The organism is Streptomyces sp. NPDC048172 (genome assembly GCF_043202595.1).
In the GTDB taxonomy this organism is placed as follows: domain Bacteria; phylum Actinomycetota; class Actinomycetes; order Streptomycetales; family Streptomycetaceae; genus Streptomyces.
This window is the reverse complement of the sequence record NZ_JBIDAT010000004.1, coordinates 110,027-166,643: the sequence shown is the minus strand read 5'-3', so window position 1 is coordinate 166,643 and position 56,617 is coordinate 110,027. Positions and strand designations below refer to the sequence as shown.

Sequence of the window (56,617 nt, the reverse complement as noted above, 5' to 3'; positions counted from 1 at the left end):
CGGCCGCGCTGTGGTTCTCGATGTCCGTGAGGCTCTTCGGTGCAGCCATCGCCGCCGCCCTGATCATGGGCGTCGCCGTCAGCGGCATGCACTACACGGCGATGCGCGCCGTCACCGTCCATCTGCACGGCCCCGGGGGCGACGACAGCACCGGGACCTCGGCCATCGGCACCCTGACGCCGATCCTGATCGGCCCCCTGCTGCTGTTGTTGTTCGTCGGGTTGTTTGTGAGTCTTGACCCCATGATGGAGCGGGACGGACGGCGCCAGTGGGGCTCCCGTCCCGGCGAGGGCAGCGGCGAGAAGCTCGAATGGACCCCCTTCGAACGGCGCTAGGGAGTGTCTTCAAAGTAGCGTCGTCCGCCCGAAGGGCGGGCCCGGTGGCGTCTGGTGCGTGCGATCGCAAGGCGGAGGAAGGAGCCACTGCGGAGCATTGGCGACTGACGACAACGCCGCGAGCGTGCGTGCCAGACGCCACCGGGCAGACGGGACTTTGAAGACACGACCTAGGAGCACTGGTGAGCGAGGAGCACGAGGGACAGCGGCTGGAAGCGATGCCCGGGGACTGGCAGCGCGCGCTGGCGGTCGTCGCCCACCCGGACGACCTGGAGTACGGGGCTGCCGCGGCCGTCGCGGAGTGGACCGCGCAGGGCAAGGAGATCGCCTACGTGCTGGCCACCAGCGGCGAGGCGGGCATCGACACCCTGCCGCCCGTCGAGTGCGCGCGGGTGCGTGAGGCCGAGCAGCGCGCGAGCGCGGCGGCCGTCGGCGTCACCGAACTGGAGTTCCTGGGCCACCCCGACGGCGTCATCGAGGAGGGCCCGGCGTTGCGCGCCGACATCGCCCGCGCCATCCGCCGCTGGCGGCCCGAGCTCGTCATCACCGCGAACCACCACGAGACCTGGGGCACCGGCCCCGGCGCCTGGCGGAACACCCCCGACCACCGCGCCGTGGGCCGCGCCGCGCTCGACGCCATCGGCGACGCGGGCAACAGGTGGATCTTCGCCGACCAGTTGGAGGACGGCCTCGCGCCCTGGGACGGGGTGCGCTGGGCCGCCGTCTCGGCCTCCCCGTACGTCACCCACGCGCAGGCCGTGGGGGAGCGCGCGGTCGACGCCGCGCTCGCCTCGCTGAACGAGCACCGCGCGTACATCACCGCGCTCACGGACGAGGACCCGGAGGCGTACGCCAGGACGATCGTGACCGGCGGCCTGGAGATGCACGGGGCGCGGTTCGGCGGCGGGAACGCGGTCGGCTTCGAACTGGTGCCGTTCTCCTAGACGTTCGGCTCGTGGGACCGCGCGCGGTTGCGGCGGGTGAGCGAGAGCAGGGTGAGCGCCGCGACCGGTACGAGCAGCGCCGCGGCGCCCGCGTTCAGCCAGCCGTAGCCCGCGCCGGAGACGACGAGGCCGGAGAGGGCGCCGCCCACGCCCGCCGCCGCGTTCATGATGAGGTCCGAGAGCCCCTGGACGGCGGCGCGCGCGGGCTGCGGCACGGAGTCGGTGAGCAGCGCCGAGCCCGCCACCAGCCCCGCCGACCAGCCCAGGCCCAGCAGGAAGAGCCCGGCGGCGGACTGCGCGTGGTGGCCGTTCGCCGTACCGGCGAGGGCGGTGGCGACGGCGAGCAGCGCGACGCCCAGCAGGATCACGGAGAGCCGCCCGAGCCGGTCGGCGAGCCATCCCATGACCGGCGAGAAGGCGTACATGCCCGCGACGTGACCGCTGATGACCAGTCCGATCAGCGCGATGTCGGCGCCGTGCCCGCCGAGGTCGACGGGCGTCATGACCATCACGGAGACCATCACCGTGTGCGAGCCCGCGATGGTGACGAGCGCCAGCCGGGCCCGCGCCGAGTCCCTGACCGTCGCGAGCGCGGCCTTCAGCGAGCGCTCGCCGGCCCCGCCGCCCCCCTCGCCCCCGGCCTCGGCCTCGGCGAGCGCGCGGGCGGTCAGCAGCGGGTCGGGCCGCAGCAGCAGATGCACCAGCACGGCCGAGACCAGGAAGACGCCGGTGCCCCAGACGAAGGGCCCGGCGGCGGCCGGGATCCCCAGCCCGGAGGTGCTCCGCCCCGCCGGGGCCGCGATGTTGGGGCCGAGGACGGCGCCGATGGTGGTGGCCCAGACGACGGTGGAGATCGCGCGGCCCCGGCGCGCGGGCTCCGCGAGATCGGCCGCGGCGAACCGCGCCTGGAGGTTCGCCGAGTTCCCGGCCCCGAACGCGGCCATGCCGATCAGCAGCAGCGGGAAGTTCGCGAGCGCGGCCGCCACGACGACGACGGCGCCGCCCACCGCCGCGACGACGTAGGCGAGCGTCAGCCCGACCCGCCTGCCCCGCGCGGCCATCAGCGAGGCGAACGGCAGCGACAGCAGCGCCGTCCCGATCACCGACGAGGTGGACGCCAGCCCCGCCACGGCCTCCGAGCCTCCGATGTCCTTGGCCAGCACGGCCGCCAGTGCCACGGCCGTCGACACCCCGAGCCCGCCCAGGATCTGACTGGCGATCAGCACGGCCTGCGTACGACGCCGGAGCGCGTCGAGCTCCCCGGGGCCGGGAACGGAGCTGGAAGCGGCACCGGAAGCGGCACCGGAGGCGGCCCCGTTCCCCGGCGGGGCCTCGTGGGATATCTCCCCGCTGTCAGGAGCGTCGGCGGAATCGCGAATGTCGGTCACGCCGCGCAGTGTGACACCCCCCGCCCCGCCGGACCAGGCCGAGGGGCGGGGGGTGCACCTCTCAGGGCCGGTCGATGTACTCGCGGTCCAGGCGGACGTCGCGCAGCTTGGCGTACTGGCTGCCGAAGTTGCTCTCGACCTCGGCCTTCTCCTCCTCGTTGGGGTTCGGGTTGGTGCAGTCCGGGCCGGCCGAGGCGCCGGACATCAGGCTGGAGCAGGGGCCCGGCTTGCGGTCGGGGAGTCCGAGGATGTGCCCGAACTCGTGCGAGGCGATACGGACGACGTCATGGCCCTCGTTCACGGCCTGGCGGCCCATCCAGACCGTGCCCTTGCCCAGCTCGGGCACCTGGGCGCGGGGCCAGCCGTCGTCGGCGAGGACGGTGACATCGGCCTGCTCGCCGCTCTCGGCGGGCTTCAGCTCGACGTTCTGCACGCTCTCGTTCCAGACGCCGACGCCCTTCTTCACGGCGTCGGCGAACTCCGCGGAGCCGCTGGCGTCATAGGTCACGACGACGGCCGCGCGGGCACGGGAGCCGTCCGTGGTCCCGGCGGACGCGAGTGTCTGGCCGCCGACCAGGGCGCAGAGCCCGGCCAGCAGAGGCACCAGGACGCGTAAGGACAGTCGGAAGCGGCGTGGGGGGATACGAAGATTCACGATCAGCCTCTCTCAGGGGGGCCTCGATGATTCGTTCGTCCGAGGAGCCTAGAGACACCCCACGCACCCCACAACGCCTCTCACGGAACAGGCGTGGAACGGGCGCGGAAGAGGCTCAGAACAGCGGTTCGGGAAGGACGCCCTCCAGGGCGAGCAGCACCCGCTTGGTCTCCAGGCCGCCGCCGAAGCCGCCTATGCCGCCGCTGCTCTCCACCACGCGGTGGCAGGGGACGACGACCGGCAGCGGATTGGACCCCATGGCGGCACCCACCGCGCGGGCCCCGCCGGGCTCGCCGACCCGGTCGGCCAGGTCCTGATAGCCCGCCGTCGCGCCGAAGGGCACGGAGGCCGTCAGCTCGCGGAGCACCTTCTCGTTGAACCCGCCGGAGAGCGTCCAGTCCAGGTCCACGGTGAACGCGCGCAGCTCACCGGCGAAATAGCGGCTCAGCTCGTCCGCCGCGACGGCGAGCGCCGGGTGCGGGGACGCGGCGGGGTCGTCCGTCCGCACGGGCCGGGCGCCCAGCGCGGCGGTGAGACGCGCGAGGGCGCGCTCCATGGCGCGCCCTCTGGCGTGGAAGACGACCTCGACGAGCCCCTCGTCCGTCGCGGCGAGGAGCAGGGGGCCGATCGGGGTGTCCCGCACCGTGTACGAACAGGTGCGCGCGGGGGCGGCCGACGTCTCTGTCATACGGGAACCCTAGAGGCCCCCACTGACAACGGACGCCGGCCGCCCGCGGCCGGGGGATCAGTAGTCGAGGTCCAGCCCCGAGCCGAGGCCCTGGGTCGCGGCGCGCACCACGTCGGGCTTGTTGGAGATGATCCCGTCCACGCCCGCCTTGGCCACCTTCACGGCGGTCGGCGCGTCGTCGACGGTCCAGGTGAAGACCTCCAGCGGACGGCCGTGCGGGCCCTTCACACCGTGGATGGCCTTCACGTAGTCCTTGGTGACCGCCGCGTGGCGCGGGTTGATCTGGTCGGAGAACTTCGCGTACTTCTTCAGCTCGCTCGCGGCCGGGTTCCCCAGGAAGCCGGTCTTCACGGCGGGCTGCAGCTTGTGGACCTTCTCTACGGAGGTCGCGTTGAAGCTCTGGACGATCAGCTTCTTCTTGAGGTGGTGCCCGTCCAGCCAGCCATACGCGCGCAGCTCGCCGAGGGTCTGCTTCTCGATCCCCGGGTACAGCTCCGGGGCCTTGAGCTCCATCAGCAGCCGCTGTCCGTTACGGCTGACGCGGTTCATGTACTCGTGGAGGGTCGGGATCCGCTCACCCGCGTACTTCTTGCTGAACCAGCTTCCCGCGTCGAGCTTCCTGATCTCCTTCGCGGTGAAGTCGGAGACGTTCCACGGGGCTCTGTCGGGGAACACCTGCTCGACGTTGGTGGTGCGCGCGAGCGTGGTGTCGTGGAGGATCACCAGCTTGCCGTCCTTGGTGCGCTGGACGTCGTTCTCGACCCACTGGATGCCCAGCCGGTCGGCCTTGTCCACGGCGGCCAAGGTGTTCTCGGGCGCGTACGCGGAGGCCCCGCGGTGCGCCACCGGCAGCGGCGAGTCGCTCTGCGGCGCGGCCGCCGCTCCGGGGGCCGCGGTGAGGAAGAGTGCGGTCATACCCAGCAGCGCGCCGCCTGCGGTGGCGGTGGCCGTCAGAGGGCGTATCGACATGCGGAACTCCTCGCATCTGTTTGTGCACGGACAGCGAAGAGCGTTCCCGAGGCGCAATACAGGAAAGCGGGGACGAAGTGGCGGGAAGTTGAACGAGGGACGTCCGGGTCGCTGACCGTGCATCGGACATACGGCATGTTTTCGCCAGCCTCTGTCCGTTTGGGAATCTTCGCCCGTTGTCAGTGGCGGGCCGTACCGTGGTTGCCATGCGGCCCAACACCGAAATCGAACGCAAGGTGGCGCCCTTCGAGGTCGTCAGCCCGTATCAGCCCAGCGGGGACCAGCCCACCGCCATCGCCGAGCTCGCGCAGCGCGTCGGCGCAGGTGAGAAGGATGTCGTGCTGCTCGGTGCGACCGGCACCGGCAAGTCGGCGACCACCGCGTGGATGATCGAGAAGCTCCAGCGTCCGACCCTGGTGATGGCGCCCAACAAGACTCTGGCCGCCCAGTTGGCCAACGAGTTCCGCGAGCTCCTGCCGAACAACGCGGTGGAGTATTTCGTCTCCTACTACGACTATTACCAGCCGGAGGCGTACGTCCCGCAGACGGACACCTACATCGAGAAGGACTCGTCGATCAACGAGGAGGTGGAGCGCCTCCGCCACAGCGCCACCAACTCGCTGCTCACCCGGCGTGACGTGGTCGTGGTCGCCTCCGTCTCCTGCATCTACGGCCTGGGCACCCCGCAGGAGTACGTGGACCGGATGGTCCCCCTCAAGGTCGGCGAGGAGATCGACAGGGACGCCATGCTGCGCCGCTTCGTCGACATCCAGTACACGCGCAACGACATGTCGTTCACCCGGGGCACCTTCCGGGTCCGGGGCGACACCATCGAGATCTTCCCGGTCTACGAGGAGCTGGCCGTCCGGATCGAGATGTTCGGGGACGAGATCGAGGCCCTCTCCACGCTCCACCCCCTCACCGGCGAGGTGATCTCGGACGACGAGGAGCTGTACGTCTTCCCGGCCTCGCACTACGTCGCGGGCCCGGAGCGCATGGAGCGCGCGATCAACGCGATCGAGGCCGAGCTCACCGAGACGCTCGCCTCGATGGAGAAGCAGGGCAAGCTCCTGGAGGCCCAGCGCCTCCGCATGCGCACCACGTACGACATCGAGATGATGCGCCAGATCGGCACCGCCTCCGGCATCGAGAACTACTCGCGGCACATCGACGGCCGCGAGCCGGGCACCGCCCCGCACACCCTGCTGGACTATTTCCCGGACGACTTCCTGCTCGTCATCGACGAGTCGCACCAGACGGTCCCGCAGATCGGCGCGATGTACGAGGGGGACGCGGCCCGGAAGCGCACCCTGATCGAGCACGGTTTCCGGCTCCCCTCCGCGCTCGACAACCGCCCCCTGAAATGGGAAGAATTTCTCGAACGGATCGGCCAGACGGTGTATCTGTCCGCCACCCCGGGGCCGTACGAGCTGGCGCGGGGCGACGGCTTCGTCGAGCAGGTCATCCGCCCCACCGGGCTCATCGACCCGGAGGTCGTCGTCAAGCCCACCGACGGCCAGATCGACGACCTGGTGCACGAGATCCGGCTCCGCGAGGAGCGCGACGAGCGCGTCCTGGTCACCACCCTCACCAAGAAGATGGCCGAGGACCTCACCGACTATTTCATCGAGCTGGGCATCCGGGTCCGCTATCTGCACAGCGACGTGGACACGCTCCGCCGTATCGAGCTGCTGCGCGAGCTCCGCTCCGGGGAGTACGACGTCCTGGTGGGGATCAACCTGCTCCGTGAGGGCCTGGACCTGCCCGAGGTCTCCCTCGTGGCGATCCTCGACGCCGACAAGGAGGGCTTCCTCCGCTCCGGCACCTCGCTGATCCAGACGATCGGCCGCGCGGCTCGTAACGTCTCCGGCCAGGTGCACATGTACGCCGACAAGGTCACCCCCGGCATGCAGCGCGCCATCGAGGAGACGAACCGCCGCCGCGAGAAGCAGGTGGCGTACAACGAGGAGCACGGCATCGACCCCGAGCCCCTCCGTAAGAAGATCGGCGACATCGTCGCGGACATCGCCCGCGAGGAGGTCGACACCGAGAAGCTCCTGGAGACGGGGTACCGCCAGCGGGACGAGACGGGGAAGGGCGGCAAGGCCGCGGGCAAGCCCGGCAAGGCGCCCACCCCCGCCAAGAAGCGCGGCAAGGAGTCCGGCGAGCTGACCGACCGGCCCGCGGCGGAGCTGGCCGAGACCATCGAGGAGCTGACGGAGCGGATGCGCGCGGCCGCCGCGGAGCTCCAGTTCGAGGTCGCCGCGCGGCTGCGCGACGAGGTCGGGGAGATGAAGAAAGAGCTGCGTCAGATGAGGGAGGCCGGGCTCAAGTAGCGCTCGTAGCCTGCGGAGTGTTGCAAGAACGACACAATGGCGGGGGAGGCCGATCAGCCCCTTCCCGCGCATGCGTAGGGTGCGGTGCGTGACAGCCGCCGGGGCTCGGAACCCGGCGGCGTGCGGCACTGTCGAGAGGGGAACGCACGTGACGGTCAACTTGTCCAAGGGACAGGCCATCAGCCTGGAGAAGAGCGATGGGGGCACCCTGACCGCGGTGCGTATGGGCCTCGGCTGGAAGGCGGCCCCGCGGCGCGGCCTCTTCGGCAAGCGGTCCAAGGAGATCGACCTCGACGCCTCGGCCGTTCTCTTCGCCGACAAGCAGCCGGTCGACGTGGTCTTCTTCCGTCACCTGGTCAGCGACGACGGCTCCGTCAAGCACACCGGGGACAACCTGGTGGGCGGCGCGGGCCAGGGCGGCGACGACGAGGCGATCATGGTCGACCTCCAGCGCGTCCCCGTCCACATCGACCAGATCGTCTTCACGGTCAACTCCTTCACCGGCCAGACCTTCGCCGAGGTGGAGAACGCGTTCTGCCGCCTCGTCGACGAGACGAACGGTCAGGAGATGGCGCGCTTCACCCTCACGGGCGGCGGCGAGTACACGGCGCAGATCATGGCGAAGGTGCACCGCCAGGGCAGCGGCTGGCAGATGACGGCCATCGGCAACCCGGCCAACGGCCGTACGTTCCAGGACCTGATGCCCGCGATCCTGCCGCAGCTCTGACGGGGACGGGACCGACCAGCGTGGCCCGGGGAGGGGCGTGAGGATGACGGCCGAACTGGTCCGTGGGCAGAACCATCCGCTGCCGGACGTCCGGGTGGAGATCCGGGTCTCGGCGGGGAAACCGGTGATCGCCGGGGCGACGCTCAACGACGAGGCGGGCCGGCTGCGCGACGCGGACTGGATCGCCCACCCCGCGGCCCCGCAGCTGCCGGGGCTGGAGGCCTCCCGGCAGGCCGCCGCCGTCCACCGCCTCGCGGTGGACCTCGCCGCGCTCCCCGAGGACGTCCACCGGGTGAACGTGCTGCTGGCGCTCCCCACGGACGTCGGCGGCCCGACGAGCTTCGGCCCCCTCGCCGCCCCGTACCTCGCGGTCACGGGGCTCGACGGGGCGGAGATCGCCACGTACACGGTCACCGGCCTCGACGCCGAGTCGGCCGTCGTCGCGCTGGAGCTGTACCGCAGGCAGGACGCCTGGAAGGTCCGCGCCGTCGGTCAGGGGTACGCGGGCGGCCTCGCCGCCATGCTCGACGACCAGGGCCTCCCCAAGGCCCACGAGCTGGCCGCCACCATCAACGAGACGGTGGCCGCCGGGCTCGCCCGCTCCGTCGCGCCCCCGCCCCCGCAGGACGGCGAGGGCACCCGCGAGCGCAGCGCCGCGCACGCCGCGCACCGGGGCCGCACCGGCGCGGAGAGCGCGGGCCGCGAGCGCCCGGAGACCACCGGCACCCCGCCGGGCGGTACGCCCGTGGAGGGTGCCCCGTCCGACGGTAGTCCCTCTGACGGCAGTCCTTCCGACGGCCCCGCGTCCACCGGCGGGATCAACTACCGCCACCCCGGCCGCCCCTCCTCCCCGGCCCAGTCGGCGCCCGCGGCTCCCGGGCCGCAGGGCGGGAGCGAGGAGCCCGTCGCCGGTGACGCGCCGGGCTGGTCGATGGAGGAGCGGCTCTACAACCAGGTCTGGGGCATGTTCGAGGACCTGGCCCGTACGGTCGCGGCGTACCGTTCGGCGATCGACTTCGCCGAGTCGCGCATGGAGCGCGAGATCGACCGCGTGCTGGACGACCCGAGGACCCGCGTGGGCCCCGCGGCGGACGCGGCGCGCACCGAGGCGCGCGCCAAGCACGCGCGCCTCGTGGAGCAGGCGCAGACCGTGCTCGACCGGGACCTCGCGCAGCTCACCGCCGAGGCCGAGGTCGTCGAGCCCGCGCTGCCGCCCGCGCTGGCCCGCTGGGACAACCCCGTCTGGCACGGGTACGAGCTGCCGGACGACACCCCGATGGCCCTCCGCCTGGGCGATCTCAGCCTGCCCGAGCACGCCGAGCTGCGGATCCCGATGCTGGTGCGGCTGCCGCTGGAGCGCGGCCTGTGGATCGACTGCGGGCGCGAGGCGGCCTCCGTCGATGCCGTCGGCGCCGACACCGGCGAGCTGCGCCGTCTCGCCGCCGAGACCGCGACGGCCGTCGCCGCCCGGCTCTACGCGGTGTATCCGCCCGGCGAGTTCACCGTGCGGGTGATCGACCCGGCCGGTTCCGCCGCGTCCGCGCTCGCCCCGCTCGTCGATTCGGGCGCCCTCCCGGAGCCTCCGGCCGCCGGGGCCGCGGGCGTCTCGCAGACGCTGGAGCTGCTGACCCGGCGCGTGGATCTCGTCCAGATGGCCGTACGGAGCGGCGCCACCGACGCGCTGCCCCTGGACGTCGACCCGGCGGACCAGCTCCTGGTCGTCCATGACTTCCCGCACGGCTTCGACGACCGTGCCGTCACCCAGCTCCGCTATCTCGCGGACGAGGGCCCGGCCGTCGGCGTGCACCTGATGATGGTGGCCGACCGCGAGGACGCGCGGGCGTACGGGCCTGTGCTCGATCCGCTCTGGCGCGCGCTGCTGCGGCTCACGCCCGTCGCCAGCGACCATCTGGCCGACCCCTGGGTGGGTCACGCCTGGACGTACGAGCCGCCGCTCGCGCCGAGCGGCAGCGAGATCGTGCCCCGGGTGCTGCGGCAGGCCGTCGAGGGCCGCTGGTCGCCCGGCGGCGGTTCCCGCTGAGGCTGAGACCTGCGTCTCTTTACCTGTTCATGGGATTGCTTTACTCTTCTTTGCATCGGAGGGGAGTATTCCCAGCCCCGCGGTGGCCCCGTCAGTACGGACCGGCAGTGAAGCCGGTCCCGGGGCATCGGCCCGGGACTCCCGGGTGGAAGAGACCTCCGGCCCATGCTGGTATGCAAGCCGGAGGAGCTCATGGACGTTTCCCTGTCCGTATGGGTGCTGACCATCGTTGGTCTCTGCGCCCTCATCGCTGTCGATTTCTTCATCGGCGGCCGTAAGCCGCACGAGGTCTCCCTCAGGGAGGCCGGCACCTGGACGGTCGTCTGGATCGTGCTCGCCGCGCTGTTCGGGCTCGGCGTCTTCTTCTTCGGCGGCGACGGCGGAAGCCAGGCCTCCGGAGAGTTCTTCGCGGGGTACATCACGGAGAAGTCCCTCAGCGTCGACAACCTGTTCGTCTTCATCCTGATCATGGCGAAGTTCGCGGTGCCGACCATCTACCAGCAGCGGGTGCTGATGGTGGGCGTGCTCATCGCGCTGGTGCTGCGCGCGATCTTCATCGCGGCCGGTGCCGCGATCATCTCGACCTTCTCGTGGGTCTTCTTCATCTTCGGCGCCTTCCTCATCTGGACCGCCTGGAAGCTGATCCAGGAGGCGCGGGCCGACGAGGAGGACGAGGACTGGGAGGAGAACCGCCTGCTGAAGGCGGTGGAGCGGCGCTTCCCGTCGACCGACAAGTACCACGGCACCAAGCTGTTCATCATCGAGAACGGCAAGCGGCTGATGACGCCGATGCTGATCGTGATGCTCGCGATCGGCTCGACCGACATCCTGTTCGCGCTGGACTCGATCCCCGCGATCTTCGGCCTCACCCAGGACCCGTACATCGTCTTCACGGCCAACGCCTTCGCGCTGATGGGCCTGCGGCAGCTCTACTTCCTCATCGGCGGGCTGCTGAAGAAGCTGGTCCACCTGTCGTACGGGCTGTCGATCATCCTCGGCTTCATCGGCGTCAAGCTGGTGCTGCACGCCCTGCACGAGCTGGGTGTGCACGTGCCGGAGATCAGCATCCCCGTCTCCCTCGGCGTGATCTGCGCGGTCCTGGTCGTCACGACGATCACCTCGCTGCGGGCCTCCAAGAAGCAGGCCCTCGCCGAGGCCGCGTCCAAGGACAAGGACAAGGACGAGGACAAGGCGGACGTCGAGTCCTGACCCCGTGCGCAGCCGAAAGGGGGCCGGTCCACACCAGGACCGGCCCCCTTGTCGTGCTCCGTACGGGTCAGCGGACCACCCTCACCTCCCGCTCCGCCCGTGAACCGTTCACCAGGACCGCCAGCTTCACCGTGCCCGGCCTGCGGCCCGTGAGCGTGCCCGTCGCCGGGTCGTACGTCGCCACGCAGCGCCCCCTGGCCACCGTGTCCTTGACGCAGAGGCCGGGGGAGGAGGGCCAGTCCGCGCTCAGCGGCCAGGACGCCGGGATCTCGCGGGTGCCCTGGCGTACGGTCGCGGTCGCCCGGTCCGAGGTGCCCGCGCGCAGTTCGGCGGGCGCGTCCACGGACAGGCCGTCGACATGGGCGCGGGTCTGGACCGAGAGCCAGTCGCCGTTCCGGGGCGGCCTGCCCCGGTCGACGCCGAGCAGCGACCAGCCCGTGAACCCGCCGTCGGCGGGCGGCGCCGCGGGCGCCTTCCCCGAGTTGCCGTTGATCAGGTACGGGACGCCGTTCACCCGCGAGGCGTCGAAGACCCCGACGTGCGAGCCGACCAGCGCCGCGCCCTTGCCCGTACGGGCGCGGAAGTCGCCGAGCCAGTCCTCCAGCAGGTCCGCCTCCATCCGGTCGGTGAGCTGGCTGGCGTGCTGCGGCGTCGGATCGCGCGGCGGTACGTGCTGGATCACGGTCACCGAGCCGACGCGGGGGTCGCGGGCCGCCGCGTCCAGCTGGGAGCGCAGCTCCTGGAACTGCGCGTAGCCGCCGCCTCGTACGGTCAGCGACGAGGTGTTCAGCGTGAGGAACCGTGTCCCCTTGTGATCGAACGTACGCCGCGCCGGACCGAATTCGCGTACGAAGTTATCGATCGAGCCGCCCATCACCTCATGGTTGCCCGGCACGTAGTACCAGGGCACCGCGTCGCCCAGCTCCTCCTCCAGGATCTTCCGCGCGAACTTCAGGTCCTCGGGTGAGCCCTCGTCGACCAGGTCGCCGTTGATCACGACGAAGTCGGGCCGGGCCGCGCGGATCTCGCGCAGCGTGCGGCGGGCCTGGCGGACGATGTCGCTGTCCGGATCGCGCGCCACGAACTGCGCGTCCGACATCACCGCGAACCGCCAGTCGCGCCCCGCCGTGTCGGCCGCCGTCGAGATCAGCGGGTCGTGCGGGCGCCGTACGGGCGGCAGATCGACGTCCGGCGGCGTACGGGCCACGAGCTGGTCCATCACCACCTCGCCCTTGTACTGCGACATGGCGCGCGTCTCCGCCAGATAGAAGCGGTGCACCTTGAGCGGGTACGTGACGCCCTCCGGCACCTCGAACGTGACCTGTTTCCAGCCCGTCCAGTCCACGTTCGGGCCGCGCAGCACCTGGTCCGTGCCGAGCGCGTCCTTGAGATGGAGCGAGGGCCAGGCGCCCTTGCCGTCGCCCTTGAGCCACATCGTGAAGCTCTGGGGCTGGCCGCCGACCGGGATCTGGGCGGGCGGCGTGGCGTAGGCGGCGCGGGTGGCCGTCGACTGGGTGAAGTCGTAGGTCATCTTCAGGCCCTTGCCGCTCTGGCCGTCCGGGTCCGGAGCGACCGAGCCGCTCGCCCGCGCGGCGGAGAAGCGCCAGGCCGAGGCGTCCTCGAAGTCGGCCGCCGTCTGCTCGCGCAGCCCGACCGTCACGGCCATGCGCACCGACCGTTCCCCGACGCGGACGTTGACCGTCCCGGACGCCGAATCCTGGCCTCCGCGCGCTTTCACCGTGAAGCCGCCCGTCGAGGCGTCCGGGTCAGGGGCGATGTCGAAGAGGGAACGGTCGTAGTCCAGCCGTACGTCCGCCGGGTCGATGGGCGCGCTGTTGCCGTCCGCGTCGTGGCCGACCAGCCCGAACGTGCCCGTCGCCGAGGCGTCGGCGAGGCCCACGCGCTCCTTGGTCGGGGTGACGCGCGCGAGTTCGCCGAGCACCTGGAGCTTCGTCGAACCCCTGGCCGCGCCCTGCCTCGCGGTCACTTCGGTGCTGCCCGCGCGGCGCGCGTGGAAGACCCCGGAGCCGTCGACCCGGCCGACGCCGGGCCGCGCCGCCTGCCAGCGCGGGGTGCCGGTGCCGCGCGCGGGGCCGTACGTCTCGTCGTACCCGGCGGCGGTGAGCTTCCGCGACAGACCGGCGAAGACGCGCTCCGGATGGCCGCCCGGCACATTGTCGGCGGTCGGGGCCTTGTCGCGGTCCACCGCGGTCTCGACCCAGAAGCCGGAGAGCCGCCCGCTGCCCTCGGGCGCGGTCAGGGCGAGGCCGTTGGGGACCTCGCGCTGCTCGCCGTCGGAGGGGGAGTTCTCCAGCTGCGGTTCCCGCGCGCCGGGTTCACGGGCCAGGAGGGTGGAGGAGCCGCCGCCGTCGAGGTTGAGCGCGTTGTACGCGCCCAGCTTCTTCATCATCAGGGCCAGTTCGGTGAGCGTGACCCCGCCCGAGGTGGTCTGGCGGCCGTCGACCGTCAGGACGTGCATGGTGCCGCCGTCCTTGGAGAAGCCGACCGCCGTGCGCGGCGCGGTCGCGTTGTTCGGCCGCCCCTCCCAGTCCTGCGGCTCGCCGTCCACGACCAGCAGCCCGCGCCCGCCGACCGCCGTACGGGGCAGCGCCGAGCCGTCGTCGGTCCGTACGTGGAACTCCGTGGAGACCGGGTCGCCCGTCTTCAGCTTCGCCAGCGCGTCGGCACCGAGGTCCCGGCCGAGCAGCACCGTCACGCCCTCGGGGATCGCGCCCTTGCCGGGCTTCTCGGAGACCGAGGTGACCTTCCCGTCCTCGACGGTGACTTCGGTCGTACGTTCGGAGCCGTCGACCGTCATCGCGCGGTCGGCCTCGCCCCACCGCGAGTTGTACGCGCTGACGCCGTTGAGCGGCACATTGGCCGAGTTGTAGCCCTCCAGCTTCCGCTTGCCGTCCGGAAGGGTGAGGGTGCCCTCGAAGTAGAGGTCGAGGATCCGGCCCGCGGCCTCGGGGCCGATGCCGACCGCCTCGGTGGTGCCGGGCTCGGAGGAGTGCGTCGGCTCACCGTCCCGCACTCCGGGGCCGAGCGGCGCCCCCGTCTCGTTGATGTCGAAGAAGTCGGCGTTGAACGCGGCGACCGTACGGCGTCCCTTGCCCGGGTCGTGCGCCTTCGCCAGCTCGCTGACCTTCTTGCGCTCAGAGACCTTGCCGGACGAGAGGTAGTCGGCCCTGGTCCCCTTGGCGCCGCCGCCGAGCGTGAGGCTGAGCGCGTCGGCGCGGAGCCACTTGTCGGACTCCAGCCGGTCGAACGAGGTCAGCTTCGCGCCGGGCGCGACGGGCCGTTCGGTGCTCTCCAGCTCCATCCCGTCGCCGCCCGCCAGCCCGAGCGGGCGCGGCTCCTGGACTGCGGTCCGGGCCGCTCCGCCGGGTTCCCCGGGAGTGTCGGCCGAGACCGCCCCGGCCGGGAGCAGACCCGCCGTCAACGCGGCGAGGGCGGCGGCCGGAAGGACGGCTCTGGAGAGGAATCTTCTTCTTCGGTGTACGTGGACCTGTCTCAACGCGTACCCCACAGACACGTGTGAATCGAGTACTTCCGCACTTCTGTGCACAGCGCGGCACAGCGTCCCAAGGGGCACCGGTCTACACCAGATGACGGGTGGAAATCGGCATGAACACTCGGACAGTTCTCGGTCAGAGCAGTAGGACATCTGAGCAGTACGACGGAGCGGTACGACGGGGGCCCGGACCGCCGACGCGGCCCGGGCCCCGGAGGGGGAACGGTCAGCCGTGCGACGGGCGGACGCGGCGCCGCACCAGCCAGGTGCCGCCCGCGGCCACCGCGACGGCCGCCGCGCTCGCGCCGACGGCGCCCAGCGCGGACGTACTACCGTCACTGGTACGTGTGTTCGCCGTGGACGCTGCCTCGAAGGTGTTGTTCCCCTTCTTCGGGCCGAAGCCTCCCGCGAGGCCCTTCCTGTCGTAACCGGAGCCCGGAAGCTTGTCGGCGTACGCCTTGTGGACCCGCGCGTGGTACGCGCCCAGGCCCGTCCCCCCGGCGCCGACCGCCTTGCGCGCGTCGGGGTCGAGCGGCAGGACGCGGGTGCCGTCCAGCACGTACCAGGCGTCGATCTGCGGCTCCTGGAAGACGGTTCCGCCGGGGGCCTTCGCCGCGCCCTTGGCGGCGTACCGCGTCTCGTCGGCGCCGGTCGCGATGTTCACGACCCGCCAGCCCTTCGGGGTGCGCGCCGACATGACCGAGGCGCGCTGCCCGTCGGAGGAGACGGCCTCGCTGGCGAACAGCTCCAGTTCGGCCACGGGCCGGCCGGCGGCGCGCGAGGCGCTCTTCGCGGCCACGAAGTCCTTCGAGAGCGTGTAGACGGGCACGGCCCCGCCCTTCACGCGCGGCTCCGCCTTCTTGGCGGTGACGGCGCCGTCGCGGGCGAAGAAGCGCGCGAGGGTGCCCAGCGTGCCGTCGTCCGCCGCGGCCTTGTGCGCGGCGGCGGCCGCGCCCTGGGGCGGCGCCGGGGGCTCGGCGGCCCCGCCGTCGTCGGCGTGCGCGTCGGGAGCGAGGCCGAGCAGCACGACGGTCAGGAGTCCGGCGCCGACCGCGGTGCGGGCCGAGCTGTAGGGCAGGGGAGAAATCCTGGTCATGACCTCACGCTCCGATCCCGTAGAGCGAATGGGTCCACGAGAACTGGTTGTTGTTGATGTACCAGTCGTGCGACGCCCAGTTGTAGCGGCTGTTGGACGGCCAGGGGTCGCCCCAGTAGACCCAGCTCTTGCTGGTGTCGTAGCCGTACAGGACGTGCATGTGGCCGCCGCCCGAGCTCCACTGGATGCGGGTCTCGACCGGCCGGTCCGCGTTGACCTCGCGCTGCACGGTGTCGTAGCGCAGCCAGCCGGAGACGTACGAGCCGGGGTTGATGCCCATCCAGTCGAGGGCGTTCTGCACATTGCCCAGGGTGGCCTGGTTGTTGGGGCAGGAGCTGCCCTGGCCGCGGTTGAAGGCGGCGTTGCAGAAGGCGTTCTGGTTGTAGTTCTTGCCCATCCAGGTGGCGATGGTGTTGCCCGCCGCCGCCCAGCACCAGTTGCTCATCTGCTGGGCCTGCATGCTGATGTCGAGCTTCTTGGCGCCGAGCGCGCGCGGCGTACCGTCCGTGGCCGCGGGGGTGTCGGGCGCCGCCGTGGCGACCGCGGCGGGTACCGCGATCAGCGCGGCCGCCGCGGTCGCGGCCAGCGTCAGACGTCTGCGACGCCTGCGGGTCAGTGGGGACATGGCGTTCCTCCCAGGGATGAAGGGGGCGGAGGAGCGCATCCGGATGCTGCTGACGTCGAGCATCGTGAGTTGTCGGTACCTGGTCAACACGCTTCAATACGGGGCGGGAACGAGGTGTGAACACGGGGGACCGAATGTGAACCGGCCCGGCTCACGGGCTGGTGGGCGGCGGAAGGACGGTGCGGAGGCTGTGAACGTTCACTCCACGGAGACCGGCACCCCCGGCGGCCTCGACCGGGTCCTGCGCACCGGCCCGTTCCACCTCGCGCTGCGCGCCGCGATCGAGGCGCGGGGCCTCGCGCTGCACCGCGTACGCCACCGGCTCGCGCAGCGCGGCATCCACGTCGGCGTCACCAGTCTCAGCTACTGGCAGCAGGGCGCCCGCCGCCCCCGCCGCCCGGAGTCGCTGCGCGCCGTACGGGCGCTGGAGGACGTCCTCGGGCTGCCCGACGGCTCGCTGCTGCGGCTGCTCGCCCCGGTGGACGGCGGCGAGGACCGGCCCGCCTCACGCTCGTACCAGTCGCTCTTCGAACGCCCCGACGTGCTCCGCGTGCTGCTCGCCGAGCTGGACTCGGACTCCCCGCCCGACGGAGGACTGCACATCCTCGACCACTGGGAGCGCGTACGGATCGGGCCGCGCCGTGAACTGCTCAGCCGCGCCTCCCAGCAGGCGGTACGCGCCCACCGCGACGGCATCGACCGCTGCTTCGCCATCCACTACGGCGACTCCGGCTGCGTGCCGGAACGGGTGCGCGTACGGGCGGAGGAGAACTGCCGGGTGGGGCGCGTGCGCTGGAGCGCGGGCGCGCCGGTCGTGGTGACGGAGCTGCTCTTCGACACCCGGCTGCGCACGGGGGAGACCTATGTCTTCGGCTACAGGTTCGAGGACGGCACGGGCGGCGTCAGCCACGAGTACGTACGTGGCTTCCGGTTCGGCGGCGGCCCGTACGTGCTCCAGGTCGGCTTCGACACGGCCGAACTGCCCGTCCGCTGCCACAGCTTCGCGCGTACGTCCGCGGGCGCGCGCCCGAGCGGGGCGCAGGAGCTGACGCTGAGCGGCGCCAGCCGTACGGTCCACCTCGTCCGGCACACCGCCGGGCCCGGCATCCTCGGCATCGGCTGGGAGTGGGCCTGATGTCAGTGGGGTCGTGCATGATCGGTCCGTCAGCTTGTCGCAGCAGGACCGGAGATGGGAAGACTCTCGTGCCGCTCACGAACCAGCAGGTGAAGGACCACGCGTTTCTCGGTGGCCTGTACAAGACGGAGCACGCCCCCGCGCACGTGCTCGACAAGGGCAAGGCCATCCTGGTGGCGCTGTGCGAGCGGATCGAGGCGGAGAAGCCCGCCGACCTCGACGCGCTGTACGTGCTGACGCACGCGGCCACGGAGGAGTTCAACGACCTGGAGGCCGAGTTCGACGAGGCGGGCAGCGAGATCGAGACGATCGCGCGTGAGGAGATAGGCGACGACTTCTGGTTCGTGGCCACGGCCTACGGGTTCGAGGACGCGGACATCGAGGAGCTGATCGCCCCCCGGGAGTGGTGAGCCCCCCGCCAGTGGGGTCTACTCCTTCGCCGGGCCCGCCAGCAGCTTCCCGTTCTTCACCTTCACCGGCAGCTTCGGCAGGGGCGCCGTCGCGGGCCCCTTGGTGACCTTGCCGGTGTCCGCCTGGAAGCGGCTGCCGTGCCGGGGACAGACGAACGCGTCCTTCTCGGCCTTGTCGATGGTCGCGCCCTGGTGCGTGCAGACCGCGGAGAAGGCCATGAACGTGCCCTTCTCCGGCTGCGAGACGAGCACCTTCTCCTCCGGGAACGCCTTCGTGCCGCCCACCGGCACCTCGGCGGCGGAGCCGAGGTCCACCTGCTTGTCGGGCCCCGCGGAGGAGCTCCCGGAGCCGGAGCCGCCCCCGTCGGAGTCGCCTCCGCAGGCGGCGGTGGTCAGTCCCAGTGCGGCGAGGGCGGCGCCGCAGAGGACGGTACGGCGCGAGGCGGCGGACCGCTGATCGTCATTCGTCACGCGCCGTACCTTACGTCCTCGCGCCCTCACTTCTTCCGAGCGGCGCTCTTCTTCGCGGCGGTCGTCTTCTTGGCGGCCACCGTCTTCTTCGCAGCGGCCGTCTTCTTGGCCGGAGCCTTCGCCGCGGTCTTCGACGCGGCCTTGCGCGGCTTCGGCTTCGCCTTCGTGGGCGTCGCGTCGCTCACCCGGTCGCTGCCGAGCACGTCGCGCAGGAACTTGCCGGTGTGGCTCGCCGGGACCCCGGCGACCTGCTCCGGCGTGCCCTCGGCGACGACCAGGCCGCCCCCGCTGCCGCCCTCCGGGCCCATGTCCACGACCCAGTCGGCGGTCTTGATCACGTCGAGGTTGTGCTCGATGACGATGACCGTGTTGCCCTTGTCGACCAGGCCCTCCAGGACGCCGATGAGCTTGCGGATGTCCTCGAAGTGCAGGCCGGTGGTCGGCTCGTCCAGCACGTAGACCGTACGGCCCGTCGAGCGCTTCTGGAGCTCGCTGGCGAGCTTCACGCGCTGGGCCTCGCCGCCGGAGAGGGTGGGCGCGGGCTGGCCCAGCCGGACGTAGCCCAGGCCGACGTCGTGGAGCGTACGCAGGTGGCGGGCGATGCTGGGCACCGCCTCGAAGAAGTCCAGGGCCTGCTCGATCGGCATGTCCAGGACCTCGGCGATGCTCTTGCCCTTGTAGTGGACCTCCAGCGTCTCCCGGTTGTAGCGGGCGCCGTGGCAGACCTCGCACGGGACGTAGACGTCCGGCAGGAAGTTCATCTCGATCTTGATGGTGCCGTCGCCGGAGCAGTTCTCGCAGCGGCCGCCCTTCACGTTGAACGAGAAGCGGCCCTGCTGGTAGCCCCGCACCTTCGCCTCGGTGGTCTCCGCGAAGAGCTTGCGCACATGGTCGAAGACGCCGGTGTACGTCGCCGGGTTCGAGCGCGGCGTACGGCCGATGGGCGACTGGTCGACGTGCACGACCTTGTCGACCAGGTCGTCGCCGTCCACGCGGGTGTGGCGGCCCGGCACCGATCTGGCGCCGTTCAGCTCGCGGGCCAGGTGCGTGTACAGGATGTCGTTGACCAGCGTGGACTTGCCGGAGCCCGAGACGCCCGTGACGGCCGAGAGCACGCCGAGCGGGAACGAGACGTCGATGTCCCGCAGATTGTTCTCGCGGGCGCCGCGCACGGTCAGCTCGCGGCCCGGCTCGACCGGGCGGCGGATGTCCGGGGTCGGGATCTCGCGCTTGCCGGAGAGATAGTCGCCGGTGACCGAGTCCGCGTTCTCCAGCAGCTCCTTCAACGGGCCGCTGTGCACGACCTTGCCGCCGTGCTCGCCCGCGCCCGGGCCGATGTCCACGACCCAGTCGGACGCCTTGATGGTGTCCTCGTCGTGCTCGACCACGATCAGCGTGTTGCCCAGGTCGCGGAGGCGGACCAGGGTCTCGATCAGCCGGTGGTTGTCGCGCTGGTGCAGGCCGATGGAGGGCTCGTCCAGCACGTAGAGCACCCCGACCAGGCCCGAGCCGATCTGGGTGGCGAGCCGGATGCGCTGGGCCTCGCCGCCGGAGAGGGTCCCCGCGGCGCGGTTGAGGGTCAGATAGTCGAGGCCGACGTCGACCAGGAAGCGCAGCCGCTCGTTGACCTCCTTCAGCACGCGCTCGGCGATCTTCTTGTCGCGCGCGTCGAGCTTCATCTCGCGCAGGAAGTCGGCGCACTCGGTGATCGACATCGCGGAGACCTCCGCGATCGACCTGCCCTGCATGGTGACCGAGAGGATCAGCGGCTTCAGCCGCGTGCCGTCGCAGGCCGGGCAGGGCACCTCGCGCATGTAGCCCTCGAAGCGCTCACGGCTGGTGTCCGTCTCGGCCTCCGAGTGGCGCCGCTTGACGAAGGGCACCACGCCCTCGAAGGCCGTCGTGTACGCCCGCTCGCGCCCGTACCGGTTCCGGTAGCGCACCTCGACCTGGGTCTTGTGGCCGTACAGCAGCGCCTTCTTGGCGCGCTGCGGCAGGCCGGCCCAGGGGATGTCCGTACGGAAGCCGAGCGCGTCGGCGAGGGCGCCGATCAGCCGGCCGAAATACTCCCTGGTGTGCCCGTGCGACCAGGGGTGGAGCGCGCCCTCGTCCAGCGACTTGTCCTCGTCGGGGACGATCAGCTCCGGGTCGACCTCCATCCGGGTGCCGATGCCGGTGCACTCGGGGCAGGCGCCGAAGGGCGAGTTGAACGAGAAGGAGCGCGGCTCCAGCTCCTCGAACGACAGGTCGTCGTACGGGCAGTAGAGATGCTCGGAGTACATCCGCTCGCGCTGCGGGTCGTCCGCGTCCAGGTCGACGAAGTCGAGGATCACCATGCCGCCCGAGAGCCCGAGCGCGGTCTCGACCGAGTCGGTCAGCCGCCGCTTGGCGGTGCTCTTGACGGTGAGACGGTCCACGACCACCTCGATGGTGTGCTTCTCCTGCTTCTTCAGCTTGGGCGGCTCGGAGAGCTGGATGGTCTCCCCGTCCACCCGCGCGCGGCTGTACCCCTTGGTCTGCAGCTCGTTGAAGAGGTCGACGAACTCGCCCTTGCGCTCGCGCACGAGCGGCGAGAGCACCTGGAAGCGGCTGCCCTCCTCCAGGCCGAGGACCTTGTCCACGATGGCCTGGGGCGACTGGCGGGCGATGGGACGGCCGCAGACCGGGCAGTGCGGCTTGCCGATACGGGCGTAGAGCAGCCGGAGGTAGTCGTAGACCTCCGTGATCGTGCCGACCGTCGAGCGCGGGTTGCGCGACGTCGATTTCTGGTCGATCGAGACCGCGGGGGAGAGGCCCTCGATGAAGTCGACGTCGGGCTTGTCCATCTGCCCGAGGAACTGCCGGGCGTAGGCGGACAGCGACTCGACGTAGCGGCGCTGCCCCTCGGCGAAGATCGTGTCGAAGGCCAGGGAGGACTTCCCCGAGCCGGACAGACCTGTGAAGACGATGAGGGAGTCGCGGGGGAGGTCGATCGAGACGTTCTGGAGGTTGTGCTCCCTCGCGCCACGGACGAGAAGACGGTCGGCCACGCTGGCTGGCACCTTTCAGTGAGAAGCGGGGCACCCGGGACGAACGGAACGGGACGGGAGCCCCCGACCAAGAGTAGGACGGTGCCGGCGGGAGCGGGATCCGCTTCCGGCCGGAGCACCGCCCCCGACCCTATAGCACGTGCTTTCGAATTACGGCGGAGTCTTGCCATCTTCCACTCGAAGGAGTGGCCGGACTAGGTTTGGATCATGACTTCGCCTGCGCACGATGCCGAACTGCTGAAGGCCTCGACGGAGCGACTGCTGAACGCCGCCGCGAAGCTCGACCCCGCGACGCTCTCCGAACCCTCCCAGCTCCCGGGCTGGACCCGCGGCCATGTCCTGGCCCACCTCGCGCGCAACGCGGACGCGCTGGTCAACGTACTCGCCGGGCGCCCCATGTACGCCAGCGCCGAGGCGCGCGAGTCCGACATCGAGCGCGACGCGCCCCGCGCCCCCGACGTCCAGCTCGACGATCTGCGTACCGGCGCCGAGCGGCTCGACGCCGCCTTCGCCGAGGAGGACGGCGAGAGCTGGCAGCGCACCGTCGAGCTGCGCAACGGTGTGACCGACCTCGCGGCCTCGCTCCCCTTCCGCCGCTGGATCGAGATCGAGCTGCACCACGTCGACCTGGGCATCGGCTACACGCTGGAGGACCTCCCCGGCGCCTTCGTCGACCGCGAGCTGGAGAACATGGCCAAGCGCTTCTCCCGCCACCCCGGCATCCCCGAGGCGATCGAGCTGCGCGCCGAGGACGGCCGCGTCCTGCACACCGGCGCGGCCCCCGGCACCGCCCCGGGCGGCCAGGTGATCGTCTCCGGCAGCCCGACGGCCCTCGTCGGCTGGCTGACGGGCCGCACCACCGGCAGTGGCCTTTCGGCGAGGGGGTCCCTCCCGGCGCTGCCCGCGCTCTAGGGTTGAGCCATGGCTTACAGCGGAGTGGTACGGGTCGGCGGACCCGCCGACGTGCACGAGCTGACGGGGCTGATGATCTCCAAGGTCGCGGTCGGCCCCATGAACAACAACGCGTATCTGCTGCGTTGCCGCGCGACGGGCGAGCAGTTGCTGATCGACGCCGCCAACGAGCCGGACACCCTGCTCCGGCTCATCGGCGAGGACGGCATCGCCTCCGTCGTCACCACGCACCAGCACGGCGACCACTGGCAGGCCCTGGGCCCGGTCGCCGCCGCCACCGGCGCGCGTACGTACGCGGGCAGGGACGACGCGGCGGGGATCCCGGTCCCCACCGACGTGCTGGTGGACGACGGGGACACGATCCGCGTCGGCGAGGTCGAGCTGACGGCCCGTCACCTCGCCGGGCACACCCCGGGGTCGATCGCGCTGATCTACGACGACCCGCAGGGGCACCCGCACCTGTTCACGGGGGACTGCCTCTTCCCCGGCGGGGTGGGCAACACCTGGGGCGACCCGGGGCGGTTCGCGAGTCTCCTGCACGACGTGGAGACCAAGCTCTTCGGGCAGTGCCCGGACGAGACCTGGGTCTATCCCGGGCACGGCGCCGACACCACGCTCGGCGCCGAGCGCCCGCACCTGGCGGACTGGCGCAAGCGCGGCTGGTAGGACCGGCAGGGGGCTGGCACGTCGCCGGACCGTCACCCCGCCCCAGTAGGGTGACGGTCATGGCAGACCCCTCCAGCTATCGACCCAAACCGGGAGAGATCCCCGACTCGCCCGGGGTCTACCGCTTTCGCGACGAACACCGCCGGGTGATCTACGTCGGCAAGGCCAAGAGCCTGCGCCAGCGCCTGGCCAACTACTTCCAGGACCTCGCCGGGCTGCACCCCCGCACCCGCACGATGGTCACCACGGCCGCCTCCGTCGAGTGGACCGTGGTGAGCACGGAGGTCGAGGCGCTCCAGCTCGAATACTCCTGGATCAAGGAGTACGACCCCCGGTTCAACGTCAAGTACCGCGACGACAAGAGCTATCCGTACCTCGCGGTGACGATGAACGAGGAGTTCCCCAGGGTCCAGGTCATGCGCGGCCAGAAGAAGAAGGGCGTGCGCTATTTCGGTCCGTACGGACAGGCGTGGGCCATCCGCGAGACCGTCGACCTGATGCTGCGCGCGTTCCCCGTACGTACGTGCTCCGCCGGGGTCTTCAAGCGTTCGGCGCAGATCGGCCGGCCCTGTCTGCTCGGGTACATCGGCAAGTGTTCGGCCCCCTGCGTCGGCCGGGTCAGCCCCGAGGAGCACCGCCAACTGGCCGACGACTTCTGCGACTTCATGGCGGGCCACACCGGTTCGTACCTGCGCCGCCTGGAGCGCGACATGGCGGAAGCGGCCGAGGAGATGGAGTACGAGCGGGCGGCGCGGCTGCGGGACGACATCGACGCGCTGCGGCGCGCCATGGAGAAGAGCGCCGTCGTCCTCACCGACGCCACGGACGCGGACCTCATCGCCGTCGCCGAGGACGAGCTGGAGGCCGCCGTCCAGATCTTCCACGTCCGCGGCGGCCGGGTCCGCGGCCAGCGCGGCTGGGTCACCGACAAGGTCGAGGACGTCTCCACCCCCGACCTCGTCGAGCACGCCCTCCAGCAGCTCTACGGGGAGGAGCGCGGCGACGCGGTCCCCAAGGAGGTGCTGGTCCCCGCCCTGCCCGAGCCGGTCGAGCCGATAGGGCAGTGGCTCTCCGAGCGCCGGGGCGCGCAGGTGAGCCTGCGCATCCCGCAGCGCGGCGACAAGCGCGCCCTGATGGAGACGGTGCACCGCAACGCCGAGCAGGCCCTCGTGCTGCACAAGACCAAGCGCGCCTCCGACCTCACCACGCGCTCCCGCGCCCTGGAGGAGATCGCCGACGCGCTCGACCTGGACACGGCCCCGCTGCGCATCGAGTGCTTCGACATCTCGCACCTCCAGGGCGACGACGTGGTGGCCTCGATGGTCGTCTTCGAGGACGGCCTCGCACGCAAGAGCGAGTACCGCAGGTTCCAGATCAAGTCGTTCGCCGGGCAGGACGACGTCCGCTCGATGCACGAGGTGATCAGCCGCCGCTTCCGCCGCTATCTGCTGGAGAAGCAGAAGACGGGAGAGTGGCAGGAGGAACAGGTGTCCGGAGAGGTGCCGCCCTCGCCGTCCGAGGAGGACGCGCCTTTGGAAGGGCCGCGCGAGGAGGACGGCAGGCCGAAGAAGTTCGCCTACCCGCCGCAGCTCGTCGTGGTCGACGGCGGCCAGCCGCAGGTCGCGGCGGCCCAGGCGGCGCTGGACGAGCTGGGTGTGGACGACGTCGCGGTCTGCGGCCTCGCCAAGCGCCTGGAGGAGGTCTGGCTGCCCGGCGAGAGCGACCCGGTGGTCCTGCCGCGTTCGAGCGAGGGCCTGTACCTCCTGCAGCGGGTGCGCGACGAGGCCCACCGGTTCGCGATCCGCTACCAGCGGGACAAGCGCGGCAAGAGGATCAGGACCAGCCCCCTCGACGCCGTGCCCGGCCTGGGCGAGACCCGTAAGAAGGCCCTGCTCAAGCACTTCGGCTCGGTGAAGAAGCTGCGCGCGGCCAGCGTCACCGAGATCGCCGAGGTGCCGGGCGTGGGCCGCAAGACGGCCGAGACCGTGGCCGCGGCGCTCGCCGGAGCCGTTCCGGCGGGCCCCGCCGTGAACACCGCGACCGGTGAGATCGTTGAAGATGAGTGACGCCGGAAGGACGGCGTCCCCAGGTGAGACGTCGGGGGATGAGCGGGATGAGCAGCAGCATGAGCGCGGAGCGTGACCAGCGTGACGAGCGCGAGCAGCACGAGCAGCGCGGAGACGGAGCCCAGGTGAGCACGCCCACACACGGTGAGACCGAGGAGACGGGCAGCGCCACCATCCCGGAGCTGGTGATCATCTCCGGGATGTCCGGCGCGGGCCGCAGCACGGCGGCGAAATGTCTGGAGGACCTCGGCTGGTTCGTCGTCGACAACCTGCCGCCCGAGCTGATCCCCACCATGGTCGAGCTGGGCGCCCGCTCGCAGGGGAACGTGGCCCGTATCGCGGTCGTCGTCGACGTCCGCGGGCGGAACTTCTTCGACAACCTCAAGGGCGCCCTGGCCGATCTCAAGGCCTTCCACGTCTCGCGGCGGATCGTTTATCTGGAGGCGTCCGACGAGGCGCTGGTGCGCCGCTTCGAGTCCGTCCGCCGCCCGCACCCGCTCCAGGGCGACGGGCGGATCGTGGACGGCATCGCCGCCGAGCGCGACCTGCTGCGCGAGCTGCGCGGCGACGCCGACCTGGTCATCGACACCTCCAGCCTCAACGTGCACGAGCTGCGCGCCAAGCTCGACGCCCAGTTCGCGGGCGACGAGGAGCCGGAGCTGCGGGCCACGGTCATGTCGTTCGGATACAAGTACGGACTGCCGGTCGACGCCGATCTGGTCGTCGACTGCCGCTTCCTGCCGAACCCGCACTGGGTCCCGGAGCTGCGTCCGTACACGGGCACCAGCGAGGAGGTGTCCAACTACGTCTTCAACCAGCCGGGTGCCAAGGAGTTCCTCGACCGCTACGCGGAGCTGCTCCAGCTCATCGCCGCGGGATACCGCCGCGAGGGCAAGCGCTACGTGACGATCGCCGTGGGCTGTACGGGCGGCAAGCACCGCAGCGTGGCCATGTCCGAGAAGCTGGCCCGCAGGCTGTCCGACGAGGGAGTCGAGACGGTGGTCGTCCACCGGGACATGGGGCGTGAGTGACACCGAACCCGATGTCGACGCCGCCGCGCAGAACGGTCAGGCTGCGCCACCTCGTGCGGCCGCGCGGCACGTCAGGAAAGCAGCCCAAGGTGGTGGCGCTGGGCGGCGGCATGGGCCTGTCCGCCTCGCTGACGGCGCTGCGCCGCATCACCGGTGACCTGACGGCGGTCGTCACCGTCGCCGACGACGGCGGCTCCAGCGGACGGCTCCGCGACGAGCTGGGCGTGCTGCCCCCCGGCGACCTGCGCAAGGCCCTCGCCGCGCTCTGCGGCGACGACGACTGGGGCCGCACCTGGGCCGAGGTCATCCAGCACCGCTTCGAGAGCCGCGGTGAGCTGCACGAGCACGCGGTCGGAAATCTGCTGATCGTCGCGCTCTGGGAGCAGCTCGGCGACCACGTCCAGGCCCTCGACCTGGTCGGCAAGCTGCTCGGCGCGCACGGCAGGGTGCTCCCGATGTCCGCCGTGCCGCTGGAGCTGCGCGCCCGCGTGCGCGGGCACGACCCCGCGCGCCCCGACGACCTCACCACCGTCCGTGGCCAGGCCACCGTCGCGCTCACCCCCGGCGAGGTGCAGGAGGTGCACCTCGTCCCGCACGACCCGCCGGCCGTCCCCGAGGCGGTCCGCGCGGTGCGCGACGCGGACTGGGTGGTGCTCGGTCCGGGGTCCTGGTTCTCGTCCGTGATCCCCCATCTGCTCGTGCCCGAGCTGCTCGAAGCTCTGATCGAGACGAAGGCGCGAAAGGTGCTCTCGCTCAACCTCGCACCCCAGCCCGGAGAAACAGATGGTTTTTCCCCGCAGCGTCATTTGGAGGTTTTGGCCCGACACGCCCCTAAACTCGCCTTCGACGTGGTGCTGGCCGACCAGGACGCCGTGCCCGACCAGGACTCGCTGAGCGAGGCCGCGAAGCGGCTGGGCGGGGCGGTCGAGCTGGCGCCCGTGGCGGCGCTCGACGGCAGCCCCAAGCACGACCCGGAGCTCCTCGCCGCCGCGTACGACCGTATTTTTCGGATGCACGGAAGGATCGGCCCATGGCGATGACGGCTGCGGTGAAGGACGAGATCTCGCGACTCCCCGTCACCCGCACCTGCTGCCGGAAATCGGAGGTCTCGTCGATCCTGCGCTTCGCGGGCGGCCTGCACCTGGTGAGCGGGCGCATCGTGATCGAGGCGGAGCTGGACACGGGCATCGCCGCCCGGCGGCTCCGCAAGGACATTCTGGAGATCTTCGGGCACGCCTCAGACCTGGTGGTGATGGCGCCCGGCGGACTCCGCAGGGGCAGCCGCTACGTCGTACGGGTAGTGGCGGGCGGTGATCAGCTCGCGCGCCAGACAGGGCTGGTCGACGGCCGCGGCCGCCCGATCAGGGGCCTGCCCCCGCAGGTGGTCTCGGGGGCCACCTGCGACGCGGAAGCGGCCTGGCGCGGGGCCTTCCTCGCGCACGGCTCGCTCACCGAGCCGGGGCGCAGCTCCTCTTTGGAGGTCACCTGCCCCGGCCCCGAGGCGGCCCTGGCGCTGGTGGGCGCGGCCCGCAGGCTCCAGATCCCGGCCAAGGCGCGCGAGGTGCGCGGCGTGGACCGCGTGGTCGTCCGGGACGGTGACGCGATCGGCGCTCTGCTGACGCGCCTCGGCGCGCACGACTCGGTGCTGGCGTGGGAGGAGCGGCGGATGCGCCGCGAGGTCCGCGCCACGGCGAACCGGCTCGCCAACTTCGACGACGCGAACCTGCGCCGTTCAGCCCGCGCCGCCGTCGCCGCGGGCGCCCGCGTCCAGCGGGCCCTGGAGATCCTCGGGGACGAGGTCCCCGAGCACCTCGCCGCCGCGGGCAGGCTGCGGATGGACCACAAGCAGGCTTCACTGGAGGAGCTGGGCGCGCTCGCCGACCCGCCCCTCACGAAGGACGCGGTCGCGGGCCGTATCCGGCGCCTGCTGGCCATGGCCGACAAGCGTGCCCAGGACCTCGGGCTCCCGGGCACGGAGTCCAATCTGACCGAGGAAATGGTCGGCTGAGGCCTGTCCGGAGGGCCCCTTTCGCCCCCCGCGGGCGCGTGCCCGGCCGATGTGATCCTCGCCCCGATGGAGAGGTAGGGTCGGAGACGGTCGGGGACATCCCAAACAGCACACGCCGGTGTCCTCACCGGCGTACCTAGCGAGGAGATCGGTTTCGTGACGATCCGCGTAGGCATCAACGGCTTCGGCCGCATCGGCCGCAACTACTTCCGCGCGCTGCTGGACCAGGGTGCGGACATCGAGATCGTCGGTGTCAACGACCTGACCGACAACGCCACACTCGTCCACCTGCTCAAGTACGACACCATCCTGGGTCGGCTGAAGCAGGAGGTCAGCCACACCGACGACACGATCACGGTGGGCAAGCAGACCTTCAAGACCATGGCGGAGAAGGACCCGGCCAACCTCCCCTGGGGCGAGCTGGGCGCCGACATCGTCATCGAGTCCACCGGCATCTTCACCAAGCGTGAGGACGCGGCCAAGCACCTCGCCGCGGGCGCCAAGAAGGTCCTCATCTCGGCCCCGGCCAAGAACGAGGACCTGACGGTTGTCATGGGTGTCAACGAGGACCAGTACGACCCCGCGCAGCACGACGTCATCTCCAACGCCTCCTGCACCACCAACTGTGTGGCCCCGATGGCGAAGGTCATGGACGAGGCCTTCGGCATCGAGCGCGGCCTGATGACGACCGTGCACGCGTACACCAACGACCAGCGCATCCTGGACTTCCCGCACAAGGACCTGCGTCGCGCGCGTGCCGCCGCGGAGAACATCATCCCGACCACCACGGGCGCCGCCAAGGCCACCGCGCTGGTCCTCCCGCAGCTCAAGGGCCGTCTGGACGGCATCGCCATGCGCGTCCCGGTACCGACCGGTTCCGTCACCGACCTGGTCCTGGACCTCAAGCGCGAGACCACCAAGGACGAGGTCAACGCGGCCTTCAAGAAGGCTGCTGAGGGTCAGCTCCAGGGCATCGTGGAGTACACCGAGGACCCGATCGTCTCCTCGGACATCGTCAACGAGCCGGTGTCGTGCACCTTCGACGCCTCGATCACCATGGTCGACGGCAACCAGGTCAAGATCCTCGGCTGGTACGACAACGAGTGGGGTTACTCCAACCGCCTCGTCGACCTCACCACCTACGTCGGCGCCCGTCTCTGATCCGGAGCGGCACGTCGTGACGGACAGGGCTCGTGCGCGTGCACGAGCCCTGTCCCATGCAGTACAGGCATGAACTGGCAGGAATGGCAGGAGCCATCGATGAAGACGATCGACGATCTCGTCGGCGAGGGCGTGTCGGGGAAGCGGGTCTTCGTCCGCGCCGACCTCAACGTCCCGCTCGACGGCGGGACGATTACGGACGACGGACGCATCCGCGCCGCCGTCCCCACGATCACCAAGCTCGCCGAGAACGGCGCGCGGGTGGTCGTCGCCTCGCACCTGGGCCGCCCCAAGGGCGCCCCGGACCCGCAGTTCTCGCTCGCGCCCGTCGCGAAGCGGCTCGGTGAACTCCTCGGCAAGGACGTCGCGTTCGCGGCGGACACTGTGGGGGACAGCGCGAAGGCCACCGTCGGCTCACTGGCCGACGGCGGGGTCACGCTGCTGGAGAACCTCCGCTTCAACCCGGGCGAGACGAGCAAGGACGACGCCGAACGCGGCGCGTTCGCCGACGAGTTGGCGACACTCGCCGACAGCTACGTGGGCGACGGCTTCGGCGCCGTGCACCGCAAGCACGCCTCGGTCTACGACCTCCCGGCGCGCCTCCCGCACGCCGCGGGCTACCTCATCGCCACCGAGGTCGGCGTCCTGAAGAAGCTCACGGACGACGTGCGGCGCCCGTACGCGGTCGTGCTCGGCGGCGCCAAGGTCTCCGACAAGCTCGGCGTCATCGACCACCTGCTGACCAGGGCCGACCGCATCCTCATCGGCGGCGGCATGGCCTACACCTTCCTCAAGGCGCAGGGGCACGACGTCGGCAGCTCCCTCCTCCAGGAGGACCAGATCGGAGCCGTCCAGGGCTACCTGGCGCGCGCCGAGGAGCTGGGCGTGGAGTTCGTGCTGCCGGTCGACGTGGTCGCGGCCCGGGAGTTCCCGGACCTGAAGACCAAGGCACCGTCGCACCCCGAGACGGTCGCCGCCGACGCGATCCCGGCGGACCTCATGGGCCTGGACATCGGCCCGGAGAGCCGTAAGCTCTACGCCGCGAAGCTCGCCGACACGGCCACCATCTTCTGGAACGGCCCGATGGGTGTCTTCGAGCACCCCGACTACGCGGAGGGCACGAGGGCCGTGGCGCAGGGGCTGCTCGACAGCCAGGCCTTCACGGTCGTCGGCGGCGGCGACAGCGCGGCTGCCGTCCGTCAGCTGGGCTTCGACGAGAACGCGTTCGGACATATTTCGACCGGCGGCGGCGCCAGCCTCGAATACCTCGAGGGCAAGACGCTTCCCGGCCTCGCCGCACTGGAGGACTGACCTCAGATGACCACCCGTACCCCGCTGATGGCGGGCAACTGGAAGATGAATCTCAACCACCTTGAGACCATCGCGCACATCCAGAAGCTCGCCTTCTCGCTGACGGAGAAGGACTACGAGGCCGTCGAGGTCGCCGTCCTTCCCCCCTTCACCGATCTGCGCACCGTCCAGACGCTGGTGGACGCCGACAAGCTGAAGATCAAGTACGGCGCCCAGGACGTCTCGTCCCACGAGTCCGGCGCCTACACCGGCGAGATCTCCGGCGCGATGCTGGCGAAGCTGCACTGCACGTTCGTCGCCATCGGCCACTCCGAGCGCCGTCAGTACCACGGCGAGGACGAGCCGCTGGTCAACGCGAAGGTGAAGGCCGCCTTCCAGCACGGGCTGACCCCGATCCTCTGCGTCGGCGAGGAGCTGGAGGTGCGAGAGGCGGGCAACCACGTCGCGCACACCCTCGCGCAGGTCGACGGCGCGCTGAAGGACGTCCCGCAGAAGGACGCCGCCACGATCGTGATCGCCTACGAGCCGGTGTGGGCCATCGGCACCGGCAAGGTCTGCGGCGAGGACGACGCGCAGGAGGTCTGCGGCGCGATCCGCGGCCGCCTCAAGGAGCTGTACGACGAGGAGACCGCCGAGGCGGTCCGCATCCAGTACGGCGGCTCGGTGAAGTCGGGGAACGTCGCGAAGATCATGGCGCAGCCCGACATCGACGGCGCGCTCGTCGGCGGTGCCTCGCTGGACGCGGAGGAGTTCGTCAAGATCGTCCGCTTCCGCGATCAGTAAGGTCCGTAGGGTGTGACGCAGGGTCGTCGCGCGTCGTAGTCTTACGGGGCCGGGCTGTGGAGCCCGGCCCCGTAAGAGCCTCCAGAAGTCTGAGTCCCTAGTTCCGAGTCCCGACAAGAGTCCGAGAGAGTTGATCCAGCCGTGATTACTGGCTTCTCAGTCGCCCTGATCATCATCAGCGCGCTGCTGTTGCTGCTGGTGCTGATGCACAAGGGGAAGGGCGGCGGCCTCTCCGACATGTTCGGCGGTGGCATGCAGTCGTCGGTCGGTGGCTCCTCGGTCGCCGAGCGCAACCTCGACCGGATCACCGTCGTGGTCGGTCTGGCGTGGTTCGCGGTGATTGTGGTGCTCGGCCTGCTGATGAAGTTCGAGAACTGACGCTCCCGAGGCTTGCAGGAGAGCTGACAGAGCGTCGTATTCCCTGCCTATCATGAGGCTCGCGTCCCGGAACCGACGCAGTAACTCCGGTCACTGGACGCGCGTTGGGCCCTACGTACACTAGGGCGCCCTCAGCGGAGCTGCCCTTCGATGCTCCGCAGCACCGTGAGGCAGGGAGTTACGACCGTGGCAAGTGGCAACGCGATCCGGGGAAGCCGGGTCGGAGCGGGGCCGATGGGGGAGGCTGAGCGGGGCGAGTCCGCGCCGCGCCTCCGCATCTCCTTCTGGTGCTCCAACGGGCACGAGACCGTGCCGAGCTTCGCCAGCGACGCGCAGATCCCGGAGACCTGGGACTGTCCGCGCTGCGGCTTCCCGGCAGGCAAGGACAGGGACAACCCCCCGGACCCCCCGCGGACGGAGCCGTACAAGACGCATCTCGCCTACGTCCGGGAGCGGCGCAGCGACGCGGACGGCGAGGCCATTCTCGCCGAGGCGCTCGCCAAGCTCCGGGGAGAGATCTGACCGCTCGTCCCGCACACTCTCGCTCGACGGCCCGGCCGTGCAGCCCCCCGTGGTGGCTGCGCGGCCGGGCCGTAGGTCTTCTAGGCTGGAACCGCGGAGTTCGGTACGAGAAGAATGAGGGAATTCGCTGATGAACGCTGCAGGTCATGAGGGCCGCACCCGTCTCGACCAGCTGCCCGAGTGGCACGCGCTGGCCAAGCACCGCGAGGAGTCCGGGGACACGTCGCTGCGCACCCTCTTCGCCGAGGACCCGGCGCGCGCCGAGCGCTACACCCTGCGGGTCGGCGATCTCCACCTCGACTACTCCAAGCACCTGGTGACCGACGAGACCCTGCGGCTGCTGCGCGAGCTGGCGCGCGCCACGGGTGTCGCGGAGCTCCGGGACGCGATGTTCACCGGCGAGAAGATCAACATCACGGAGGACCGCGCGGTGCTGCACACCGCGCTGCGCACCCCCGAGTCCGCGACGGTCGAGACCGACGGGGAGAACGTCGTCCCGAAGGTGCACGCCGTGCTGCGCAGAATGGGTGTCTTCGCGGAGAAGGTCAGGGGCGGCCACTGGACCGGCCACACCGGCCGGCGCATCCGTACGGTCGTCAACATCGGCATCGGCGGCTCGGACCTCGGCCCCGCGATGGCGTACGAGGTGCTCCGCCCGTACACCGCGCGCGACATGGACTTCCGCTTCGTCTCGAACGTCGACGGCGCCGACCTGCACGAGGCGGTGCGCGACCTCGACCCCGCCGAGACGCTCTTCATCGTCGCCTCCAAGACCTTCACCACGATCGAGACGATCACCAACGCGAAGGCGGCGCGCGCCTGGCTGCTGGACGGCCTGGGCGGCGACTCGTCGGCCGTGGCCAAGCACTTCGTCGCGGTCTCCACCAATGCGGAGAAGGTCGCCGAGTTCGGCATCAACACGGACAACATGTTCGAGTTCTGGGACTGGGTCGGCGGCCGCTACTCGTACGACTCGGCCATCGGCCTCTCCCTCATGGTGGCCATCGGCGCCGAGCGCTTCGGCGAGATGCTGGCGGGCTTCCACCTCGTGGACGACCACTTCCGCACCGCCCCGCCGGAGGCCAACGCGCCGCTGCTGATGGGCCTGCTGGGCATCTGGTACGGCAATTTCCACGACGCCCAGTCGCACGCCGTGCTGCCCTACAGCCACTACTTCTCCAAGTTCACCGCCTACCTCCAGCAGTTGGACATGGAGTCCAACGGCAAGTCGGTCGACCGCGAGGGCAACCCCGTCGACTGGCAGACGGGCCTGGTCGTCTGGGGCACCCCCGGCACCAACGGCCAGCACGCCTACTACCAGCTCCTCCACCAGGGCACCAAGACGATCCCGGCCGACCTGCTCGGCTTCGCCCGCCCCGTCGAGGAACTGGGCGGCCTCCGCGACCAGCACGACCTGCTGATGGCCAACCTCTTCGCCCAGGGCCAGGCCCTCGCCTTCGGCAAGACGGCCGACGAGGTACGCGCCGAGGGCGTCCCCGAGGAGCAGGTCCCGCACCGCACCTTCCGCGGCAACCACCCGACGACCACGATCCTCGCCGAGGAGCTGACCCCCTCCGTCCTGGGCCAGCTCGTCGCCCTCTACGAGCACAAGGTCTTCGTCCAGGGCGCCGTCTGGAACATCGACTCCTTCGACCAGTGGGGCGTAGAACTCGGCAAGGTCCTCGCCAAGCGCCTCGAACCCGCACTCGTCGAGGGGGCCGAGGTGGAGGGCCTCGACGCCTCGACGAAGGGGCTCGTGGCCCGCTACCGGGAGCTGCGGGGCCGCTGAGCTGTTGAGCTGTTGAGCTGCTGAGCCGCGAACGACGAAGGGGCCCACCTCGGTGTGGGCCCCTTCGTCGTTGCCTGTTCTCCTCAGCTCAGCGCCGGGGGATACAGGTCTCTCGGGAGCTGGGAGGCCGCTGGTTCGTCGAGGAGCCAGAGGGTGCGGTGGCGGCCGTAGGCGCCTGCCGCCGGGGCCTGGAGTTCGCCCGCGCCCGAGAGGGCCATGGCCACGGCGTTGGCCTTGTCCTCGCCCGCGGCGAGGAGCCAGACCTCCTTGGCCGCGCGGATCGCCGGGAGGGTGAGCGAGACGCGGGTCGGGGGCGGCTTCGGGGCGCCGTGGACGCCGACGACCGTACGTTCCGTCTCGCGGACGCCCGGGTGCTCGGGGAAGAGCGAGGCGACGTGGGTGTCCGGGCCGACGCCCAGGAGGAGGACGTCGAAGGAGGGGACGGGGCCGTGGTCCTCGGGCCGGGAGGCCGCGGCGAGTGCCGTCGCGTACGCCTCGGCGGCCGCCTCGACGTCCCCGCCGTACGCGCCGTCCGAGGGCGCCATCGCGTGGACCCGGGCGGGGTCCAGCGGGACGGCGTCGAGGAGGGCCTCGTGGGCCTGGGTGACGTTGCGCTCCGGGTCGCCCTCCGGGAGGAACCTTTCGTCGCCCCACCACAGGTCGATCCGCGACCAGTCGATCGCGCCGCGGGCGCGGGAGCCCGCGAGGGCGGCCAGCAGCGCGTTGCCGTTGCGGCCGCCCGTGAGGACGACGGAGGCCGAGCCGCGGGAGGACTGCGCGTCGACGACGCGCGTGATCAGGCGTGCCGCCGCGGCCTCGGCCATCTCCTCCTTGTCGTGGTGGACCACGATCTGCGGGGCGCCGGTCACTTCTCCGCCGCCTTCTCCGCCGCCTTCTTCGCGGCCGCGGCCGTCGTCCGCTTCGCCGGGGCCTTCTTCACCGGCGTCGTCTCGGCCGCCGGGGCGGGGTCCGCCGGCTTCGGGTTGGCCGGGTCGACCGTGCCGAGCTTGTTGACGCCGAAGCGGACCGCCTCCGCGTACGCCTCGTCCGGGTCGAGACGGCGCAGCTCCTCGGCGATCAGCTCGGCCGTACTGCGGCGCTGGAGCGCCACATGACGGTCGGGCTGGCCGGGGACGGACAGCTCGGCGAGCGAGCCGTTCGCGCGGTCCAGGCAGATCTCGCCGTCAGCGGTGTGCATCCGTACGGCCGTGATGCCGGGGCCCTCGGAGATCTCGCGGTCGACCGGGACGCGGAGGCGCTCGGCGAGCCAGAGGGCGAGCAGCTCGCTCGACGGGTTGTACTCCTCGCCCTCGACGACCGCGCCCTTGATCGCGGAGTGCTTCTGGTCGAGCGAGGAGGCCAGGACGCTGCGCCAGGGTGTGATGCGGGTCCAGGACAGGTCCGTGTCGCCCGGCGCGTAGGTGCTGGCCCGCAGGCCGAGGGCGCCGACCGGGTCCTCGGTCGCCGCCGCGTCGGTGATGCGGCGCTGCGCGAGGCGGCCCAGCTTGTCCTCGGACGGGTGCTCCGGCGCGTCCTCGGGCCACCAGACGACGACGGGCGCGTCGGGCAGCAGCAGCGGGAGGACCACGCTGTGGGCGTGGGAGGCCAGCTCGCCGTGGAGGCGCAGGATGACCGTCTCACCCGAGCCCGCGTCGCTGCCCATGCGCACCTCGGCGTCGAGCCGGTGCTGCGCGCGGTCGCGCGGGGAGCGTCCCGGGCGGCGGACGACGACGAGGATGCGCGAGGGGTGCTCCTTGGAGGCACCGCTGGCGGCCTTCAGCGCGTCGTAGTGGTTCCCCTCGTCGGTGACGATGACGAGGGTGAGGACCATGCCGGTGGCGGGCGAGCCGAGGGCCCGCCGCGCCTTGACCAGCTCGGCGTTGATGCGGCTGGACGTGGTGTCCGTGAGGTCGATGTTCATGGCCGACGCCAGCTCCGTCCGTCGCGTGCGAGCATCTCGTCGGCGGCCTGGGGACCCCAGGTCCCGGCGGGGTACTGCTCGGGCTTCCCGTGCTTGTCCCAGTACGTCTCGACGGGGTCGAGGATCTCCCAGGACCGCTCGACCTCCTGGTGCCGGGGGAAGAGGTTCGCGTCGCCCAGCAGGACGTCGAGGATGAGGCGCTCGTACGCCTCCGGGCTCGATTCGGTGAAGGACTCGCCGTACGCGAAGTCCATCGTCACGTCCCGGATCTCCATCTGCGTGCCGGGCACCTTGGAGCCGAAGCGGATCGTCACGCCCTCGTCCGGCTGGACGCGGATGACGAACGCGTTCTGGCCCAGCTCCTGGGTGTCCGTCGCGTCGAAGGGGGAGTGCGGGGCACGCTGGAAGACGACCGCGATCTCGGTGACGCGGCGGCCGAGCCGCTTGCCCGTACGGAGGTAGAACGGGACGCCCGCCCAGCGGCGGTTGTCGATCTCCAGCTTCACCGCGGCGTAGGTGTCGGTCTTCGACTTGGGGTCGATGCCGTCCTCGTCGAGATAGCCGACGACCTTCTCGCCGCCCTGCCAGCCCGCCGCGTACTGCCCGCGGACCGTGTGCCTGCCCAGGTCCTTGGGGAGCCGGACGGAGTTGAGCACCTTGAGCTTCTCGGTGAGCAGCGCCTTGGCGTCGAAGGAGGTGGGCTCCTCCATGGCGGTGAGCGCGAGGAGCTGGAGCAGGTGGTTCTGGATGACGTCACGGGCCGAACCGATGCCGTCGTAGTAGCCCGCGCGGCCGCCGATGCCGATGTCCTCGGCCATGGTGATCTGCACATGGTCGACGTACGACCGGTTCCACAGCGGCTCGAACATGGTGTTCGCGAAGCGGACCGCCAGGATGTTCTGGACGGTCTCCTTGCCGAGGTAGTGGTCGATACGGAAGACCTCGTGCGGCTTGAAGACCTCGTGGACGACCGCGTTGAGCTCCTGGGCGCTCTTCAGGTCGTGGCCGAACGGCTTCTCGATGACCGCGCGGCGCCAGGAGTCCTCGCCGCCGTCGGAGAGCCCGTGCTTCTTGAGCTGGGAGACGACGGTGGGGAAGAACTTCGGCGGTACGGAGAGGTAGAAGGCGAAGTTGCCGCCCGTGCCGCGGGACTTGTCCAGCTCCTCGATGGTGGAGCGGAGCGTCTCGAACGCCTCGTCGTCGTCGAAGACGCCCGGCACGAAGCGCATGCCCTCGGCGAGCTGCTGCCAGACCTCCTCGCGGAACGGCGTACGGGCGTGCTCCTTGACGGCGTCGTGGACGACCTGGGCGAAGTCCTCGTTCTCCCAGTCGCGGCGGGCGAAGCCGACGAGCGAGAAGCCCGGCGGGAGGAGACCGCGGTTGGCCAGGTCGTAGACCGCGGGCATCAGCTTTTTCCGTGACAAATCGCCCGTGACGCCGAAGATGACCAGGCCCGACGGCCCCGCGATGCGCGGGAGCCGTCGGTCCTGGGCGTCACGCAGCGGATTGGCTGCGCTGCTCAACTCGGTTACGCCTCCTTCGGGGCGAGGCGCTGGAGCTCGGCCTCGGTGGACTTGAGAAGGTCGTTCCAGGCCGCCTCGAACTTCTCGACGCCCTCGTCCTCCAGCACCTGCACGACGTCGTCGTAGGAGATGCCGAGCTTGGCGATCTCGTCGAGCACCCGCTGCGCGTCCTTGTAGGAGCCGCGGACGGTGTCGCCGGTGATCTCGCCGTGGTCGGCGGTGGCCTCCAGGGTGGCCTCCGGCATGGTGTTGACCGTGTTGGGCGCGACCAGGCCCGCGACGTACAGCGTGTCGGGCAGCTCCGGGTCCTTGACGCCGGTCGAGGCCCACAGCGGACGCTGCGATTTGGCCCCGGCCTTCTCCAGGGCCTGCCAGCGGTCGGAGGCGATGACCTCCTCGTACGCCTGGTAGGCCAGACGGGCGTTGGCCAGGCCCGACTTGCTCTTCAGCTCCTCGGACTGGTCCGTGCCGACGGCGGCGAGCCGCTTGTCGATCTCGGTGTCCACGCGGGAGACGAAGAACGAGGCCACCGAGTGGATCTCGGAGAGGTCCAGGCCGAGGGCCTTGGCCTTCTCCAGGCCCGCCATGTAGGCGTCCATGACCTCGCGGTAGCGCTCCAGGGAGAAGATCAGCGTGACGTTGACGCTGATGCCCTTGCCGATCGTCTCGGTGATCGCGGGGAGCCCGGCGCGGGTGGCCGGGATCTTGATGAGCGTGTTCGGGCGGTCCACCAGCCACGCGAGCTGGCGGGCCTCGGCCACGGTCGCCGTCGTGTTGTGCGCCAGGCGCGGGTCGACCTCGATGGAGACCCGGCCGTCCTTGCCGCCGGTCGCGTCGAAGACCGGGCGCAGGATGTCGGCGGCGTCCCGGACGTCGGCCGTGGTGATCATGCGGATGGCCTCGCCGACCGAGACGCCCCGGCTGGCGAGGTCCGCGAGCTGCTGCTCGTAACCGTCGCCCGAGGAAATCGCCTTCTGGAAGATCGACGGGTTGGTCGTGACGCCCACGACGTGCTGCTCGTCGATGAGCTCGGCGAGGTTGCCCGACGTGATGCGCTTGCGCGACAGGTCGTCCAGCCAGATCGCGACGCCTTCGTCGGAGAGGCGCTTGAGTGCGTCTGTCATGGGATTCGCATCTCCTGTGCTTGGTGAAAGCGGTTTGGGGGTGGGGTGCGGCCTCAGCGGGCCGCGGCGGCGATCGACTCCTGGGCGGCCAGCTGCACGGCCTCCGGCGTGAAACCGAACTCCTTGAAGAGGACCTTGCCGTCGGCCGAGGCACCGAAGTGCTCCAGCGAGACGATCCGGCCGGCCTCGCCCACGAAGCGGTGCCAGGTCAGGCCGATGCCCGCCTCGACGGCCACGCGCGCCTTCACGTCCGGCAGCAGCACGCTGTCCCGGTACGCCTGGTCCTGCTCCTCGAACCACTCGACGGACGGCATCGAGACCACGCGGGTCGGGACGCCCTCGGCCTGGAGCCGCTCGCGGGCCTCGACGGCGAGCTGGACCTCGGAGCCGGTGCCGATGAGGATCACCTGCGGGTGGCCGCCCTCGGCCTCCACCAGCACGTAACCACCCTTGGCCGCTGCCGGGTTCGCCTCGTAGGTCGGCACGCCCTGGCGGGTGAGCGCGAGGCCGTGCGGCGCGGGCTTGACGCTGTGGCGGCGGGTGATCTCGGCCCAGGCGATCGCCGTCTCGTTGGCGTCCGCCGGGCGTACGACGTTCAGCCCCGGGATGGCGCGGAGCACCGAGAGGTGCTCGACCGGCTGGTGCGTCGGGCCGTCCTCGCCGAGGCCGATGGAGTCGTGCGTCCATACGTACGTCACCGGGGCCTGCATGAGGGCGGCGAGCCGGACGGCCGGGCGCATGTAGTCGGAGAACACCAGGAAGGTGCCGCCGTAGACCCGGGTGTTGCCGTGCAGCGCGATGCCGTTCATGGTCGAGCCCATGGCGTGCTCGCGGATGCCGAAGTGCACCGTGCGGCCGTACGGATCGGCGTTCGGCAGCGGGTTGCCCTCCGGGAGGAAGGAGCTCTTGTCGAACGTCGTGTTGTTCGACCCCGCCAGGTCGGCCGAGCCGCCCCACAGCTCGGGGATGACCGAGCCGAGGGCCTTCAGCACATTGCCGGAGGCCTTACGGGTGGCCACGGACTCGCCCACCGGGAAGACCGGCAGGGCCTTGTCCCAGCCCTCGGGGAGCTCGCCCGCGCTGATGCGGTCGAACTCGGCGGCGCGCTCCGGGTTGGCCTGGCGCCACTCGGCGAGCCGCTTGTCCCAGGCCGCGTGGGCCTCACGGCCGCGGTCGGTGGCCTTGCGGACGTGGGCCAGCACCTCGTCGGAGATGAAGAAGTGCTTCTCCGGGTCGAAGCCCAGCACCTTCTTGGTGGCCGCGACCTCCTGCTCGCCGAGCGCGGAGCCGTGCGCCGCCTCGGTGTTCTGCGCGTCCGGCGCGGGCCAGGCGATGATCGAGCGGGCCGCGATGAAGGAGGGGCGCTCGGTCTCGGCCTGCGCGGCGCGCAGCGCCTCGTGGAGGCCCTGCGGGTCCAGGTCCCCGTTGGGGAGCTGGTCGACGCGCTGGACGTGCCAGCCGTACGCCTCGTAGCGCGCGACGGTGTCCTCGGAGATCGCGGTCTCCGTGTCGCCCTCGATGGAGATGTGGTTGTCGTCCCACAGCACCACCAGGTTGCCCAGCTTCTGGTGGCCCGCCAGCGAGGACGCCTCCGAGGAGATGCCCTCCTGGAGGTCGCCGTCGCCCGCGATCACCCAGACGGTGTGGTCGAACGGCGACTCGCCGGCCGGGGTCTCCGGGTCGAACAGCCCGCGCTCGTAACGCGCGGCCATGGCCATGCCCACGGCATTGGCGACGCCCTGGCCGAGCGGGCCCGTCGTCGTCTCGACACCGACCGTGTGCCCGTACTCCGGGTGGCCGGGGGTACGGCTGCCCCAGGTGCGGAACGACTTCAGGTCGTCCATCTCCAGCCCGTAACCCGCCAGGTAGAGCTGGATGTACTGGGTCAGGCTGGAGTGACCGGCGGAGAGGACGAACCGGTCCCGGCCGGTCCACTTCGGGTCGGTCGGGTCGTGCCGCATCAGCTTCTGGTAGAGCAGGTACGCGACGGGCGCGAGACTCATGGCCGTACCGGGATGGCCGTTGCCGACCTTCTGCACGGAGTCCATGGCCAGCACCCGGACGGTGTCCACGGCCCGCTGGTCCAGTTCGGTCCACTCAAGATCTGTGGTGGTCGGCTTGGTGCTCACCCTGCGTCAGGGCTCCTCTCCACATGTTCGATGGCCGGTGCCTCTATGCACTCACCGGGCGGTGTCGAGCGTACCCCCGCCAGGACATGCCACTTTTCGTGTGTTCACCGGCTGGTCACTGGACACCCAGGGCAACCATCGGCGGCCTCGCGCTATTCCGTGCCACGGGCGCCGGAGCGGCGCGGAAGGGCGCCACGCGGCACCCTTCCAGGCTGCCGTCCGCGCCCGAGATCCGCCTCCCGGGCACGGTGCCGCTCCCGGGGGCGATCCCGGCCCGGTCCTGGCGGGGGCGAGCGCGGCGCGGCCTCAACACGAGCGACCCCCCATGGCTGGCCACGTCGGCCCAACGTCTAAAGTGGCGTGGTACGCGCGAGCTTGGGCGGGTCTTCACATCCGCGCGCTCGCTGGTTCTTTAGGCGATCAGGGGTGTCCGTGACGGCCGTTGAATCCCGTCCCCCGGGGGTGCTTGACAGCAGTACCCGCAACCGGCCGTTCGGGGCCCGGGTCAAGGCGTTCATCGCGCTCACCAAGCCCCGGATCATCGAACTGCTGCTCATGACGACCATCCCCGTCATGTTCCTGGCCGCCCAGGGCGTCCCGGACCTGACGCTGGTGCTGGTCACCTGCGTGGGCGGCTATCTCTCCGCGGGCGGCGCGAACGCGCTGAACATGTACATCGACCGCGACATCGACGCGCTCATGCACCGCACGGAGCAGCGTCCCGTGGTCACCGGGATGGTCAGCCCCCGCGAGTGCCTGGTCTTCGGCATCACGCTGGCCGTGGTCTCCACGGTCATGCTGGGCCTCCTGGTCAACTGGCTCTCCGGCTTCCTCGCGCTCGGCGCCCTCCTCTTCTACGTGCTCGTCTACACGATGCTCCTCAAGCGGCGTACGTCGCAGAACATCGTCTGGGGCGGCATCGCGGGCTGCATGCCCGTCCTCATCGGCTGGTCCTCGGTCACGAACGAGGTGAGCTGGGCCGCCGTCATCCTCTTCATGGTGATGTTCTTCTGGACGCCGCCGCACTACTGGCCGCTGTCCATGAAGGTGAAGGACGACTACGCGCGCGTCGGCGTCCCGATGCTCCCCGTGGTGGCGGGCAACAAGGTCGTCGCCAACCAGATCGTGATCTACAGCTGGGTGATGGTCGCGACCTCACTCCTGCTGTGGCCGCTGGGCTACGTCGGCTGGTTCTACCCCGTCGTCGCGCTGCTCGCGGGCGGCCTCTGGCTCTGGGAGGCCCACGCCCTCCGCGCCCGCGCCCGCGCGGGCATGACGGGGGCCAAGCTCAAGGAGATGCGGCTCTTCCACTGGTCGATCACCTACGTCTCGCTGGTCTTCATCGCGGTGGCGGTCGACCCGTTCCTGCGCTGACCGCTGCGCGGATCTGGGCCGTGGGAGCGGGTGCCGCGCGAGGTCCCGGCTGGGGGTCCGGGGGTCGTCCCCCGGGGGAGTGCAGCATCGCGGTGGCGGTCGACCCGTTCCTGCGCTGAGGCTCATAAGAGGCGGCTGACATACGTAAGGGGCGGGAGAGGTGACCTCGGGTCACCTCTCCCGCCCCTTACGCATGTCCGGGGCTACGGGTTCGACGGGTTCGCCGGGCCGCCGATCTGGACCCCGGCCATCCGGGTCCACTCGTACGGGCCCGTGCGGACGCGGTCGGCCATCTCGCCGTCGAAGCTCTCCTTGACGGTGACCCCGGCCTGCTCCAGGGCCTGTTCGGCGTCCTCTTTGGAGGGGGCCATCAGGTCGCCCCAGCCGCCGTCCTCGCCGACCAGGGAGATCCGGAACCCCTTCTCGCCGATGTAGGCGATCTGGCCCTCCGCGCTGCCGCCGTGCGCGCGGACGAACGCGCCGATCTCCTTGGCGAGCCGCGCCGCCTTCTTGCTGGTGTCTGCTGCCATGCGGCAGATGCTACCGGCGGGTAGTGCCGTTGGCGACGGGTGCCCGGCGACGGGTCACCGCCACCTGATCCCCGCCCGGCCGTTAAACCCTCCGGGGAGAGGAGCGCGGATGACTGGGTTCCCTTCGGGACGGCTCGTCGACCAGCACGGCTACGGGGTGCTCCACGCGGAGCTGGGCCTCGCGACCTTCGAGACGCATCTGGCGGCGGAGACGGGAGGCGTCGCGCCGGGGCACGGCAGCTTCTACGACAGCGGCCCGGGCCTGGCCGTACGCCGGTGGTGTCCGCCGCTGCTCGGGCTGGAGCCGCACTGCGCGCCCGCACGCTACCTGGCGCGCAGGCGCGAGCTGGGGGCGTTCGCCGCCGCCCGCGCGCTGCTGCGGGGGAGCGGCATCGGCGGCTTCCTGGTGGACACCTCCACGGCGGCGCCCGGTACCGCCGGTACCTCCCGTACCGCCCGTACCTCCCGTACGCCCGGCGCCCACGGGCTGACCTCGCCGACGGAGCTGGCCGCCGCGGCGGGCGGGAGGGCCCGGGAGGCGGTCTGCCTGGAGTCGCTCGCCGCCCAGGTCGCCGACACCTCGGGATCCGTACGCGCGTTCCTCGCGAACACCGCTGAGGCCCTCCACGCGGCCGCGCGGGGCGCCGCCGCCTTCGTCGTGGGCGCCGCCTTCCGCGAGGGCGAGCCGCCGGGCCCGGCGGAGGTGCTGCGGGCGGCGGGGCACTGGCTGCGGCGGCGGGCGGAGGCGGCGGCCCTGCCGCTGCGCCGCATAACCGGCCGCGCCGCGCCGCCGTACGAGGAGCCGGAGCCCGTGCTCGTACGGCATCTGCTCTGGAGCGCCGTGGCGACCGGCCGCCCCGTGCAGCTCCGCTGCGGCGACCCGGCGCCGCTGGAGGACTTCCTGCGGGCGACCGTGGGTCTGGGGACCGAGGTGGTGCTGCTGGCGCGGCGCCCGCACCACCGCGCGGCGGCCCGGCTGGCGGCCGCGTTCCCGCACGTCCACGCGGACGTGGGCCCCCGTCCGGCCGAGACGCTGGCGGAGGCGCCGTTCGCGAAGCTGCTGTTCTCGACGGGCGCGGGCGCGCTGCCCGAGCTGTACGTCGTCCGGGCGCGGGCCTTCACGGGGGCGCTGGGCGCGTTGCTCTCCGAGTGGGTCGCGGAAGGAGTGTGCGCGCCCGGGGACGCGTCCCGTATCGCCGCCCGCGTCGGGAGCGGGAACGCGTCCCGGCTCTACCGGCTGGGGGCGGGGGAGGGCGCGTCCTGCTGAGTCTGCTCAGCCTGCGGAGCCGCGTCCTGCTTCTCGTGCTTCTCGCTGTCCTGGACGGGCGCGGGGATGGACGCCTCCGTCTCCCCGGCCCCGGGCACCTCGGTCTGCGGCAGGCCGCGTTCGCGCAGCGACAGCAGGACGCGCAGCACGCCGATCCACACGGCCGTGGAGCCCAGCAGATGCGCGGCGACGAGCAGCTCGGGCACGTCGGTGAAGTACTGCACGTAGCCGATGGCGCCCTGGCACATCAGGATGATGAACAGGTCGCGGGTGCGGCGCTTGGGGCCGACCGGCGCGTCCACCGCGCGCAGCACGAACCACAGCGCGAGCGTCAGCGCGACCACGACCCAGGCGAGGTCGGCGTGGACCTGCGCGACCGTCTTCCAGTCGACCGGCATCCGCGGGACGTCGCTGCTGTCGCCCGCGTGCTTCCCGGAGCCGGTGACGACCGTGCCCACCGTGATCAGCAGTGCGCTCACGACGGCCAGCACGTACACGAGCTGCTTGATGGCCTTGCCGACCAGCGGGCGCGGCGGGGCGTCGCCCTCGCGGGCGCGCAGCCAGGTCAGCGCGGTGACGGTCAGCAGCGCGGTGGCCAGCAGGAAGTGGCCCGCGACGGTGTACGGGTTCAGCTTCGTCAGCACGGTGATGCCGCCGATGACGCCGTTGGCCATGACCAGCCAGAACTGGGACCAGGCCAGGCGGCTCAGCTCCGGGCGCGCGGGCTTCGCGGCGCGGACGACGATGATCGCCCAGCCGACGCCGGCCGACAGCACCCACGTCATCATCCGGTTGCCGAACTCCACGGCGCCGTGGAAGCCCATCTCGGAGGTGGCGGTGAGGCTGTCGTCGCTGCACTTGGGCCAGGTGTCGCAGCCCAGGCCGGAGCCCGTGAGCCGGACGGCCCCGCCGCTCACGATGATGATCACGCTCAGGACCAGCGCGGTGAGGGTCGCCCGCTGGACGGTGCGCTGGGTAGGAGTCCAGCGCGCGGCGATGTACGCGACGGGGTTACGTACGACTTCGAGCAGTTTCGACACGGCCCTATCGTAGGGCGCCGCTTGTGCGCGCATTCACGAGGGGGCCGCTCCGGCGCGGAGGGCTCACTCCCACTTGAAGAAACGCGCGGCGGCCGCCAGGCCGAGCACCGACCAGACCGCCAGGATCCCCAGGTCGCCCCAGGGCATTCCGGCACCGTGCTGGAGGACGTCCCGCAGGCCGTCGGAGAGCGCGGAGACCGGCAGCAGGCCGAGCACGTCCCGCGCGCCGTCCGGGAACTTGTCCAGGGGGACGATCACGCCGCCGCCGATCAGCAGCAGGATGAACACCAGGTTCGCGGCGGCCAGGGTCGCCTCCGCCCTGAGCGTCCCGGCCATCAGCAGGCCGAGCCCGGAGAAGGCCGCGGTACCGAGGACGAGCAGCAGGAGTACGGCCGCGGGATTGCCGTGCGGGGACCAGCCCAGCGCGAGGGCGACCACGGTCAGCAGCACGACCTGGAGCAGCTCGATGACGAGGACGGAGCACGTCTTCGCCGTCATCAGCCCCCACCGGGGCAGCGGGGAGGCGCCGAGCCGCTTGAGCACGCCGTACCGGCGCTCGAAGCCCGTCGAGATGGCCTGGCCCGTGAAGGCGGTCGAGAGCACCGCCAGGGCGAGGATGCCGGGCGCGAGGAAGTCGACGCGCTCGCCCGCGCCCGTGTCGACGATGTCGACCGCGCTGAAGAGGACGAGCAGCAGCGTCGGGATGACGACGGTGAGCAGCAGCTGCTCCCCGTTGCGCAGGAGGGTCCGCGTCTCCAGCGTCGCCTGGGCCCGGATCATCCGGGGGAGGGGCGCGGCCCCGGGCTTCGGGGCGAAGGTGCCCTCGCTCATGACCGCAGATCCCTTCCGGTCAGCTCCAAGAAGACGTCCTCCAGGGTGCGGCGCTCGACCGAGATGCGGTCGGGCAGGACACCGTTCTGCGCGCACCAGGACGTCACGGTGGCGAGGAGCTGGGGGTCGACCGTACCGGTGAGGCGGTAGCTGCCCGGGCTCAGCTCCACGGCGACCGTCTCGGAGGGGAGCGCCTTCAGCAGCGAGTTCAGATCCAAACCCGGTCTTCCGCCGAATCGCAGCGTGTTCTCCGCGCCGCCCTTGCACAGCACCTCGGGTGGGCCCTGGGTGACGACCTTGCCGCCGTCCACGATCGCGACGTCGTCGGACAGCTCCTCGGCCTCCTCCATGTAGTGCGTGGTGAGGACGACCGTGACGCCGTCGGCGCGCAGGTCCCGTACGAGGTCCCAGGTGGCGTGGCGGGCCTGCGGGTCGAGGCCCGCGGTGGGCTCGTCCAGGAAGACCAGCTCGGGGCGGCCGACCAGGGCGAGCGCGAGGGAGAGGCGCTGCTGCTGGCCGCCGGAGAGCCGCCGGTAGGGCGTACGGCCGCAGGAGTCCAGGCCCAGCCGCTCGATCAGCGTGCCCACGTCGAGCGGGTGCGCGTGCAGCGTGGCCATGTGGCGCAGGGTCTCCTCGGCGCGCGCGGTCGGGTAGATCCCGCCGCTCTGGAGCATCACGCCGATCCTGGGGCGCAGCTCGGCGCCCTGGGTGACGGGGTCGAGGCCGAGCACGCGGACGGTGCCCGCGTCGGGGCGGCGGTAGCCCTCACAGGTCTCGATGGTGGTGGTCTTGCCCGCGCCGTTGGGGCCGAGGAAGGCGGTGACCGAGCCGCGCGCGACCGACAGGTCGAGCCCGTCGACGGCGGTCTTGTCTCCGTACCTCTTCACCAGCCCCGCGACTTCCACAGCCGCAGAAGAGTGCATGGAAGGAAGTCTAGGGAGCCCCGCGGGGCCGTCGGGCCCGGGTCTGGGCTCGGGTCTGGGCTCGGGCCCGAGGTTAGGCCCGCCTTACGTGACGCACCCCATTGCGGCTGGTCACAGACGCGGGTTGCCGGGCTCCGAGGAATTAAGCAACAATGGCGTTGTGAAAAAGAGGGGCGAGGCTCGGGAGAAGAGCGCGGCGGCCGCACAGGCCACCGCCGGACCGACCGCGTCCGGCGCCCCGGATGAACAGCACGGCACGCGCAACAAGGTCGCGCGTTCCATCCTCGACCACGGCCCGTCGACCGCGGCCGAGCTGGCCCTCCGCCTGGAGCTGACCCAGGCAGCCGTCCGCAGGCACCTCGACGCGCTCGCAGCCGAGGGCGTCGTGGAGCCCCGCGAGAAGCGGGTCTACGGCTCGCGGGGACGTGGCCGTCCGGCCAAGGTCTTCGCCCTGACGGACTGCGGCAGGGATGCCTTCGACCAGGCGTACGACCAGCTTGCCGCCGACGCTCTCCGCTGGATCGCCCAGACAGCGGGCGGCGGCGAGGTCGGCGAGGCCGCCGTCGCGGCCTTCGCCCGCGCCCGTATCGCGGCGCAGGCGGAGAAGTACCGCGCGGCCCTGGAGAGCGTGCCGCCCGAGGAGCGCGCCAGGGCACTGGCGGAGGTCTTGACGGAGGACGGGTACGCTGCCACGGCGCGCAGTGCGCCCTCCTCGGCCGGGGAGCAGCTCTGCCAGCACCACTGTCCGGTGGCCCACACCGCCGAGCAGTTCCCGCAGCTCTGCGAGGCGGAGACCGAGGTCTTCTCGCGGCTGCTCGGCACCCATGTGCAGCGCCTGGCGACCATCGCCCACGGCGACGGGGTGTGCACCACGTTCATCCCCCAGGCACATCAGAAGACCACCAGTAAGACCAGCGAAGCCACCAAAGCCACCGCATCTGTGAACGAGGCCGGGAGGAACCCCGCATGACTGCTCCTACGGAGACTGCTCACCCCGAGCTGGAGGGGCTGGGCAAGTATGAGTACGGCTGGGCCGACTCCGACGCCGCCGGTGCCGCCGCCAAGCGCGGACTCTCCGACGAGGTCGTCCGCGACATCTCGGGGAAGAAGGACGAGCCCGACTGGATGCTCAAGCTCCGCCTGAAGGGGCACAAGCTCTTCCAGAAGAAGCCCATGCCGAACTGGGGCTCGGACCTCTCCGGCATCGACTTCGAGAACATCAAGTACTTCGTGCGGTCCACCGAGAAGCAGGCCCAGTCCTGGGAGGACCTCCCGGAGGACATCAAGAACACGTACGACAAGCTCGGCATCCCCGAGGCGGAGAAGCAGCGCCTCGTGGCCGGCGTCGCCGCGCAGTACGAGTCGGAGGTCGTCTACCACCAGATCCGCGAGGACCTGGAGGAGAAGGGCGTCCTGTTCCTGGACACCGACACGGCGCTCAAGGAGCACCCGGAGCTCTTCCAGGAGCACTTCGGCACGGTCATCCCCGCGGGTGACAACAAGTTCGCGGCGCTCAACACCGCGGTCTGGTCCGGCGGCTCCTTCATCTACGTCCCGCCGGGCGTCCACGTCGACATCCCGCTCCAGGCCTACTTCCGGATCAACACGGAGAACATGGGCCAGTTCGAGCGGACGCTGATCATCGTCGACGAGGACGCGTACGTGCACTACGTCGAGGGCTGCACCGCGCCGATCTACGACTCGGACTCGCTGCACTCCGCCGTCGTCGAGATCATCGTCAAGAAGGGCGGCCGCTGCCGCTACACGACGATCCAGAACTGGTCGAACAACGTCTACAACCTGGTCACCAAGCGCGCCGTGGCCTACGAGGGCGCGACCATGGAGTGGGTCGACGGGAACCTCGGCTCCAAGGTCACGATGAAGTACCCGGCGGTCTACCTCATGGGTGAGCACGCCAAGGGCGAGACCCTGTCCGTCGCCTTCGCGGGCGAGGGCCAGCACCAGGACGCCGGCGCCAAGATGGTCCACATGGCGCCCCGCACCTCCTCCAACATCGTCTCGAAGTCGGTGGCCCGCAGCGGCGGCCGTACCTCGTACCGCGGTCTGATCGAGATCGGCGAGGGCGCGGAGGGCTCGAAGTCCAACGTGCTGTGCGACGCGCTCCTGGTCGACACCATCTCCCGCTCGGACACGTACCCGTACGTGGACGTCCGCGAGGACGACGTGACGATGGGCCACGAGGCGACGGTCTCCAAGGTCAGCGACGACCAGCTCTTCTACCTGATGAGCCGCGGTCTGTCGGAGGACGAGGCCATGGCGATGATCGTCCGCGGCTTCGTGGAGCCGATCGCCAAGGAGCTGCCGATGGAGTACGCGCTGGAGCTGAACCGGCTGATCGAGCTGCAGATGGAGGGCGCGGTCGGCTGACGTCCGGCCGCCGTACCCCCGTCCAGCCCCCTCTCTTGTCTTGAATCCAGAAAGCGAGCAACACGACAGCCATGGCTGAGGCTCAGAACATCCCGGCTGGTGCCACGACCAGCGGCGCCGTCGCGGTGGCGGCGGAGTCCACCACCGCGACCCGGATGAGCGCGCCGCCGTCCTTCGACGTGGCGGACTTCCCGGTGCCGCACGGCCGCGAGGAGGAGTGGCGCTTCACTCCCCTGGACCGGCTGAAGGGCCTGCACGACGGCACGGCCGAGGCGACCGGCGCCATCAAGGCCGAGGTGTCGGCCCCGGAGGGCGTGACCGTCGAGAAGGTCTCGCGCGACGACGCGCGCGTGGGCCGTGCGGGCAAGCCCGTCGACCGGGTCGCCGCGCAGGCGTTCTCCTCCTTCGAGAAGGCATCGGTCATCTCGGTGCCCAAGGAGGCCGTGCTCTCCGAGCCGGTGCGGGTCAGCCTGCACGGCGAGGGCGGCGTGACGTACGGGCACACCGTCTTCGACATCGGCGCCTTCGCCGAGGCCGTCATCGTCATCGACCACACCGGCGACGCGGTCCGCTCGGCCAACGTCGAGTTCGTCCTCGGCGACGGCGCGAAGGTCACCGTCGTCTCCGTCCAGGACTGGGACGACACCGCGGTCCACTGCTCCCAGCACAACGCGCTGGTCGGCCGCGACGCGACGTTCAAGTCCGTCGTCGTCACCTTCGGTGGCGATCTGGTCCGCCTCAACCCGCGCGTGACGTACGCGGGCCCCGGCGGCGAGGCCGAGCTCTACGGGCTGTACTTCACCGACGCGGGCCAGCACCAGGAGCACCGCCTCCTGGTCGACCACGACGCACCCAACTGCCGCTCCAACGTGGCGTACAAGGGCGCGCTCCAGGGCGACGACGCGCACGCGGTGTGGATCGGCGACGTGATCATCCAGGCGGGCGCCACCGGCACCGACACCTACGAGCTGAACCGGAACCTGGTGCTCAGCGACGGTTCCCGCGTCGACTCCGTGCCGAACCTGGAGATCGAGACCGGCGAGATCGTCGGCGCCGGCCACGCCTCGGCGACCGGCCGCTTCGAGGACGAGCAGCTGTTCTACCTGATGGCCCGCGGCATCCCCGAGCGGGAGGCCCGCCGTCTGGTCGTGCGCGGCTTCTTCGCCGAGCTGGTCCAGCAGATCGGCCTGCCCGACCTGGAGGAGCGCCTGATCGCCAAGATCGACGCCGAGCTGGAGGCGTCCGTCGCATGAGTGGCACCGCCGAGTTCGTCCGCGCCGCAGCGCTGAGTGACCTGGAAGAGGACACCCCGCTGCGCGTGGAGCTGGGTGGTGTGCCGGTCTCGGTCGTCCGCACCGAGGGCGAGGTGTTCGCGATCCACGACATCTGCTCGCACGCGAACGTCTCCCTCTCCGAGGGCGAGGTCGAGGACTGCCAGATCGAGTGCTGGCTGCACGGCTCGACCTTCGACCTGCGCACCGGCAAGCCCTCCGGGCTGCCCGCCACCCGCCCCGTACCCGTCTACCCCGTCAAGATCGAAGGGGACGATGTGCTCGTCTCCGTCACCCAGGAGTCCTGAAGTCCCCATGGCAACGCTTGAGATCAACGACCTGCACGTCTCCGTCGAAACCGAGGGCGGCCCGAACGAGATCCTGCGCGGGGTCGACCTGACCGTGAAGCAGGGCGAGACCCACGCGATCATGGGCCCGAACGGCTCCGGCAAGTCCACGCTGGCCTACTCGCTCGCGGGTCACCCCAAGTACACGATCACCAGCGGCTCGGTGAAGCTCGACGGCGAGGACGTCCTGGAGATGTCCGTCGACGAGCGCGCCCGCGCCGGCGTCTTCCTCGCCATGCAGTACCCGGTCGAGGTCCCCGGCGTCTCGGTCTCCAACTTCCTGCGGACCTCCGCCACCGCCATCCGCGGCGAGGCCCCCAAGCTGCGCACCTGGGTGAAGGAGGTCAAGGAGGCCATGGAGCGGCTCTCCATCGACCCGAAGTTCGCCGAGCGCAACGTCAACGAGGGCTTCTCCGGCGGTGAGAAGAAGCGCCACGAGATCCTCCAGCTCGAACTGCTGAAGCCGAAGATCGCGATCCTCGACGAGACCGACTCCGGCCTCGACGTCGACGCGCTGCGCGTGGTCTCCGAGGGCGTCAACCGGGTCCGCGAGGGCGGCGAGGTCGGCACCCTGCTGATCACCCACTACACGCGCATCCTGCGCTACATCAAGCCCGACTTCGTCCACGTCTTCGCCAAGGGCCGCATCGCCGAGTCCGGCGGCCCGGAGCTCGCGGACAAGCTGGAGGAGGAGGGCTACGAGGAGTACGTGAAGGGTGGTGCCGCTGCGTGACCCCCTCTCTGCCGGGCCTTCTCGACACCGAGGCGATCCGGAAGGACTTCCCGATCCTCGACCGCCTTGTCCACGACGACAAGCAGCTGGTCTATCTGGACAACGCCGCGACGTCGCAGAAGCCCACCCAGGTCCTCGAAGCCCTGGCTGACTACTACGAGCGGCACAACGCCAACGTGCACCGGGGGGTGCACGTCCTCGCCGAGGAGGCCACGGCGCTCTACGAGGGCGCGCGCGACAAGGTCGCCGCGTTCATCAACGCGCCCAGCCGCGACGAGGTGGTCTTCACCAAGAACGCCTCGGAGTCGCTCAACCTCGTGGCGAACATGCTCGGCTGGGCCGACGAGCCCTACCGCGTCGAGCGCGACACCGAGATCGTCATCACGGAGATGGAGCACCACTCCAACATCGTCCCGTGGCAGCTGCTCGCGCAGCGCACGGGCGCGGAGCTGAAGTGGTTCGGGCTGACCGACGACGGCCGCCTCGACCTCTCCGGGACCGAGCAGCTCATCACCGAGAAGACCAAGGTCGTCTCGCTGACGCTGGTCTCCAACATCATGGGCACGGTCAACCCGATCGAGTCGATCGTGCGCCGCGCCCAGGAGGTCGGCGCGCTCGTCGTCATCGACGCCTCGCAGGCCGCGCCGCACATGGTGCTGGACGTCCAGGCGCTCCAGGCCGACTTCGTCGCCTTCACCGGGCACAAGATGTGCGGCCCGACCGGCATCGGCGTCCTCTGGGGCCGTCAGGAGCTGCTCGACGACCTGCCGCCGTTCCTCGGCGGCGGCGAGATGATCGAGACGGTCACGATGCACGCGTCGACGTACGCGCCGGCGCCGCACAAGTTCGAGGCCGGGACCCCGCCGATCGCGCAGGCGGTCGGGCTGGGCGCGGCCGTGGACTACCTCACGTCGATCGGCATGGACCGCATCCAGCAGCACGAGCACGCCCTCACCGAGTACGCGGTGCGGCGGCTCCAGGAGATCCCCGACCTCCGGATCATCGGCCCCTCCACGGCCGAGGACCGAGGCGCCACGATCTCCTTCACGCTGGGTGACATCCACCCGCATGACGTGGGTCAGGTCCTGGACGAGCAGGGCATCGCGGTCCGCGTCGGACACCACTGCGCGCGCCCCGTCTGCCTGCGGTACGGAATTCCCGCGACGACGCGAGCGTCGTTCTATCTGTACTCCACGCCCGCCGAGGTGGACGCCCTGGCGGACGGCCTGGAACACGTACGGAATTTCTTCGCTTAGGGGCTGTCGGTGAAGCTGGACTCGATGTACCAGGACGTGATCCTGGACCACTACAAGCATCCGCACGGGCGCGGGCTGCGCGACGGCGATGCCGAGGTGCACCACGTCAACCCGACGTGCGGGGACGAGATCACCCTGCGCGTGCGGTACGACGGAGAGACGATCCAGGACGTCTCGTACGAGGGCCAGGGCTGCTCCATCAGCCAGGCCAGCGCCTCGGTGCTCAACGAGCTGCTGGTCGGCAAGGAGCTGGAGGAGGCGCGGAGGATCCAGGACACGTTCCTGGAGCTGATGCAGTCCAAGGGCCAGATCGAGCCCGACGACGCCATGGAGGAGGTGCTGGAGGACGCGGTCGCGTTCGCCGGCGTCTCGAAGTACCCGGCACGCGTGAAGTGTGCTCTGCTGAGCTGGATGGCGTGGAAGGACGCGACAGCGCAGGCGTTCAGCGAGAAGGAGAGGGGCGCGGCATGACGGAGATGACCACCAAGCCCGCGGAAGAGGACGAGGTCCGCGAGGCGATGATGGACGTCGTCGACCCCGAACTGGGCATCGACGTCGTCAACCTCGGCCTGGTCTACGGAGTCCATGTGGACGACTCGAACGTGGCCACGATCGACATGACGCTCACCTCGGCGGCCTGCCCGCTGACCGACGTCATCGAGGACCAGGCCCGCTCGGCGACGGAGGGAATCGTCAACGAGCTGAAGATCAACTGGGTCTGGATGCCCCCGTGGGGCCCCGACAAGATCACCGACGACGGCCGCGAGCAGCTGCGCGCGCTGGGCTTCAACGTCTGATCGTCCGCCCGGTCGGAAACGCGGTAGCAGCACTCATGCCCGCCAGCCATGCTGGCGGGCATGAGTGTTTCTCTGTTCCAAATAGCTGTCGACGCGCACGATCCCGGACTGCTGGGGCGGTTCTGGGCCGAGGTGCTGGACTGGAAGGTCGTCTACGAGGACGAGGAAGAGGTCGTGATCGGGAAGTCCGCCACGGCGCTTCCCGGGATCACGTTCCTGGCCGTGCCCGAGGAGAAGGCGGGGAAGAACCGGCTGCACATCGACCTGACGCCCGGGGACGGGGAGGGCGAGCAGCAGGCCGAGATCGAGCGGATCGTCGCGCTCGGGGCGCGGCGTGCGGACGTGGGGCAGGGGCCCGAGGTGACGTGGACCGTGCTCGCGGATCCGGAAGGGAACGAGTTCTGCGTGCTCCGGCACAAGACGGAGCTCTAAAAGTTGTGTACGGGCGTACGCAACGTTGTGTACGCTCGTACGCATGATGTACGTGACGCTCTCCGGGGCCATCCTTGCCGAGATCCTGGCGACCACGTCGATGAAGTACAGCGAGGGCTTCAGCAAGCTGTGGCCCTCGCTCATCACCGCCGTGGGCTATCTCGTGGCCTTCGTGCTGCTCGCGCAGACGCTGAAGACGATGTCCGTCGGCACGGCCTATGCCATCTGGTCCGGCGCGGGCACCGCCGTGATCGCGCTGATCGGGATGGTCTTCATCGGGGAGTCCGTCACCGCCGCCAAGGTGCTGGGGGTGCTGCTGGTGATCAGCGGCGTCGTCGTGCTGAATCTGGGAGGTGCGCACTGATGGCCCGCCGGTACGACCCCGAGCGCCGCCAGCGGATCATCGACGCCGCGATCCGGATCGTGGAGCTCAAGGGCATCTCCGGGCTCAGCCACCGCGCCGTGGCCGCCGAGGCCGATGTGCCGCTGGGCTCGACCACGTACCACTTCGCGAGCCTCGACGAGCTGCTCGTCGCCGCGCTGGAGCAGGTGAACTGCGAGCCGACGACCGCGATCGAGAGCTGGGAGTCGGGGCTGGCGGGCCGGGACGACACGCTCGCCGAGGCGCTGACGCAGGTGCTGGAGGAGTACGCCTCGGGCGGGCGCGGCCGGATCCGGCTGGAGTACGAGCTGTATCTGGCGGCCCTGCGCCGCCCCCCGCTCCAGCCGCTCGCCGCCGCCTGGCTGGACGACATGACGCGGCTGCTCGGGCGGCACACGGCCGACCTCGCCACCGCGCGGGCGCTCGTCGCGCTGATCGACGGGCTGCTGCTGCAGTTCCTCCTCACCGACCGCCCCTTCGACCGTGACGAGGTCCGCACCGCGCTCGCCAGCGTGATCCGCTGACGGACCGGGGGCTTCCGGGAGGGGTCGGCCGGTTCGTGATCGGGGCGGGGCTCCGGTTAGCGTTTGGGCATGACCGATGCATCCACCACCCCCATGACCGGCGCCGTCGCCGCCGGGCTCGCCACCGTCGCCGCCGACGGCACCGTTCTCGACACCTGGTTCCCCGCCCCGGAGCTCGCCGAGGCCCCCGGTCCCTCCGGGACGGAGCGCCTGAGCGACGAGCGCGCCGCCGAGCTGCTCGGCGAGGCCGCGCCGCAGGCGGCCGGCCGGGACGCCGTGCGGGACGTGGAGATCATCGCCGTCCGTACGGTGATCGCGTCGCTGGACGACAAGCCGCTGGACGCGCACGACGCCTACCTCCGGCTCCACCTGCTCTCGCACCGCCTCGTCCAGCCGAACCAGCAGAGCCTGGACGGCCTCTTCGGCACCCTCGCCAACGTCGCCTGGACCTCCCTCGGCCCGGTCGCCGTGGACACGCTGGAGTCCGTACGGCTGCGGGCGCGTGCCGCGGGGCAGCACGTCGCGGTGTTCGGCGTCGACAAGTTCCCGCGCATGACCGACTACGTCGCGCCGTCCGGTGTCCGGATCGGCGACGCCGACCGCGTCCGCCTCGGCGCGCACCTGGCCGAGGGCACCACCGTCATGCACGAGGGCTTCGTCAACTTCAACGCGGGCACCCTGGGCACCTCCATGATCGAGGGCCGCGTCTCGCAGGGCGTCGTGATCGGGAACGGCTCGGACGTCGGCGGCGGCGCCTCCACCATGGGCACCCTCTCCGGCGGCGGCACCGAGCGCGTCCGCGTCGGCGAGCGCTGCCTGCTCGGCGCGGAGTCGGGCCTGGGCATCGCGCTGGGCGACGACTGCATCGTCGAGGCCGGGCTGTACGTCACCGCCGGTACGCGCGTGACGCTGCCCGACGGCGAGATCGTCAAGGCCCGCGAGCTGTCCGGCGCGAACAACCTGCTGTTCCGCCGCAACTCGACCACCGGCGCCGTCGAGGTCCTCCAGCGGACCGGCTCCTGGGGCGGTCTGAACGAGGCGCTGCACAGCCACAACTGACGGTCGGCGGACCGGCTGTCCACAGGCCGCCCCGGATACCCCGGGACCCTCTAGGCTGGGCGCATGCATGATCTTGCGGCCGGTGCACGGTATCTGGGGCGGGGACAGCAGTGGGTGCTGCGGCACGGGCGGTGGTTCGGGTTCGGACTGCTGCCCGCGCTCGTCACCCTGGTGCTGTATGTGGCGGCACTGACCGTGGTCGGTTTCTGGGCGGACGACCTCGCCGAGTGGGCGACGCCGTTCGCCGACAGCTGGGAATCGCCCTGGCAGGGCCTGCTGCGCACGGTGTTCGCGGTGCTGTTCTGGCTCGCCGTGGCCGCGCTCGCGGTGGTCACCTTCGCCGCGGTCACGCTGCTGATAGGCGAGCCCTTCTACGAGAAGCTGTCGGAGCAGGTCGAGACCGACGAGGGCGGGCTGCCCGCGGGCGGTCCCGACCACCCGCTCTGGCGCGAGCTGTGGATCTCGCTCTGCGACAGTCTCTACGTCCTGGGGCGCACGCTGCTGTGGACCGTGCCGCTCTTCTTCCTGGGCTTCGTGCCCTTCGTCGGCCAGTCCGTCATCCCCGTC

The 56,617-nt window shown here is 70.9% G+C and carries 53 protein-coding genes (2 of these 53 cut by a window edge); 35 read left to right on the top strand and 18 right to left on the bottom strand.

The window, feature by feature from the left end; genetic code table 11:
- Positions 1–335: the end of an MHYT domain-containing protein gene (locus ACGF3A_RS18555; RefSeq protein WP_393731039.1), read on the top strand. The gene continues 499 nt to the left of window position 1, outside the view; the window shows 335 of its 834 coding nt (coding positions 500–834); the start codon falls outside the window, past its left edge; its stop codon occupies positions 333–335.
- 218 nt (positions 336–553) lie between these two features.
- Positions 554–1,279, top strand: a complete 726-nt coding sequence (locus ACGF3A_RS18550; RefSeq protein ID WP_393731884.1) for a PIG-L deacetylase family protein — start codon at positions 554–556, stop codon at positions 1,277–1,279.
- Here the strand turns inward: ACGF3A_RS18550 and ACGF3A_RS18545 are convergent.
- From ACGF3A_RS18545 to ACGF3A_RS18530, 4 genes are all read right to left on the bottom strand, one after another.
- Positions 1,276–2,658 carry an MFS transporter gene (locus tag ACGF3A_RS18545; RefSeq protein WP_393731883.1) on the bottom strand — a complete coding sequence of 461 codons (1,383 nt, stop codon included), beginning with the start codon at positions 2,656–2,658 and terminating at the stop codon, positions 1,276–1,278. The genes ACGF3A_RS18550 and ACGF3A_RS18545 overlap by 4 nt on opposite strands.
- Before the next feature lie 70 nt (positions 2,659–2,728).
- Positions 2,729–3,289 carry a snapalysin family zinc-dependent metalloprotease gene (locus ACGF3A_RS18540; protein ID WP_393731882.1) on the bottom strand — a complete coding sequence of 187 codons (561 nt, stop codon included), beginning with the start codon at positions 3,287–3,289 and terminating at the stop codon, positions 2,729–2,731.
- Positions 3,290–3,437: 148 nt separating this feature from the next.
- Positions 3,438–4,010, bottom strand: coding sequence for a methylated-DNA--[protein]-cysteine S-methyltransferase (locus tag ACGF3A_RS18535; RefSeq protein ID WP_393731037.1), 573 nt, complete (start codon positions 4,008–4,010; stop codon positions 3,438–3,440).
- A 57-nt stretch (positions 4,011–4,067) separates the two neighbouring features.
- The gene (locus ACGF3A_RS18530) at positions 4,068–4,979 is read right to left on the bottom strand and encodes a glycerophosphodiester phosphodiesterase (protein WP_393731035.1); all 912 of its coding nucleotides are present in this window, start codon (positions 4,977–4,979) and stop codon (positions 4,068–4,070) included.
- A 206-nt stretch (positions 4,980–5,185) separates the two neighbouring features.
- On the opposite strand from ACGF3A_RS18530, the gene uvrB reads away from it, so the two are divergent.
- The 4 genes from uvrB (at position 5,186) to ACGF3A_RS18510 (ending at position 11,292) form a co-directional block, all read left to right on the top strand.
- Positions 5,186–7,315 (top strand): excinuclease ABC subunit UvrB, encoded by a 2,130-nt coding sequence (gene uvrB, locus ACGF3A_RS18525; protein ID WP_393731033.1) that lies wholly within the window; start codon positions 5,186–5,188, stop codon positions 7,313–7,315.
- Between the two features lie 148 nt (positions 7,316–7,463).
- Complete coding sequence (locus ACGF3A_RS18520) at positions 7,464–8,042, top strand: TerD family protein (protein ID WP_393731031.1); 579 nt, start codon at positions 7,464–7,466, stop codon at positions 8,040–8,042.
- 43 nt (positions 8,043–8,085) lie between these two features.
- On the top strand, positions 8,086–10,083 hold the full coding sequence (locus tag ACGF3A_RS18515) for a TerD family protein (RefSeq protein WP_393731029.1): 1,998 nt from the start codon (positions 8,086–8,088) through the stop codon (positions 10,081–10,083).
- Positions 10,084–10,275: 192 nt separating this feature from the next.
- The gene (locus ACGF3A_RS18510) at positions 10,276–11,292 is read left to right on the top strand and encodes a TerC/Alx family metal homeostasis membrane protein (protein WP_393731027.1); all 1,017 of its coding nucleotides are present in this window, start codon (positions 10,276–10,278) and stop codon (positions 11,290–11,292) included.
- Between the two features lie 67 nt (positions 11,293–11,359).
- Here the strand turns inward: ACGF3A_RS18510 and ACGF3A_RS18505 are convergent, their stop codons facing one another.
- The 3 genes from ACGF3A_RS18505 to ACGF3A_RS18495 all read right to left on the bottom strand — a co-directional run bounded on the left by ACGF3A_RS18505 (position 11,360) and on the right by ACGF3A_RS18495 (position 16,527).
- Complete coding sequence (locus ACGF3A_RS18505) at positions 11,360–14,614, bottom strand: phosphodiester glycosidase family protein (RefSeq protein ID WP_393731881.1); 3,255 nt, start codon at positions 14,612–14,614, stop codon at positions 11,360–11,362.
- Positions 14,615–15,032: 418 nt separating this feature from the next.
- Entirely contained in the window at positions 15,033–15,902 is an 870-nt protein-coding gene (locus ACGF3A_RS18500) for a hypothetical protein (protein ID WP_393731024.1), read from the bottom strand.
- 4 nt (positions 15,903–15,906) lie between these two features.
- Positions 15,907–16,527: a papain-like cysteine protease family protein gene (locus tag ACGF3A_RS18495; protein ID WP_393731022.1), complete on the bottom strand. Its 621-nt coding sequence runs from the start codon at positions 16,525–16,527 to the stop codon at positions 15,907–15,909.
- A gap of 190 nt (positions 16,528–16,717) precedes the next feature.
- On the opposite strand from ACGF3A_RS18495, the gene ACGF3A_RS18490 reads away from it, so the two are divergent.
- Positions 16,718–17,662, top strand: coding sequence for a hypothetical protein (locus ACGF3A_RS18490; protein ID WP_393731020.1), 945 nt, complete (start codon positions 16,718–16,720; stop codon positions 17,660–17,662).
- A gap of 68 nt (positions 17,663–17,730) precedes the next feature.
- Positions 17,731–18,072 carry a DUF5713 family protein gene (locus ACGF3A_RS18485; protein ID WP_393731018.1) on the top strand — a complete coding sequence of 114 codons (342 nt, stop codon included), beginning with the start codon at positions 17,731–17,733 and terminating at the stop codon, positions 18,070–18,072.
- Positions 18,073–18,090: 18 nt separating this feature from the next.
- On the opposite strand, the gene ACGF3A_RS18480 is transcribed toward ACGF3A_RS18485, so the two are convergent.
- Both ACGF3A_RS18480 and uvrA read right to left on the bottom strand, forming a co-directional pair.
- Entirely contained in the window at positions 18,091–18,543 is a 453-nt protein-coding gene (locus ACGF3A_RS18480) for a Rieske (2Fe-2S) protein (RefSeq protein ID WP_393731016.1), read from the bottom strand.
- Positions 18,544–18,569: 26 nt separating this feature from the next.
- Positions 18,570–21,572, bottom strand: coding sequence for an excinuclease ABC subunit UvrA (uvrA, locus tag ACGF3A_RS18475; protein ID WP_393731014.1), 3,003 nt, complete (start codon positions 21,570–21,572; stop codon positions 18,570–18,572).
- Between the two features lie 207 nt (positions 21,573–21,779).
- Here uvrA and ACGF3A_RS18470 point away from each other — a divergent pair, with 207 nt between their 5' ends.
- The 12 genes from ACGF3A_RS18470 (at position 21,780) to pgi (ending at position 34,199) form a co-directional block, all read left to right on the top strand.
- A complete protein-coding gene (locus ACGF3A_RS18470; RefSeq protein WP_393731012.1) occupies positions 21,780–22,484 on the top strand; it encodes a maleylpyruvate isomerase family mycothiol-dependent enzyme in 705 nt (234 codons plus the stop codon).
- Positions 22,485–22,493: 9 nt separating this feature from the next.
- On the top strand, positions 22,494–23,150 hold the full coding sequence (locus ACGF3A_RS18465) for an MBL fold metallo-hydrolase (RefSeq protein WP_393731010.1): 657 nt from the start codon (positions 22,494–22,496) through the stop codon (positions 23,148–23,150).
- Positions 23,151–23,209: 59 nt separating this feature from the next.
- Positions 23,210–25,216, top strand: a complete 2,007-nt coding sequence (uvrC, locus tag ACGF3A_RS18460; RefSeq protein WP_393731008.1) for an excinuclease ABC subunit UvrC — start codon at positions 23,210–23,212, stop codon at positions 25,214–25,216.
- A gap of 59 nt (positions 25,217–25,275) precedes the next feature.
- Entirely contained in the window at positions 25,276–26,247 is a 972-nt protein-coding gene (rapZ, locus tag ACGF3A_RS18455) for an RNase adapter RapZ (protein WP_393731880.1), read from the top strand.
- An 11-nt stretch (positions 26,248–26,258) separates the two neighbouring features.
- Positions 26,259–27,287, top strand: a complete 1,029-nt coding sequence (gene yvcK, locus ACGF3A_RS18450) for a uridine diphosphate-N-acetylglucosamine-binding protein YvcK (RefSeq protein ID WP_393731006.1) — start codon at positions 26,259–26,261, stop codon at positions 27,285–27,287.
- Positions 27,278–28,255, top strand: a complete 978-nt coding sequence (whiA, locus tag ACGF3A_RS18445; protein WP_393731004.1) for a DNA-binding protein WhiA — start codon at positions 27,278–27,280, stop codon at positions 28,253–28,255. Before yvcK ends, whiA begins: the two co-directional genes overlap by 10 nt.
- 156 nt (positions 28,256–28,411) lie before the next feature.
- Positions 28,412–29,416 carry a type I glyceraldehyde-3-phosphate dehydrogenase gene (gap, locus tag ACGF3A_RS18440; protein ID WP_393731001.1) on the top strand — a complete coding sequence of 335 codons (1,005 nt, stop codon included), beginning with the start codon at positions 28,412–28,414 and terminating at the stop codon, positions 29,414–29,416.
- Between the two features lie 99 nt (positions 29,417–29,515).
- Entirely contained in the window at positions 29,516–30,727 is a 1,212-nt protein-coding gene (locus tag ACGF3A_RS18435) for a phosphoglycerate kinase (RefSeq protein WP_393730999.1), read from the top strand.
- A gap of 6 nt (positions 30,728–30,733) precedes the next feature.
- On the top strand, positions 30,734–31,510 hold the full coding sequence (gene tpiA, locus ACGF3A_RS18430; protein ID WP_393730997.1) for a triose-phosphate isomerase: 777 nt from the start codon (positions 30,734–30,736) through the stop codon (positions 31,508–31,510).
- A 141-nt stretch (positions 31,511–31,651) separates the two neighbouring features.
- Positions 31,652–31,888, top strand: a complete 237-nt coding sequence (gene secG, locus ACGF3A_RS18425; RefSeq protein WP_393730995.1) for a preprotein translocase subunit SecG — start codon at positions 31,652–31,654, stop codon at positions 31,886–31,888.
- A gap of 186 nt (positions 31,889–32,074) precedes the next feature.
- A complete protein-coding gene (locus ACGF3A_RS18420; protein WP_079101126.1) occupies positions 32,075–32,410 on the top strand; it encodes an RNA polymerase-binding protein RbpA in 336 nt (111 codons plus the stop codon).
- Between the two features lie 130 nt (positions 32,411–32,540).
- Positions 32,541–34,199, top strand: a complete 1,659-nt coding sequence (pgi, locus tag ACGF3A_RS18415; protein ID WP_393730992.1) for a glucose-6-phosphate isomerase — start codon at positions 32,541–32,543, stop codon at positions 34,197–34,199.
- Between the two features lie 83 nt (positions 34,200–34,282).
- On the opposite strand, the gene pgl is transcribed toward pgi, so the two are convergent.
- Genes pgl through tkt form a run of 5 tightly spaced genes read right to left on the bottom strand, consistent with a single transcriptional unit; the run spans position 34,283 to position 40,896 of the window.
- The gene (pgl, locus tag ACGF3A_RS18410) at positions 34,283–35,023 is read right to left on the bottom strand and encodes a 6-phosphogluconolactonase (RefSeq protein WP_393731879.1); all 741 of its coding nucleotides are present in this window, start codon (positions 35,021–35,023) and stop codon (positions 34,283–34,285) included.
- Between the two features lie 41 nt (positions 35,024–35,064).
- Positions 35,065–36,120: a glucose-6-phosphate dehydrogenase assembly protein OpcA gene (opcA, locus tag ACGF3A_RS18405; RefSeq protein WP_393730990.1), complete on the bottom strand. Its 1,056-nt coding sequence runs from the start codon at positions 36,118–36,120 to the stop codon at positions 35,065–35,067.
- Positions 36,117–37,643 carry a glucose-6-phosphate dehydrogenase gene (zwf, locus tag ACGF3A_RS18400; protein WP_393730988.1) on the bottom strand — a complete coding sequence of 509 codons (1,527 nt, stop codon included), beginning with the start codon at positions 37,641–37,643 and terminating at the stop codon, positions 36,117–36,119. Before zwf ends, opcA begins: the two co-directional genes overlap by 4 nt.
- Before the next feature lie 5 nt (positions 37,644–37,648).
- Positions 37,649–38,767, bottom strand: coding sequence for a transaldolase (tal, locus tag ACGF3A_RS18395; protein ID WP_393730986.1), 1,119 nt, complete (start codon positions 38,765–38,767; stop codon positions 37,649–37,651).
- A 53-nt stretch (positions 38,768–38,820) separates the two neighbouring features.
- A complete protein-coding gene (tkt, locus tag ACGF3A_RS18390; protein WP_393730984.1) occupies positions 38,821–40,896 on the bottom strand; it encodes a transketolase in 2,076 nt (691 codons plus the stop codon).
- A gap of 426 nt (positions 40,897–41,322) precedes the next feature.
- On the opposite strand from tkt, the gene ACGF3A_RS18385 reads away from it, so the two are divergent.
- Positions 41,323–42,270, top strand: a complete 948-nt coding sequence (locus ACGF3A_RS18385) for a heme o synthase (protein ID WP_393730982.1) — start codon at positions 41,323–41,325, stop codon at positions 42,268–42,270.
- 203 nt (positions 42,271–42,473) lie between these two features.
- Here the strand turns inward: ACGF3A_RS18385 and ACGF3A_RS18380 are convergent, their stop codons facing one another.
- Positions 42,474–42,800, bottom strand: a complete 327-nt coding sequence (locus ACGF3A_RS18380) for a hypothetical protein (protein ID WP_393730980.1) — start codon at positions 42,798–42,800, stop codon at positions 42,474–42,476.
- A 109-nt stretch (positions 42,801–42,909) separates the two neighbouring features.
- Here ACGF3A_RS18380 and ACGF3A_RS18375 point away from each other — a divergent pair, with 109 nt between their 5' ends.
- Positions 42,910–44,067: an amidohydrolase gene (locus ACGF3A_RS18375; RefSeq protein ID WP_393730978.1), complete on the top strand. Its 1,158-nt coding sequence runs from the start codon at positions 42,910–42,912 to the stop codon at positions 44,065–44,067.
- Here ACGF3A_RS18375 and ACGF3A_RS18370 read toward each other — a convergent pair.
- The 3 genes from ACGF3A_RS18370 to ACGF3A_RS18360 are packed head-to-tail and all read right to left on the bottom strand — an operon-like array spanning position 44,031 to position 46,861.
- Positions 44,031–45,140 carry a heme A synthase gene (locus ACGF3A_RS18370; RefSeq protein WP_393730976.1) on the bottom strand — a complete coding sequence of 370 codons (1,110 nt, stop codon included), beginning with the start codon at positions 45,138–45,140 and terminating at the stop codon, positions 44,031–44,033. The two genes, ACGF3A_RS18375 and ACGF3A_RS18370, sit on opposite strands and share 37 nt — an antisense overlap.
- A gap of 30 nt (positions 45,141–45,170) precedes the next feature.
- Positions 45,171–45,938 carry an ABC transporter permease gene (locus ACGF3A_RS18365; RefSeq protein WP_393730974.1) on the bottom strand — a complete coding sequence of 256 codons (768 nt, stop codon included), beginning with the start codon at positions 45,936–45,938 and terminating at the stop codon, positions 45,171–45,173.
- Positions 45,935–46,861 (bottom strand): ABC transporter ATP-binding protein, encoded by a 927-nt coding sequence (locus ACGF3A_RS18360; protein WP_393730972.1) that lies wholly within the window; start codon positions 46,859–46,861, stop codon positions 45,935–45,937. The genes ACGF3A_RS18365 and ACGF3A_RS18360 overlap by 4 nt, the downstream gene beginning before the upstream one ends.
- A gap of 160 nt (positions 46,862–47,021) precedes the next feature.
- Here ACGF3A_RS18360 and ACGF3A_RS18355 point away from each other — a divergent pair, with 160 nt between their 5' ends.
- The 13 genes from ACGF3A_RS18355 to ACGF3A_RS18295 form a co-directional block, all read left to right on the top strand.
- Complete coding sequence (locus tag ACGF3A_RS18355; protein WP_393730970.1) at positions 47,022–47,831, top strand: helix-turn-helix transcriptional regulator; 810 nt, start codon at positions 47,022–47,024, stop codon at positions 47,829–47,831.
- The gene (gene sufB, locus ACGF3A_RS18350) at positions 47,828–49,249 is read left to right on the top strand and encodes a Fe-S cluster assembly protein SufB (RefSeq protein WP_393730968.1); all 1,422 of its coding nucleotides are present in this window, start codon (positions 47,828–47,830) and stop codon (positions 49,247–49,249) included. Before ACGF3A_RS18355 ends, sufB begins: the two co-directional genes overlap by 4 nt.
- A gap of 71 nt (positions 49,250–49,320) precedes the next feature.
- A complete protein-coding gene (sufD, locus tag ACGF3A_RS18345; RefSeq protein WP_393730966.1) occupies positions 49,321–50,502 on the top strand; it encodes a Fe-S cluster assembly protein SufD in 1,182 nt (393 codons plus the stop codon).
- Positions 50,499–50,828, top strand: a complete 330-nt coding sequence (locus tag ACGF3A_RS18340; protein ID WP_393730965.1) for a non-heme iron oxygenase ferredoxin subunit — start codon at positions 50,499–50,501, stop codon at positions 50,826–50,828. The genes sufD and ACGF3A_RS18340 overlap by 4 nt, the downstream gene beginning before the upstream one ends.
- Positions 50,829–50,835: 7 nt before the next feature.
- Positions 50,836–51,600 (top strand): Fe-S cluster assembly ATPase SufC, encoded by a 765-nt coding sequence (gene sufC, locus ACGF3A_RS18335; protein ID WP_393730963.1) that lies wholly within the window; start codon positions 50,836–50,838, stop codon positions 51,598–51,600.
- A complete protein-coding gene (locus ACGF3A_RS18330) occupies positions 51,597–52,856 on the top strand; it encodes a cysteine desulfurase (protein WP_393730961.1) in 1,260 nt (419 codons plus the stop codon). Before sufC ends, ACGF3A_RS18330 begins: the two co-directional genes overlap by 4 nt.
- Positions 52,857–52,865: 9 nt before the next feature.
- Positions 52,866–53,327: a Fe-S cluster assembly sulfur transfer protein SufU gene (sufU, locus tag ACGF3A_RS18325; protein WP_393730959.1), complete on the top strand. Its 462-nt coding sequence runs from the start codon at positions 52,866–52,868 to the stop codon at positions 53,325–53,327.
- Complete coding sequence (locus tag ACGF3A_RS18320; RefSeq protein ID WP_165298161.1) at positions 53,324–53,653, top strand: metal-sulfur cluster assembly factor; 330 nt, start codon at positions 53,324–53,326, stop codon at positions 53,651–53,653. The genes sufU and ACGF3A_RS18320 overlap by 4 nt, the downstream gene beginning before the upstream one ends.
- Before the next feature lie 60 nt (positions 53,654–53,713).
- Positions 53,714–54,085, top strand: coding sequence for a VOC family protein (locus tag ACGF3A_RS18315; protein ID WP_393730957.1), 372 nt, complete (start codon positions 53,714–53,716; stop codon positions 54,083–54,085).
- A gap of 43 nt (positions 54,086–54,128) precedes the next feature.
- Positions 54,129–54,449 (top strand): DMT family transporter, encoded by a 321-nt coding sequence (locus ACGF3A_RS18310; protein ID WP_393730955.1) that lies wholly within the window; start codon positions 54,129–54,131, stop codon positions 54,447–54,449.
- Positions 54,449–54,991 carry a TetR/AcrR family transcriptional regulator gene (locus tag ACGF3A_RS18305; RefSeq protein ID WP_393730953.1) on the top strand — a complete coding sequence of 181 codons (543 nt, stop codon included), beginning with the start codon at positions 54,449–54,451 and terminating at the stop codon, positions 54,989–54,991. Before ACGF3A_RS18310 ends, ACGF3A_RS18305 begins: the two co-directional genes overlap by 1 nt.
- A 69-nt stretch (positions 54,992–55,060) precedes the next feature.
- Positions 55,061–56,050 (top strand): 2,3,4,5-tetrahydropyridine-2,6-dicarboxylate N-succinyltransferase, encoded by a 990-nt coding sequence (gene dapD, locus ACGF3A_RS18300; RefSeq protein ID WP_393730951.1) that lies wholly within the window; start codon positions 55,061–55,063, stop codon positions 56,048–56,050.
- Between the two features lie 63 nt (positions 56,051–56,113).
- Positions 56,114–56,617, top strand: partial view of an EI24 domain-containing protein gene (locus ACGF3A_RS18295; RefSeq protein WP_393730949.1) — the 5' portion only. 426 nt of this gene lie beyond the right edge of the window; only the first 504 of its 930 coding nucleotides appear in the window; its start codon is at positions 56,114–56,116; its stop codon lies beyond the right edge, outside the window.

Bases quoted from the DNA above. Each gene is read 5' to 3' on its own strand.
- ACGF3A_RS18495 (WP_393731022.1), bottom strand. From the start codon at position 16,527: ATGTCCCCACTGACCCGCAGGCGTCGCAGACGTCTGACGCTGGCCGCG.
- sufC (WP_393730963.1), top strand. From the start codon at position 50,836: ATGGCAACGCTTGAGATCAACGACCTGCACGTCTCCGTCGAAACCGAG.
- ACGF3A_RS18365 (WP_393730974.1), bottom strand. From the start codon at position 45,938: ATGAGCGAGGGCACCTTCGCCCCGAAGCCCGGGGCCGCGCCCCTCCCC.
- ACGF3A_RS18535 (WP_393731037.1), bottom strand. From the start codon at position 4,010: ATGACAGAGACGTCGGCCGCCCCCGCGCGCACCTGTTCGTACACGGTG.
- ACGF3A_RS18500 (WP_393731024.1), bottom strand. From the start codon at position 15,902: ATGACCAGGATTTCTCCCCTGCCCTACAGCTCGGCCCGCACCGCGGTC.
- ACGF3A_RS18320 (WP_165298161.1), top strand. From the start codon at position 53,324: ATGACGGAGATGACCACCAAGCCCGCGGAAGAGGACGAGGTCCGCGAG.
- ACGF3A_RS18470 (WP_393731012.1), top strand. From the start codon at position 21,780: ATGACTTCGCCTGCGCACGATGCCGAACTGCTGAAGGCCTCGACGGAG.
- ACGF3A_RS18465 (WP_393731010.1), top strand. From the start codon at position 22,494: ATGGCTTACAGCGGAGTGGTACGGGTCGGCGGACCCGCCGACGTGCAC.
- ACGF3A_RS18375 (WP_393730978.1), top strand. From the start codon at position 42,910: ATGACTGGGTTCCCTTCGGGACGGCTCGTCGACCAGCACGGCTACGGG.
- tal (WP_393730986.1), bottom strand. From the start codon at position 38,767: ATGACAGACGCACTCAAGCGCCTCTCCGACGAAGGCGTCGCGATCTGG.
- ACGF3A_RS18510 (WP_393731027.1), top strand. From the start codon at position 10,276: ATGGACGTTTCCCTGTCCGTATGGGTGCTGACCATCGTTGGTCTCTGC.
- tpiA (WP_393730997.1), top strand. From the start codon at position 30,734: ATGACCACCCGTACCCCGCTGATGGCGGGCAACTGGAAGATGAATCTC.
- ACGF3A_RS18310 (WP_393730955.1), top strand. From the start codon at position 54,129: ATGATGTACGTGACGCTCTCCGGGGCCATCCTTGCCGAGATCCTGGCG.
- ACGF3A_RS18360 (WP_393730972.1), bottom strand. From the start codon at position 46,861: ATGCACTCTTCTGCGGCTGTGGAAGTCGCGGGGCTGGTGAAGAGGTAC.
- ACGF3A_RS18515 (WP_393731029.1), top strand. From the start codon at position 8,086: ATGACGGCCGAACTGGTCCGTGGGCAGAACCATCCGCTGCCGGACGTC.
- pgi (WP_393730992.1), top strand. From the start codon at position 32,541: ATGAACGCTGCAGGTCATGAGGGCCGCACCCGTCTCGACCAGCTGCCC.
- yvcK (WP_393731006.1), top strand. From the start codon at position 26,259: ATGTCGACGCCGCCGCGCAGAACGGTCAGGCTGCGCCACCTCGTGCGG.
- whiA (WP_393731004.1), top strand. From the start codon at position 27,278: ATGGCGATGACGGCTGCGGTGAAGGACGAGATCTCGCGACTCCCCGTC.
- ACGF3A_RS18380 (WP_393730980.1), bottom strand. From the start codon at position 42,800: ATGGCAGCAGACACCAGCAAGAAGGCGGCGCGGCTCGCCAAGGAGATC.
- dapD (WP_393730951.1), top strand. From the start codon at position 55,061: ATGACCGATGCATCCACCACCCCCATGACCGGCGCCGTCGCCGCCGGG.
- ACGF3A_RS18370 (WP_393730976.1), bottom strand. From the start codon at position 45,140: ATGCGCGCACAAGCGGCGCCCTACGATAGGGCCGTGTCGAAACTGCTC.
- opcA (WP_393730990.1), bottom strand. From the start codon at position 36,120: ATGAACATCGACCTCACGGACACCACGTCCAGCCGCATCAACGCCGAG.
- sufB (WP_393730968.1), top strand. From the start codon at position 47,828: ATGACTGCTCCTACGGAGACTGCTCACCCCGAGCTGGAGGGGCTGGGC.
- uvrC (WP_393731008.1), top strand. From the start codon at position 23,210: ATGGCAGACCCCTCCAGCTATCGACCCAAACCGGGAGAGATCCCCGAC.
- ACGF3A_RS18550 (WP_393731884.1), top strand. From the start codon at position 554: ATGCCCGGGGACTGGCAGCGCGCGCTGGCGGTCGTCGCCCACCCGGAC.
- pgl (WP_393731879.1), bottom strand. From the start codon at position 35,023: ATGGCCGAGGCCGCGGCGGCACGCCTGATCACGCGCGTCGTCGACGCG.
- uvrB (WP_393731033.1), top strand. From the start codon at position 5,186: ATGCGGCCCAACACCGAAATCGAACGCAAGGTGGCGCCCTTCGAGGTC.
- ACGF3A_RS18305 (WP_393730953.1), top strand. From the start codon at position 54,449: ATGGCCCGCCGGTACGACCCCGAGCGCCGCCAGCGGATCATCGACGCC.
- ACGF3A_RS18340 (WP_393730965.1), top strand. From the start codon at position 50,499: ATGAGTGGCACCGCCGAGTTCGTCCGCGCCGCAGCGCTGAGTGACCTG.
- ACGF3A_RS18505 (WP_393731881.1), bottom strand. From the start codon at position 14,614: ATGGAGCTGGAGAGCACCGAACGGCCCGTCGCGCCCGGCGCGAAGCTG.
- ACGF3A_RS18530 (WP_393731035.1), bottom strand. From the start codon at position 4,979: ATGTCGATACGCCCTCTGACGGCCACCGCCACCGCAGGCGGCGCGCTG.
- ACGF3A_RS18435 (WP_393730999.1), top strand. From the start codon at position 29,516: ATGAAGACGATCGACGATCTCGTCGGCGAGGGCGTGTCGGGGAAGCGG.
- ACGF3A_RS18315 (WP_393730957.1), top strand. From the start codon at position 53,714: ATGAGTGTTTCTCTGTTCCAAATAGCTGTCGACGCGCACGATCCCGGA.
- sufD (WP_393730966.1), top strand. From the start codon at position 49,321: ATGGCTGAGGCTCAGAACATCCCGGCTGGTGCCACGACCAGCGGCGCC.
- rapZ (WP_393731880.1), top strand. From the start codon at position 25,276: ATGAGCGCGGAGCGTGACCAGCGTGACGAGCGCGAGCAGCACGAGCAG.